The sequence below is a fragment of the Rothia sp. 27098_8_161 genome (genome assembly GCF_041432905.1).
Classification (GTDB): Bacteria; Actinomycetota; Actinomycetes; order Actinomycetales; family Micrococcaceae; genus Rothia.
Genome location: NZ_JAPWAL010000006.1, coordinates 1 through 57,671 on the forward strand (window position 1 = coordinate 1; position 57,671 = coordinate 57,671).

Consider the following 57,671-nt stretch of genomic DNA (forward strand, 5'->3'; position numbering starts at 1 on the left):
CCTGGGCTTCCTTCGGGAGGTTGAGGCTTTTTATTCGGAAATTTTGAATAACAAAGTTATTCGCTAGATTTTCCGTGGTTATAGCAAGAGGGAAACGCCTGGTTCCATTCCGAACCCAGAAGCTAAGGCTCTTTGCGCCGATGGTACTGCACTTTTGAGGGTGTGGGAGAGTAGGTCACCGCGGGTTTTTTATTCAAGAGGGGAAGACCTTATAGGTCTTCCCCTCTTTTTGTGTACCCAAAAACTCCTAGAACGAAAGACACCTAATTCATCAGAGGTGCAAAGATTCAGAGACTCAGCTGAGAAGCAGAGAAACAGGGGATGCAGCCTAGACAGCCTGCCAACCTGATGCAGGGGCGACGAGATGGGAAGTTAACAGCTCCGTCTGAATGACGAAAATAGAGGGCGCAGTGGAGAAACTCTTGATACCTTAACAACAAAAGCAGGCCGCATCTCTACCTCAATAAGTAGAGAGCAAGCAAAGGAGCATCATCATGGCTGATGAGAAGACATCTACGAACGCTGGAGCGAAGAACGCCTTGACCTGCCATTCCCCAAAGAATGGGGACTGGACGAAGAAGACGAAGCCGAGCTGCGTTGGGGCCTCTGGCCCCTAATCTTCATGGGAGAACCTGACACTGACCTGTACGTCGAAAGTATTATGGGCGCCCTCGACCTGGGATACGACGATGAAGATAGCAAGCTCTGGGAAAAGCGGGCTGAAGAGTACACTGAAGAGCTCATCAAGCGTCGTCGTGCCTTTGCCGCTGAGCTGGGCATTACCCCCGAAATGCAGAAGAACTCCAACCTCAACCGTGCCTTCGCAGCCCTGGAAGAAGAAGGAGTCATTGCACGACAGAACTTTACCTGCTGCGGTACCTGCGCATCCGCAGAAATCTGGGGCGAAATGGACGATAGCCGTGAATGGAAGGGATACATCTACTTCCATCAGCAAGACACCGAAAGCCTGGCTGAGAGCGGCGGCACCTACATTGGTTTTGGTTCCTTCCTTGCTTACCCCAGGGACGAAGAAAAATGGAATATCCTGAGCGATGCGCAGAAGGAAGAGATTAGGGCCCTTCACGAGAAGCTCTCTGTACAGTTGCTGCGAGAGACGGTTATTCCCGTACTGGAGAAGCACGGCCTGAGCGTGAAATGGAAATGGAAGGGTAACTACAACACCCGCTCCTTCATTGGTGGAGTGGAAGTCTACAACATTCCCTAACGGCTGGTGAGCTGAACCGGGTGGGTGCCTCGGCTTAGCTTGTGGCAGGTAGGAACCTCTCAGAGTTACGAAAGCTTATAAGGAAAATAAGCTGAGAGCGTGAGAATAGACATCACAGTATCTCAGTCAGAGTATTAACTAGCCGATACGGCACCCATTCGGTAGGCTAGACGGGTAGCGCGGTACGTCCATACTAGAGATAAGACAGAACCTATCCACGTGATAGGAACTGATCGATATAGCTTTCAGCTGCCATATACGGCAGGAAGCTATAACTCTAGAACACCCTATAGCGGATAAGAACAACCCCGTGCCGGAAGAGTCAGGTCATCTTTACTCGGATGACGCTTACTCCAACCGGAGTAGGCTAGATGAAGTGGACGAACCGCCACCCATAATCCCAACCAAAGGAGCAGGCATGTCGACCGACGCCCGCGAAAAAGCCCGCCAGATTGCGGCCCAGCAGGCCAAGAAGAGCCCCAGCCAGGCAAGCCGCCGCTGGCTCCAGTTCGGCGTACTCGCCGTGGCCCTCATTATCGTAGGTATCATCGGCTTCGTCGTAGTCAACGGCAACAAGAATACCAAGGTAGCAGAAAGCGGCCCGGTGCCCTCCAGCGCCAACGAATACGGTGGTATCGTGCTGACCAAGGACGGCATCGTCAAGAACTCCTCCACCCAGGAGAACCGCGACTTCAAGCAGCTCGCAACCTCGACCTCCTCCGTAACCCCCATGGTCAACGGAACAGTAGCAGCAGTTAATACCCTGCCCCCGGGTGTGCAGACCGCTGAAGAGGCATCCAAGAACGGCCAGCCCGTTCGCGTGACCATCTTCCAGGACTACAACTGCGTGCACTGCGCAGAGTTCGAGAAGAAGTACGGTGAAGAAATCCAGAAGCTCGTCGAAGACGGCACCATCACCCTGGAAATCCGTAACCTGACCTTCCTGGACCGCACCTCGCCCACCGCATACTCCGCCCGTAATGCGGCAGCAGCATACTCCGTGGCAAACCAGATCAGTACCAGTGAATTCCTGAACTACCAGCGCGAAATCTTCAACAAGCGGGGTAGTGGTGACATGAACAACCAACAAATCGCCGACATTGCTTCTAAGCACGGTGCGTCTATCGGCTCCGATATGAACGACGGCAAGTGGCGCCCCTTCGTGGACGTGGTCAACGCTGAATCCGCAAAGAACGGCATTCAGGGTACCCCGACCGTCTTCGTTGATGGTGACCAGTACACCAGCAACGACTTCAGTACCTTCCTGAAGGAAAAGATCGAAGCTAAGAAGAAGTAACCTCTTCGATAGAAAAACCCGGTAACCTCCATGCGAGGCTACCGGGTTTTTCCATACACTGTGATGAGTACAAGGGATGAGTGAGCAGCATACAGAAGTGGTGCTCTTAAGGGGTAAAACGAAAGAAACGAACGTATCAGCACCCCATAATTTAGAAGTATTCTCAACCAAAACCTAAAAGAACAACTAAGCAGACTCCACCGCGAGAATAGGGTACACTGGACAGGTTGCCTCCTTAGCTCAGTTGGCCAGAGCATCTGTCTTGTAAACAGAGGGTCACCGGTTCGAATCCGGTAGGGGGCTCAGAAAAATCCTGGTTCGCACCAGCCTCATAGCAGAGGTGCGAGTCAGGATTTTATTGTACGGGTCCTGTAGTGTCTACAGAACCCGTACAACACATCAACGATCCATCCTGAGGAACCGAGAATGTCTGAAACCTCCGGAATCCCGCAGCCCCCCCCCTCGCAGGAAGCCTACACCACTGCACCGCACAGCATCAAAGCACGCGAAGCCAGCGACTACCCCCTCGAAAAGTTCATCGAATCGAGAGGGTTCCGCCCTGAAATTCAGGGTCTGCGTGCCTTCGCCGTGCTCCTTGTGGTGCTCTACCACGTCTGGTTCGGTAAAGTTTCTGGCGGTGTGGATGTATTCATCTTCATCTCCGCCTTCCTACTCTCGCTCTCCTTCATGCGTAAGATCAACGAAGGCAAGCTCCTCAACCTCCTGAGCTACTGGCTGCACGTTTTCCAGCGTCTGTTGCCGGTAGCCACAGTAGTTATTGCGGGTACCACCATTGCGTCCTTCTTCATCCTTGCACCCAGCCGCTGGTCGCAAACCGTAACCGACGCAACGAGTTCCCTGTTCTACTTCCAGAACTGGAACCTCGCGTTTAGCTCCGTAGACTACTACGCCCAAAACGCCTCCGTGAAGTCACCATTCCAGCACTTCTGGTCGCTCTCCATCCAGGGACAGATTTTCATCATCTGGCCCCTGCTCTTCGCAGCAGTAGCCTACTTCGTACGCAGATTCCGCGGGAACCTCTTCACCACCGCGGTATTTGTCTTCAACACGGTGTTCGTCGCATCCCTGACCTTCTCCATCGTTGAAACCGACACCAACCAGGGATTCGCCTACTTTGACACCCGCACCCGCCTCTGGGAATTTGCCATCGGTACTCTGCTGGCAATGCTCACTCTCAAGTGGAAAGCACCCGAAAAGACGCGAATTGTCATGGGCTGGATCGGCATTATCGGTCTGGTCACCTGCGGCGCAATTCTCCCCGTCGAACGAGCATTCCCCGGCTACCTGGCACTCTGGCCCGTGCTCTCCGGCGCGCTCGTCATCATGGCAGGCCGCACCAACAGCCGCTGGGGTATCGATCGACTGCTGGTCTCCGCGCCCCTGCAGAACCTCGGCAACATCTCCTACGCGCTGTACCTGGTACACTGGCCCATCCTCATTCTCTACAGCAGCGCCGTCGGCACCTCCCGAGTGAACTTCATCGAAGGTGCCGTCATCATCCTTGCCTCCATCGGCCTGGCCTGGCTGCTTATCCGCTTTGTCGAGAAGCCGCTGCGCTACCGCAAGGACCCCTTCGTACCCTGGCTCATGATGAAGATGCGCTTCAAGACCGTCTTCTCCGTCAAGACCTGGGCAGACCAGCTCGCCTTCATCCTCGCAATCTTCCTGGTCGCAGGCATACCCCTGGTCGCCGCACAGACCTGGATTGGCTACCGCAACGCCCAGTCCGAGCACAATGCCGAACTGAAGGTACAGACCGCCAATGAAAACTACCCCGGTGCCCGGGCTATCGGCGGCCCCCAGCAGGGACTCATTGACACCCCCATCCCCTCCGGTGGCGACGTCAAAACCCAGTTCGACGGACTGAGCGACCCCTGCGCTGGTGGTTTCGCGCCATCCGACCCGGCACTCGCCAAATACTGCAGCGTGCAGAAGTACGGCCCCGAGGACGCGCCGCTGACCATGGTCATCGGTAACTCCCACGCTGAGCAGGCGCTGAGCATCTTCAAGCCCATTGCAGAACAGACCAAGACCAATCTGCAGACCTACCTATTCGGTGGCTGCCAGTACCCGGTCCACGCCGTCAATGCCAGCAACGAATGCTCGGAATTCAACACCAAGATGACCGAGGAAATTATTAAGCGTAAGCCGCAGACCGTGGTGCTCATCGCCACCGTTGCCCAGGCCCGCTCGAACGACGAACGAGTCGACTCGAGCCTCGACGAGACGGTCCGCCGCCTCACTGAGGCAGGAGTCCAGGTCATCGGCCTGCGCGATAACCCGCGCTTCGAGTACAACATTTACGAATGCGCTCAGAAGGCCGGTGCCGACAAGAGTTCCTGTGCACGACCCGCAAGCGAAAAGTACGCCGAAGAAAACCCCGCACAGGAAATCTTCGACAAGTACCGCGACCAGGGTGCCGTCATGGTGGATCTGAAGGACGTGTACTGCCCGGACGGCATGTGCAGCCCCGTGATTGGAAACATCTACGTCTACTTTGATGATAACCATATCTCCAAGACCTACGGCCGCACCATGGCTCAGGAAGTCTTCCAGCGTGCATCGAAAGGCGGCTGGCTCGTCAACGGAAAAGTGAACTTCTAAAGTTCGCCAATATAGCAAATCCTCCACGCTGTTCTATAGAAGTGTGAACAGAGCGGAGGATTTGCTATTCTCAATTCCCTGTAAGGATGATGACGCCCAACCCAATACCGTCTCTCCGCATAGCACGCAGAGTGCTGTCAAATCCTAAGAAACCCCCGCTCGTATCTGTTGAAGCGCCCATAACAATGGGATACTGGGCAACAGGACGCCCTGAAAGCTCAGCGAAGAACCCGGTACATCGCGCGGGTGTGCCGGCTTCTTCCACAAAAGGGGGCAATCTCTACAGAGGCCCGGAAAGAAGAACACAATGACGACCCCGCTCCTGGACTCCAACGGCATGCTCAACGGTGAATCAGTACGCTACGTGGCAATCGGCGACTCCTTCACCGAAGGCGTGGGCGATGTTGACCGCCGCCGCCCTAACAGCCTGCGCGGCTGGGCAGACCGCGTTGCCGAAGGCCTCGGTGCAGTAGACCCGCAGGCGCAGTACGTAAACCTCGCCATCCGCGGCCGTCTGCTCATCCCCATCCTTGAGGAGCAGCTGCCCCACGCCTTGGAGTTGAAGCCCAACCTCGTCACCTTCTACGGCGGTGGCAACGACATCATGCGACCCAACGTGGATATTGACCGGCTCATGACTCACGTAGACGAAGCCTTCGCCACCCTGCGCGGCGAAGGAATCGAAGTGCTTACCGTAACCGGCCTGGATGTGCAGGGCCAGGGCCCCTTCTCCCGTACCCGCGGCCGTACTGCCACCTACAACGAGCTACTGCGCGGTATCGCTGAAGATTACGGCGTGCACATCATCGACTACTGGCGTTGGAATGACTTTCTCGACTGGCGTCTATGGGCTGACGATCGCCTGCACATGAACCACCTCGGCCACGAACGCTTCGCATCCCGCGTGCTGGCACAGCTCGGCCTGCCCGGTGTGGTCACCGAACCGGTAATACCCCCGGAGGTGCAGCTGACCGCTCGTGAGAAGGTCGAGCAGGAGGCACGCTGGGTCCGCGAGTTTGCCCTGCCGTGGATTGGTCGCCGGCTGAAGGGCACGAGCTCCGGCGACGGTGTGAGCCCCAAGTACCCGGAGTGGGTCCTCGCGGCAGGCCTTAAGAGCTAACGCCGAGGGTCGCATGTTACGGTGTAGAACTGTATGCCGGGGGAGTGCCATGCGCTGCATTTGTGCCGTATTTGTGTCTGCATCTACGCCGTAACGGGAAGGGGTCAATCCGCCGTTATTCGTACCGTTGCGAACCCATAGACTGCCCTTTAAAACCGGGGTGGAAGCGTTAAAACGAGAGTTAAATGCTCTTTAAACGCGTGTTTAAACCTGTTTAACAGCCCTACGCACACCGTAAGAGTTGGCTACGTGGGGCTGTTTACGGCTTAAAACCGGCTTAAGCTGTTAATCTCACAACACGAATTTCACCGGTGTAATTTATCCCCGGTCACATAGAGAATGTCCGTTCTTAAAATGGCGCATTAATGCCTGACTAGGGGTGTTATAGAATTCCTTAAAAACATCTGGACTTGCAAAAACACCCATTTTTGGTAGAATGGATAGGTATGTTTGCCGTTCGAGGGCAGGCGTGCATCTGCGAATCAAGCACTTCGCTTAAATGAGGTGCAATCGGCTCAGAACACCGAGATTCCGCGGATTTTTAAGGCAAAATCCGGCGTGCAGGCTTGCACGAACCCCCGTATTTACCTAGAATTTAACGCTGTTCGTAGTGGTGGAAACGCCTCTCGACACTAATAAGCTTCACCGTTTTTCCCGCGGCGGGGATCGATACGTGGCCTCTCACCCACGTGACGATCTCAAACACTCTAGCCCGGCGAATAACCCGGTGCTTCTACATTGGTGGCGGGACGCTCACGAGTAACATCGACTGCGTACCGTCATAAAAGTCAATCAATAAAGGAGTGAAACATGGCAGCAGTCTGCCAGGTGACCGGAGCTGTTCCCGGCTTTGGACACAGCATTTCGCACTCGCATCGCCGCAACAAGCGTCGATTCGATCCGAACGTTCAGAAGAAGACCTACTGGGTTCCTTCGCTGCGTCGTAAGGTAACCCTGAACGTGTCCGCTAAGGGCATCAAGGTTATCGATGCTCGTGGCATCGATGCCGTTGTTGCAGAAATCATCGCACGCGGGGAGAAGATCTAGTAAATGGCATCCAAGGCTAAGGACCTCCGTCCTATCATCAAGCTCAAGTCCACTGCTGGCACCGGTTACACCTACGTGACCCGTAAGAACCGCCGCAACAACCCCGACCGCATGGTGCTGAAGAAGTACGACCCCGTCGTCCGCAAGCACGTTGACTTCCGAGAGGAGCGCTAAGAATGGCTAAGAAGTCCAAGATCGCTCGCAACGAGCAGCGCAAGGTCATCGTCGCTCGCTACAACGAGAAGCGTATCGCACTGAAGAAGACCCTGATCGACGAGAACGCTACCCCCGAGGAGCGCGAAGCAGCACGCGTGGCACTGCAGAAGCTGCCCCGCAACGCTTCCCCCGTTCGCGTGCGTAACCGCGACCAGATCGACGGCCGCCCCCGCGGTACCTTCCAGAAGTTCGGTATCTCCCGCGTGCGCTTCCGCGAGATGGCACACCGTGGCGAGCTGCCCGGTATCACCAAGTCCAGCTGGTAAATCTGGTATTTTAGTTCCTAAACGGTTTTCCGTCGCAAGACGGTCACTCGCTTTAGACTCAAATCTAAGTCTCTGGAAGGGGCACCCTAATGGCTAAGAACCGTACCGAACTCGTTGCAGAGGTTGCAGAGAAGTCTGGCAAGAGCCAGGCAACCGTCAACGCAGTACTCGACGCAGTGTTCCAGGTTTTCGAGTCTTCCGTCTCCAAGGGCGAGAAGATTACCATCCCCGGTTGGATCGCAATCGAGCGCACCGACCGTGCAGCTCGTACCGGCCGTAACCCGCAGACCGGCGAAACTATCCAGATTCCCGCCGGTCACGGCGTGAAGCTGACCGCAGGCTCCAAGCTGAAGGCAGCAGTCGCTCAGAAGAAGTAACTCTTGAGACTTTGAATCTGACAAAAGACCCCCACCCTCACGGTGGGGGTCTTTTGTTATGCCTGCCCAAGGGAAAATAGTGGAGAAAACCCTGCCGAAGGGGGCTCAAGTAGCGGAAGCGCCCCTAGGCAGGTGAGGCGGCCCCCTAGAATCGCTGATTAGTTGTGTCTTTATGACCTTAATTGGTGGTTGAGCTGAAAACACAGAAACTATCCCTATTTCGCAGAAGAAGCTAGGGGGGACTACAGAAAAAATAAAGAAAACTTATACATATAGATAGAAAGCTATGCATAAGCTAAGCCAAAAAACCGCAAATATGAAACCCCTTTGGGAAAAATACTTATACATTGCTGTCTGGACACAGCATAAACACAGCAAACTAAAGCTCAATCTTAGACTCACCCCCTATGCTGGAGTCACCGGTGAAGGAAAAGCCACACACAATACACAACGGCCCCATCCCACCCGGAAAATCAACCATACAAACCCGGGACGATTAATCTTCCGGGAGGCACAAGGAGAGCTACCTCATGGAACGCCCAGCCCAGCATACTTCCGCACAGACCACCAACCGTCGCTTCCGCACCGGCGTGGCAGCACTGTCCCTCGCAGCAATCGCAGCACTCGGCCTGAGTGCCTGCGGTGAGCAGAATACATCCGCCGCCACTCCGGTACCCGTTGCCACTGCAACCGCCAAGGCTTCATCCACCGCCGATGCAGCAGGCAACGGCCAGGTTACCGTCAAAGCAAGCGACGCAGCCTCCCCGAGCGCCACTGCAACTAGTTCTCAGGGCACCGTCACCGTTACCGAAGACGGCGTGACCGTCAACGGTGCCAATGGTACCAGCGTCAACGCAGGCAACGGCAACGCAGCCGTCAACGGCTACACCATGATCCAGATCGACCCTGACGGCGGCTGGTCCTACCACGCCCCCAACGGCGACATTGTAGAAGTTGATGCTGACGGCTCTTGGGAACGCGTCGGCCCGAGTGGCAATATAGAGGTGAAAGCAGACGGCTCCTGGGAACAGACCGGTGAGAATGGCGTAGTCGAGGTAGAAGCTAACGGTGCCTGGAAACAGACCGGTGGCAAGAACACAATCGAAGTACCCTCCGTGCCCCTCAAGCCTGTCGGCGCCACCGTGAACCCCGTCAAGCCCGTACAGCCCAAGTAAGCTGTAAAGAGTAATAGTAGCTAGTGATGCTTGCAGAGCGTAACAAGCTTGTGACTTATAAGACGCCCCGTGCGCATCCGAACGTGATGCGTGCGGGGCGCTTTTATGTATCCACACACTACCCGCAATGTGACTTAATATGACGAGTCATTAAGCCCCCAAGTCACAAACCTCAACTCCCAGCGAACCACCCACCCCACGCTGGCATAATGGGGACAGCAAACCAACGCGCCCACACATGGCGCACCCAACAGGAGAGAGAACCATGAGCGAGAACACCATCCGCAGCGTACGCGTACGTGCCAGCGAACTCGAAGGTCGAGCCTGGCTCAACACCGGCGACAAAAACCTCACCCTGCAGGATCTTCGAGGCAAAATCGTTATTCTCGACTTCTGGACCCTCTGCTGCATCAACTGCTTGCATGTCCTCGACGAACTACGCCCCCTCGAAGAAGAATTCTCCGATGTACTCGTCACCGTGGGCGTACACAGCCCCAAATTCGAACACGAAGCAGACCCCGTAGCGCTCGCCGCAGCCGTCGACCGTTACCACATCACCCACCCCGTACTCGACGACCCAGAATTGACCACCTGGCAGGCATACACCGCCCGCGCATGGCCCACCCTCGTCGTCGTCGACCCCGAAGGTTACATCGTCGCCCACCTCTCCGGCGAAGGCCACGTACAGGGCCTCACTTCCCTCGTCCACGAACTCGTCGCAGAACACGAAGCGAAGGGTACCCTGCACCGCGGCGACGGCCCCTACGTGCCTCGCCCCAAGGCAGTCGGCACCTACGCCTTCCCCGGCAAAGCAATCGAACTGCCTGCCGAATTCGGCCCCGCAAACCTCTTCGGCAACCGCGAACGTACCTACCTCGTCGCAGACAGCGCACGCCACCGCATCCTGCAGGTAGCAGCCGACCTCAACACCGTCATCAACACCTACGGTGGCGGCGATGACCCCGTCAACCACCCCGTCAAGGGGCACGTCGACGGTACCGCCACCGAAGCACGCTTCAACGAACCCGCAGGCCTCGCCCTCGTACCCGAAAACCTGCGCGAACAGCTCGGCTACGACGTGCTGGTAGCCGACACCGTCAACCACCGCCTGCGCTCCCTCAACCTGAGCACCGGTGAAGTGCGCACCCTCGCAGGCAACGGCGTGCAGCGCGTCATCGACGGCGAAAACACCATCACCGGTGACCCCAACCACATCCCCGCCGGCGTACCCGCCACCGAAATCGCGCTCTCCTCACCCTGGGACGCCGTCTACTCCCGCGAAGCCGGCCAGTTCATCATCGCCATGGCAGGCACCCACCAGCTCTTCGGCTACGACCCCACCAACGGTGCCGTCAGCATCTTCGCAGGCTCCGGCGTCGAAGGCCTCGCCGACGGCCCCGCCGCCGACGCATGGTTCGCCCAGCCCTCCGGCATCATCGAAGCACGCGACGGCAGCCTCTGGATCGCATGCTCCGAAACCAGCGGCCTGCGCCACGTCACTTTCGCCGAAGACGGCGTACAGGTCACCTCCGCCGTTGGCAAAGGCCTGTTCGACTTCGGCTTCGTCGACGGTGACTCCGACACCGCCCGCATGCAGCACCCCCTCGGTCTGACCGAACTACCCGACGGATCCATCGCAGTCGCTGACACTTACAACGGCGCCATCCGCCGCTGGGACCCCGCAACCGGCACCCTCGGTACCCTCGAACGCGGCCTCGATGAACCCTCCGACCTGCTCGTCGAAGAAGTACCCGGCGAAGAACCGCGCCTCATCATCGTCGAAACCAACGCCCACCAGCTTGTACGCGCCTCCATCCCCGCCAAGGCACAGCACGTCGACGAAGGCGCCATCACCACCGCACGCCCCTCCACCAAGCTCACCGGCGGCACCCTCAAATTCACCTCACGATTCACCGTGCCCACCGGCCAGAAGCTTGACACCCGCTGGGGCGACCCCACTCAGCTGAAGATCTCATCCACCCCCGAGAACTTCATCCTGGAAGGGGCCGGCACCTCCACCGGACTGACCCGCACCCTCGTGCTCAACCCCGAAATCACCGAGGCAGTCCTGCACATCACCGCCCGCGCCGCCGCCTGCGACGGCACCCCCGGCGGTGATATCCCCGAGCACGCAGCATGCCACCTCTACCAGCAGGACTGGGGTATTCCCGTCGTCGTGACCGGTGACGAGGCAGACGAAAGCGAACTCGTCCTGGACCTGCGCGGTATCAACTAGGGATCTATAACAGAAAAGAATTAAAGGTCAGTATTATCCTCGCTCCTACAGGTGCACCCGTCCTCGTTATACTCGGACACCCCTGATATCGATACGGATAATACTGACCCTATTCTGTTGTGCTGCCCTAATACCGCTGCGTATAGTGCCGGTTCCCTTTGTACTTTTAGGATTGTGGGATGCGAAAAGGTCGGGTCATCCTCGCTCCTACAGGGGCACCCGTCCTCGCTTCGCTCGGGCACCCTGATGTCGTATTCAGAGTATATTGGCTCTCGCCGTTCGTTTTTAGAAGGAGACGCGGACCGCCTTCGCATCCGCCTCCACCGACACCTTCAACGTAAACGGAATCTCCTTCTGCACCTGCGAACGTGTACCCGTGTATAAATCCAACTGAGTAAACGACACCTTCGCCGTACCCGACATCGGCTTCAACGACCACACACCCGCCGAACTCACACTCACCTGCGGATCCGCAACCTTCTCAACAGACCACTTCACCTCAGAATCCACACGCCCCGTAAACGCATACTCAAAAGGGCACCCACCAGGATAAAGAGTGCTCTGCTGGGTGCACTTCTGCAAATGATCCTGCACCTGCTCCTTCACCGACGACAAAGCATTATCACTCGGCTTCAACTCCATACGCACCGAATGATTCGTATCCTGCGCAGTCACCACCTCATTCACCTTCTGCGCTGTATACACCGTCGAATCATAGGACACCGCATACACACCCGGATAAAACACCGGGAACGACGCCGCACCCTTATCTACCGCAACCTTACGGTTATTAATCGTCGCAGCCTCCACACCCTGAATATTCACCTTCACCGACGGCAAAGACGCCTCATCAATAGCCCATTTATCAAAAAAGCCCCAATGCGTGCCCGAACGGTGCAAACGAAAATCCGTATGCTGCTGCGAACCCCCCAAAGAATATGAAGCACGCACCGTCGCATGCTCACCATCCTCGCTGGTCTCCACCACCTCATACGACACCTCACCCAAAGAAGACACCGAACGCCTCAAAGCATCCCCATCCAGCAGCGACGCATCACCCTCCGGAATCTGCGCGCCCAATAAACCACGCGCATACGAACCATTACCCGTACGCAACGCATGAAAATACTCCCGCACCTGACCCGTCGGACCATACACCAGCTTATTCGTCATAACCAGCGCCGCAGTAGCCACAGAAACCGCCACCACAACACCGACCATCCACATTGCCAGGACCCGCTCCACGGGAGAAAAATTACGCATAGAACCAGAGTAACGCAGGTAGTCCGCTAGGTTTCACGCACCGCACACACTAAAGTTGTGTATATGGCAGAACGCGCTCACGAAGTCCCCGCCAAATACGGCGAAGTCAACGAACTATTCCACCCCCGCATGCGCTCCTACGGTAGGCGCATCGAAGCGGCACTCCCCGGCACCATCGTGCTCCTCGCCGCGCTCGCCTTCATCTTCTACAAGCGACCAGCCCTGCCGTACACCATCTTTGTGCTTCTTATCGGCACCATCGCAGGTATCAACCTCTACTCAGTCCTCAAACCCACCATTATCGTCATCACCAAAACCCACGTGCTCCGTGCACGCACCTTCGGATGGTTAGCCGTACCCCTCGAAAACATCGACCACACCATCTACGCCGAAAAGCTCTACCCAAAAAAAGCCTACGGCCAGAAACTCAAAACCGTTGCCGGCCGCTTACGCTACCGTAGCTTCCCTGCCATGTGGGCCGTTGACAAAGACGGCAAACAACTCATGCGCATCGACGGACGCATCTGGGACGGCAAAACTATGCGAGAAGTCTCCTCCAAACTCTCCGCCCAAACCACCATCTACAAGCAGATCAACGTGGTCAATATGGACAAAGAACACAAGGGACTTATCACCTTCAATGAACTACACCCCGGCTGGCGTTCCAGCCTCATGACCGCACTCGCCGTCATCATCGTGGCAATCCTCTTCGCAGCATCCTTCATGCCCGAAGAAATCGCCCGCACCATCTACCTCATCCGCTAGAACACCCACGCTTCACCGGTGCTTCTTCTTGGATGTGCATCTTCCGAATACGGAATGGCCCGGTACCCACCCCACACGGGGGTAAGCGCCGGGCCATTTGTATGCCTAACTCAAGACGCATTGCGCGCCAGTTTTAGAAGCGAGCCTAGTTCGCCGGGCGCGACAACACCGCCACCAAAAAATCCGAAGAGCCCTCAACAAACGGGTGCATCTGCCACGACGAATACGTGTTATCAACATTCAGACCAGTCGCGCGCGCATCAGAGAGGAACTGCTCAAACGCATAATCACGGCCCGGACCCGAACCATACCCAACCACCGCACGGCCACCAGGAGCCAACACGCGACGGAAATTCTCCACCACCGGCTTACGAGTCGAACGGGCCAGGAAACCCATCACATTACCCGCACACACCAGCAGCTCAAAACCGTTCTCCGCCGTCGCGTCACCCTCAACGCCCAGCACCTCCGGCAAATCCACCAAATCAGCAGTAATCCAAGTAGCATCCGGGCAGACGCGGCGCGCCTCCTCAATCAGCTCAGGATCAATATCCACACCTGTCACACGGTGACCCAACGCGTGCAGCTGCTTACCCACACGACCAGGACCCGAACCCGCATCAAGAATCTTCGCACCACGAGAAGCCATAGCGTTCACCAGACGAGACTCACCCGCCATATCATTACCCTCAGCCTCCATCGCCTTAAAACGGTCAATGTACCACTGAGAATGATTCGGGTTGCTCTCCTTACGGACCAGCCACAAGGACTTCTCACGCTCACCCGGAGCGTTGAAACTCATCATTGCCATAAAAACTCCTTAGACAGGGTTGGGATGCGCCAACCGCCACCAGGCAAGGTGACCGCGGCATATATGCGGTGTGTGCGCTATGTTCTAGCATAGCCCCACCCGGCACCTGCCAGTAAGGGCAGTAAGAGCCGGACGGGGCTATCGAGGCCGCACAAAAAGCAGAGAAACTACAGAGGAACGGTTAGAGGTGATCGCCAGCAGTACTCGATGTATCCTCAGCAAGCGCCTTACGCATCTGCTCTTGACGCTCCTCCTCAGCCAGACGAGCAACCTCAGCGAACTGCGACTCAATATCGGCAAGCAGCTCCTCAACCTGCTCCTTACCAGCCACCGGGCCGCCAGCAATCAGACCATCAGCCCCCAAAACCACAGCCAACGGCACACCATTACCGAAATTCGCGTGCGCACCAGCCTCACGGTCAATCAACGGAGTCAAACCCTCCGGTAACGTACCCGCATTACGCGAGGTCTGCAACGAATCCAGACTCGAATACACCGGATGCAACGCCACCAGCGGCAGACGCTCCTGCCACGAAGACATCGTCTTCAAAAACTTCACACAACCAGCGCAGGTCGCCGACACAAACACCAGCACACGCGCCTGATTCTTAGCCAACGCACGCATATTCGTGTGGCGACCATTCTCCAGGTACAGCGCCGCATGCGGAATCGGCACGCGAACATACTGCTCTTCACCGTTCTCGTCATACACCGGCTCCGGCAAAATCACCTCAGCCTGCGGCTCCGGCTGTGCAAGAGCATCACCGCGGCGGACAGCCTCCAACGTCACAGCAATCAGCGCTGCCCCAAAAACCCAAGTCCAGCCGCTATTACCCAGACCCAGCAGAGTTGACACAACACCCGTGCCGCCCCTCAATGCGCTTGCATGCGCACCAGCCGTCGCCAGCAACAACGTAACATTACGGACCAGCGTATAACGGCTCACCGGCGCATTCGATTCAGAACCAAAACAATTACAACCCGCAGTACGACCCGTCGCCAGCGCGCGCGCAATCACCACCGTATAGAACAGCATCAGAATCAACGCCAAACCCGAAGCAATCACAACAGACAAACGCTCCGGCGACAGCAACAGGACGGCGGCTAGTGCGATTTCGAACCACGGCAAGATCAGCGACACCGCACGGGTCGGCGCGATCTTCTCCAAACCAAGATTCTGAATACCGGTCACGGTACTCTGCGGGTCCTTCGCCTTAGCAATACCGCTAATCAACAAAGTCAACGCAACAAGTGCCGTACACAAAACGAGCGGCACAGTAGAGATGGTGAGCATAAAACTCCTAGAGTGAGTGTGCGAAAACAGGAGGCGGCAACGGCAGCTTTTAGGCAAAGCTCTTTAAGCAGGACAAACCGCGCGATGTGCCGCCGTGTTATACACGATTTTACGCCCTGCACATGGGGAATTGTCCCTACGAGTTAAGCGGAAAGCGGTATACGCCCTCGTTCCTACAGGGGCACCCGCCCTCGCTTCGCTTCGGGCACCCTGATGTCACTACGGGAGATACCGCTTTCCTCATATCGAGGCTCTTGGGGCCTGGGCGTGCTATGACCTTCCTCTGCTCCTGCAGGGGACCCGCCCTTGCTTTGCTTCGGGGACCCTGATGTCGCTTCCAGAAGGGATAGCTACGCCTTGTACGCGCTTAGATAGCCGTCAGAAGCACCCCGTACTCGCCCGCCAGCTCGGTGTACGCCTGCACAAAGCGTTGAGCTCGAGCACCCGAGGCGCAGAAAACGCCCACGTGCTGATCACGCACCGATTCAAACAGGGTCAGCAGCTCTGCGGGCACGTCCGTTGCCGGCAACAACGACCCCTCAGCGTCACTCAGGTGCGACAGCGCCACATGCAACGAACCCTCATGCTTCACCGACTCCTCACGCTCGGGCGCCTCACGCACATCCAGCAGAACCTGCGGGACCTCATGCGCCGACAAATCCACCGGAACCACACGCGCCGGATCCGGCACCGCTCCAAACGACGTACATGTACCCGACAAGGCATCATACGTCAGCAGAGTACCCGCCGCCGTCGGTAAACCGCTCACATACTTGAGCACCTCCGTCGCCATCAGCGAACCAACCACAGCCGTCGTCGCGCCCAACACCCCGGCAATCGCACAGGACTCCACCGTCTGCGGAGTTGTCGGAAAAATATCACGCAAATGCGCGCCATCCGACTCAAAAAGACTGACCGAACCGCCAAAACGCAGAACCGTGCCCCACACCAGTGGCAGACCTGCAACTTGTGCGGCATCTGCAATCAGATACTTTGACGCAAATGTATCCGTACAATCCACCACACAATCCGGTGCCGACGTGGCGAAAAGATCCAAAATCCAGGACGCATCCACATGCCGAACCGATATCTCTACCGTTAAAGACGGGCACAACTCCAGCGCACGGCGCGCCGCAACCTCCGCCTTCGGCTTACCCACATCAGGCACACCAAAAAGCGGCTGACGCTGGATATTCGACAGCTCCACCGAATCAGAATCGACAATATGCAGATACCCCACACCCGCCGCAGCCAACGCCTGCACCACAGGACACCCCAAACCGCCAGCACCAATGACCAACACGCGGGCCGCCGCCACTGCATCCTGATCAAAGCCGGGCAGACGACGCTGACGGTCGGTGCGCTCGCGATCCAGTAGCGCATGGTCCGGATTTACCGGGGTAGGGGAGAGATTTACATCCATGAGACCAGACCCTCCGACGGCGATGATGCTTTCGCATGCTCACGCACCGGAATACGACCCGCCTCGCGCGCCAGTGCGCCAGCCTTCACAGCATGCTTCATGGCCTGAGCCATTGCTACCGGGTTCTCGGCACGGTTGACAGCCGAGGCCAACAGCACAGCATCACAACCTAGTTCCATGGCCAGGGCGGCGTCTGAGGCGGTACCCACACCAGCGTCTAGTACCACCGGAACCTGGGTGCGGGAAGCAATCAGCTCAATATTGTGCGGGTTCAAAATGCCCAGGCCGGTGCCAATCGGCGCTCCCAACGGCATAACCGCGGCAACGCCCGCGTCCTCCAGACGAGCGGCAGCCACCGGATCATCAGAGGTGTACGCGAGCACCGTGAAATCCTCAGCGACCAGCTGCTCGCAAGCGTTCAACAGCTCCACGGTGTCCGGCAGTAGGGTGTCTTCGTCGTGGATGATCTCGACCTTCACCCAGGAGGTGCCCAGCGCCTCGCGGGCGAGCATCGCAGTCATCACGGCATCAGCTGCGGTGCGGCACCCTGCGGTATTGGGTAGCGGTGCAATATTGAGCTTCTGCAGAAGCGGAAAAATGGGGGTTCCTGCCGCGTGACGGCGCATGGCAACGGTCGTCATCTCAGTGCCGGAGGCGATAAGCGCCTGCTCGAGCAGGTCCATGCTGGTGGCGCCTCCGGAGCCCATGATGAGGCGGGAGCTGAAAGTACGGTCGCCAATGGTGAGCGGTGTAAGGCTCATGAGTTCTCCTCTATGGGAACGGTGCAGTGGGTGTGTATGGCGTACACACCCACCCAATATGTAGAACGTATATTCTTTTTCTGAGGGAGGTATTAGCCGCCCTGGACGGCGGTGAGAGCATCTACCCGGTCGCCATCGTTCAGCACTGAATTCTTCCAAACGGAACGAGGCAAGATGCTGCGGTTGAGCGCGACAGCCACACCAGCATCGGTGCCAAACTGCTCCATGACAAGGTCAAATACTGTTGTAGTGTTGGTGGTGAGCAGCTCACCGTTATATGTGATGGTCATGCGAAATCCTTTCGTGAGGGCGCCGGGTGCACCCGGCGGGGAATGTGTTTAGTGGGTGAATCGTGCCGGGTCGCACGCCTGCATGATGGGCGGAATATCTGCCCCGCAGGCAACCTCAGCACCAATCTTGCCGGCGAGCGCAGCGAGCAGAATACCGTGGCGGAAATAGCCCGTGGACACGAGTTGGCGGGTGCCATCAGCGCGTGTGCGGTACCCGAAGATAGGCAGGTCGTCCGGGGTGCCGGGACGGGCGCCGACGTTCGCCTCCAATAGTTCGCATTCTTCAATAGCTGGGACGAGGCGAATCGCGTCACGCAGTAGCTGGTATACACCGTCAATGGCGGGCAGCGTGCGGTGGTCTTCGCGGCTGGTCGCGCCGATGCACAGCTCCCCGTCAGGGCGGGGGATGAGGTAGACGGGACGGGAATTCACGTAGCCGCGCACCACGTGCTTGAGGATGGGCCGCGGGACGCGCAGACGCAGAATGTCCCCGTAGACGGGGCGTAGCGGGTAGTCCCCGTGTAGTGTTGCCCCTAGTCCGGTGCAGATAATGTCGCCTGCGTCCGGGTCGGTGACCTGTTCGGCGCTGAAGGTGACACCGCGATGCACCAAGGCATCTTTTAGAGCACGGACCATGAGTCGCGGGTGCAGCTGATGGTCGCTGGGGATGCTCACGGCACCAGCAATACGCGGCGCCAGGAGCGGTTCGAGGGCGCGCGCCTGCGTGGGGGTGACTGCGTCTGCGGGGCGGTTCATGTCCCGGTAGTAGGCGCGGGTGCGTTGCAGGTGCGCGGCATCGGCGCGGTCGGCTGCGACGATGAGCGTGCCGGTGGCGTCGTAGCCGGTGGGTAGATCGGTTGCGCGACTAAGCGGCTCCATAAGGGAGGGGTAGGCATCAGCGCTAGCGGTCATGAGCGGGAAGAGCGCATCCTGCTGGAATTGTACTTCTGCGATGGGTGCGAGCATACCGCCGGCGTAGTGGCTGGCGGCGGGGTAGAGGGGCGTGCCGTCGGCGGCGGTGCCGTAGTCGCTGGTTTCGGCGTCGATGAGGTGCACGCTTTCGCCACGTTCAGTGAGCTCAAACGCGGTGGTGAGGCCAATGATTCCGCCGCCAATGATGGTGATGGTCATGGCTATGCCTGCAGTGCGGGGTTGTCGACGAAGGCGCGGACCATGGCGATTCCGGCGACTCCGGTGGTGCGGATGGCAGGGCAGTCTTCGGGGGTGATGTCGCCGATAGCTACGGTGGGTACGGCGGACAGCTCGGCAAGTTCGCGGAGCCCATCAATGCCGAGGGGCGGGCGGTTGGACTGCTTGGTGGGGCTGGGGCGGAATGGCCCGGTGCCAATGTAGTCGATCAGGTGCGCGATCTTGTTCGATTCTTCGACGAGCTGCCGAGTGCCGGTGGTCAGACCGATGATTGCGTCGGTGCCGAGGAGGGCGCGGGCGTCGGCTACGGGCAGGTCGTCTTGACCGATGTGCACGCCGTCAACGCGCACGCCGCGGGCACGCAACGCGAGGGCGACATCAACACGGTCATCGATGAGCAGGGTCTGGTGGGGTTGGATGATGCCGGCGATAGCTTCGGTGAGCTGGTAGAGCTCGCGCGCACTGATGGGTTTGGAGCGAACCTGAATACAGGTGGCATGTTGTGCCTGCTTCACGGTTTCGAGGGGGTTGTCTCCGGTGACAAGGTAAAGGCTCAGATCGAGGGGGGTTGAGGGGGTGGTGTAGGGGTGCGTTTCGCGGTTCATGCGGGTCTACGATTCGTCGTCAAGTAGATGTTTTTGAGAAAATCTCTCATTGAATTTCTGTGGCCAGAGTAGCACAGCTGTGTGCTGAATTGAACAATTTTCAAGCTTTTTGATGTGCGCGTGCTTGGCGCGCTATACACTTCTTTCGCTCCTGCAGGAGCTAGGAACATACCGCCTCAACCCGTCGAGGCTATGAGAAAAGCCTCTTACTATGAAGTAAGAGGCTTGAGGAGAGCGGCTGACGGGCTGGAGGGCGGAAATCCCGAGCGTGCGAGGGAATGTATTTCCACCTGGAAGCGATTCCCGCTTCAGCTGCAAAAAGCTTCTTACTGTGGGGTAGAAGGCTTGAGGAGAGCGGCTGACGGGAATCGAACCCGCGTATCAGGCTTGGGAAGCGTGCGCTCTACCATTGAGCTACAGCCGCATCTTTTTCAGTGTAGCGCGCCTGCTTGTCGGGGGTGAAATATATTGCGATGCTTGTTGGCGGTGCGGCCGGGGTTGGAATGTGATGTAGGACTGTGTACTGGGGCTGGTGGATGCCTGCACGTGGGTGGTGTTTGCCAGGTATCCTTTAAGCGTGCTTATTTCAGATCGCGATATTCGTCAAGAGATTGCTGATGGGCGCATCGTTCTTGAACCGTTCGATGAGTCGATGATTCAGCCTGCAAGTGTGGACGTGAGGATTGATCGTTTCTTCCGTCTGTTCGACAACCACAAGTACCCGCATATTGATCCTGCTCAGCCGCAGGAGGATTTGACGCGCCTGGTGGAGGTGGCTCCTGATGAGCCGTTTATTTTGCATCCGGGTGAGTTTGTATTGGGTTCTACGTATGAGAAGGTGACCCTGCCTGATGATGTGGCTGCCCGTTTGGAGGGTAAGTCGTCCTTGGGTCGTTTAGGTCTTCTGACTCACTCTACGGCTGGTTTTATTGATCCTGGTTTTTCTGGGCATGTGACGCTTGAGTTGTCGAATATGGCGACTTTGCCGATTATGTTGTGGCCGGGTTCTAAGGTTGGTCAGTTGTGTTTCTTCCGTTTGAGTAGCCCGACTGAGCATCCGTATGGTTCTGGTGCGTATGGTAACCGTTACCAGGGTCAGCGTGGCCCGACTGCTTCGCGTAGTTATTTGAATTTTCATCAGACGATGATTCCTACGGACGGTTCTGTGGAGTCTTAGTCTTTCCCGCTTTGGGGTGCGGGTGTACAGGCTGTGTGTTTGTGCGCCTGCGTTGGGCGGTTTTTTACCTGTGTGCTCGTGCGTTCACTCGCGTGCGGGTTTTTATCTCTCACTCTCTAAGGATTTTTGATGAATCTGAAGCCTGCTGTTTTGCGTGTTGCTGGCGCGGAAGTTCCTTTGTGTCTGATCGATATGTCGGACTCTTTTGTGGAGCGTTTTAAGAAGGCGTGGGAGCCTCTTACCCCGGAGTTTTTTGATACTCCTGATGAGGCGTATGCTTCGTTGTCTCGTTTTGATCAGGTGATGCTGGTTCATGCACCGACTGATGAGTCGGTGATGGATTTGGCGAATCCGTTGATGGGTTCGTTTGATAAGGTGTCGACACTGCGTGTTGATAATGATGACGCGGGTATGCAGGAATTGACGAGCCGTATTACGTTGGCGATGATTGAGCAGCTGGTTGGTCGCGGTGTGATGCTGCATGCGGCTGTTATTGGTGACCCTGAGTCGAAGCGCGCTGTGGCGCTGGTGGGTGTTTCTGGTAGCGGTAAGACGACTGCATCGCGTTTCTTGGGTTCGAAGTTTGCGTACCTGACTGATGAGACGGCGATTATTTCAGATGAGGGTGTTGTGTCGCCGTATCCGAAGCCGCTGTCTGTGATTGTTGACCCGAATGCGCCGAAGGATCAGCAGAACCCGGTGGATTTGGGTCTGAACGTGGTTGATCGTGATGACCTCAGCTATAAGCTGTCGCGTATTGTGTTCATTTCTCGTAATGAGTCGGCTTCTGAGCCGTATTTTGAGCGTGTTCCGCTGCATGAGGCTCTGGTGTTCTTGAGTGAGCAGAGCTCGGGTCTGGCGCGTCACCCTGAGGGTGTTGTGTCGCTGGCTAAGCTGGTGGAGCGTTGCGGTGGCGTGTGGCGTCTGGTGTACTCGGAGGTTGAGGATACTCTGCCGCTGGTTCAGGATCTGCTGAATGGTGGTGAGCTGCCAAATGCTGATGAGGTTGAGAAGCTGGAGAAGTACACGGTTGAGGATTACCTGCCGGGTGTGTTCTTGAACGGTACGATTGCGGTGTCTCGTATGCCGGGTACTTCGGGTGTGCGTGTGGGTGAGGACGGCCCGTTCTTGCTGCTGCGTGATACTGAGCTGAATGAGCTGTCTGATTTTGCGGCTGAGTGCTGGCTGCAGGCTGAGGGCGACATTTCGTACGATGACCTGTTTGCCCGTCTGGCTGAGATTTTTGAGGGCCTGCCTGCTGAGGCGTATGACGAGAACTTGCGCGCCCTGGCGGCTGGTTCGATGTTGTGGGTGCGTGCGATTGATGATCCGCTGATTGATGACGCAACCTGGGTTCAGCTGAGTAGCGATGAGGTTCTGGACGATGAGGACGACGTGGTGGAGAACTAGCGCCACTGCGGCTCTCTAGCATAGCTCTCTGAGCTCCGCTTGATAAGCATTGCTTAAGCACAAAGGGAGGGGCGGGTAGAAGATAATTCTTCTACCCGCCCCTCCCTTTGTGTTCGCGGAATTGCGTTTGCAAGGTTGCGTTTGTGGGACCTGCAGGACGCTTAGACCCGCGGCACATACCCGAGCAACCTTACCGGGTGGCCTTATTGGGTAGCCTTGTCGCGGCGCTTCTGCTCACGGCGAGCAGCACGCACACGCAATGCGCCCGGCGCCTTCACCGGCAGTAACAGGAGCAAACCCGCCACCACAACAATCAGAATACCGAGCACACCCCAAATCTGTGCTCCCATGATGCTCACGCACAAACCGAACAGCATCGGTGCCAGGAAGCTGGTAGCGCGACCGGTGGTCGAGTACAGGCCGAACAGCTCACCCTCAGTGCCAGGCTCGGCAAGGCGAGCCAGGAAGGTGCGGGAGGCCGACTGTGCCGGGCCCACGAACAGGCACAGCAGCAGGGCGCATACCCAGAACACGCCAGGCTGAGGGAAGAACAGCAGCGGGGTAGCCGCCAAGATAATTCCGACCAGTGAGATAACAATAATTGCCTTCGGGCCTAGGTAGTCATCCAGGTAGCCGCCCAGAATAGCACCAACTGCGGCGACAGCGCTACCGGCAATACCGAACAGGATCACATTGGAAGTGCTGAAACCGAACGTACCCGCAGCGAGAATACCGCCGAACGTAAAAATACCGGACAGGCCATCACGGAACACTGCCGATGCTACCAGGAACCACAGGGTCTGCGGGGACGTCATCTTCAAGCGACGAATCGTGCGCCACAGTGCCTTATATGAGGCGAGCAGGCCGCCTTGACGAGCCGGGGAGAAATGCTCCAGACCCAGCTCCAGGAAACGCAGCTCGCGGGTGGGCAGCACCTCCGGTAGGAAGCGCTTGCGGGTGCGCATACGCACCAGCAGCGGCAGGCAGAAGACCAAACACCAGGCGGCAGCGAACAGCGCAACCGCACGGATATTCAGGGCGTTATCGGTGGTTAGGCCGAGTACCTGAGGGGTAAGCACAAACCCCCACAGCACCACAGCCAGTGCCAGGATGCCGCCAATGTAGCCGGCCGCCCATCCGGCGCCCGAAATCTTGCCGATATTTTCCGGATGGGAGATACGCGGCAGCACGGCATTATAGTTTACGTAGGCGAACTCGCTGAATACGCTCGCAGCAGAAATCAGGGTGACACCCAACCATAGGTACTGTGGAGTGGGGGCCACGAAGAAGCAAGCCGCCATGGAACTGACCAGCAGCATGGTGTTCACGCCGAGCCAGAAGATGCCGCGGCCAGACTTGTCGTTACGCTGACCGGTGACCGGCGCCAGGATAGCAATAAGGAAACCGGCGATAGTCAGGCCCAAAGACAGCGCCGAGGAGGTCTCCTCGGGAGTGCCGAAGTAGCTACTGGTCAGGTACACGGTGAAGATGAAGGTCGTCATAATCGAGTCGAAGCTCGAGGAACCAACATCCCACATGACCCAGGAGGTGACCGAGCGGCGGCTGTTTGCGTGGTCAATGACCCTACGCGGAGCCTTCGCCTTAGGGCGAGAAGAAGAAATAGTCATAGTTGTGCTTTCAGATGCCGAGGCGAAGCTTCAGCGTACCGGTGGCATGAAGCCGGCTGAAGTAGAGCGGGCGTGCTGAAAATGGAACGCCAGGCGGTACGTACCGAGTGAAGATACGTACCGCCTAGCTCATAACTATCGCGCGGAAGGCGACAAATCTCATTAGAAGAAACGACGCTGCAGGCGAGCAATACCGAAGCTCGCCACAGCACCTACGACGGAGGTCAGAACGGTCCAGAGGATGACCTGACGCAGGGTATCTTCAGACTCCTGGGAAATGGCGGGAGGCTGGTTGCCGGTAGCCTTGGTCCAGGCTGCGCTCAGGCCCTTGCCGATCAGGGCTGCTACGCCCATGTTGATACCCGCAATAGCAAGCTTAGCGACGGGGTTCATGTGTATCTCCTTAGCTGTATACGATGTGGCGTCCTACCCGTGAACCTCTTCGGGGTTGGGTGAGAAAAGAGCGCCACTCCCTAGCGTATAGGGTTTAAGGCGTTTGTGCCGCCTGGGAGCCTCTCCGTCCCAAAATTGTATGCCGTTCAATTCTGTAATGTGGGCAGACGAAGGGAACAAAAAGCGGCAAATTGGCATGAACAGCCAGACACGCCTACAATCAAACCTGGGTTCCCGCCCACACCACAACGGTACGGACAAAGAACCCCACACGACAGGGGAGCGCCACCACGGCGCTGAGAGTGCTAAGCAGACCCTCGAACCTGATCCGGTTAGTACCGGCGTAGGGAGTCGAATTTCTTCTCAATGCCCTCGTCCATTAAGAGGACGAGGACATTCCCCTTCCAACGACGGAAGGACCACCTATGTCACAGAACGTAACCCCCGCCTCCCAGGTACCTGCACAAGCAGAAGCGAAGAAGCCGAACCTGCGCTGGCGAGTTAACGAGATCGTTATTGCCGCAGTTATCGCAGTAGCCTGCGCCGTCATCTTCTGGATCTGGGACATCGCAGTTAGCCCCGCAACCAAAACCGCACTCGTAGCAGCACCCGAATTCCGACCCATCATCGGCGGCGCGTGGCTGCTTGGCGGCACCCTCGGCGGCCTGCTTATCCGCAAACCCGGTGCAGCACTCTTCTGCGAAATCGTCGCAGCATTCATCTCCGTGCTCTTCACCGGCGGCGCATGGAGCGGTGAAATCCTGCTCGCAGGCCTCTTCCAGGGCATCGGCGCTGAAATCGCCTTCGCAATCTTCCGCTACCGCCGCTGGAACGCAACCATCGCCATCTTCGCCGGTGCACTCTGCGGCCTGTTCATGGGCGGTAACGAAATCTTCATCTACTACCCCGACATGGAACCGGTCAAGGCAATCATCTACGTAGCATGCTCCGTCATCTCCGGTGCAGTCATCGCAGGCTTCCTGGCGTGGATTCTCGTGCAGAACCTCGCCAAGACCGGTGTGCTCTCCTCGCTGGCATCCGGCAAGACCCGCCGCTAACCACCAGCAACTAGCCACCAACAAGTCACCACTCGGCACACTACAGCAGCCACATAAAAGGCTAAGGAAGCATCATGGAAGCAACACCGCGCGGGGCGCGCATCGAGCTCAACAACTTCAGCTGGCATCACCCCGGACGCCCAGAACCCGTCATCAGCGGACTCAACCTCACCATCAACCCCGGTGAAAAAGTCCTGCTACTGGGCACCTCCGGCGCCGGCAAATCGACGCTCCTGCACGCCATCGCCGGTGTGCTCCACGATGACGACGGCGAATCCGCCGGCGGCACCATCACCATCAACGGCAAAGAACCCGGTGAAGCACGCGGCACCGCGGGCATGATGCAGCAGGACCCCGAATCCTCCATCGTCATGGCAACCGTCGGCAACGACGTCGCATTCGGCCCCGAGAACCTGCGCGTACCCCGCGAAGAAATCTGGGGCCGCGTCACCGAAGCCCTCACCGCCGTAGGGCTCAACAACCTACCCCTCGACCACCCCAGTAGCGCACTGTCCGGCGGACAGAAGCAGCGCCTCGGCCTGGCGGGCATCCTCTCGATGCACCCCGGCGCCATGATCCTCGACGAACCCACCGCCAACCTCGACCCCGCCGGTGTGCGGGAAGTACGCGACAGCATCCTCTCTGCCGCGGAGGCGACCGGCGCGACCCTACTCGTCGTAGAACACCGCGTGAGCATCTGGGCACCGCACATGGACCGCATTATCGTGCTCGGCGCAGGCGGCACCATCACCCACGACGGCGCACCCGACACCGTGCTCACCGAAGCACGTCAAGACCTCATCGACGCGGGCGTATGGGTACCCAACTACGTGCCGCGCGCACCGCAGACCGGCAGCGATAACCAGAGCGGCGAGGCTGTAACCGGCGAGGCGCTACTGCGCGCCGAAAACCTCAGCATCACCCGCGCACAACCCACCCCCAAACAACGACGCGCACGCCGACGCACCATTAAACACCTCGGCGACACCCCCGCACCCGCACCCATCGACCTGCCCGTACTCCGCAGCGGCATCAACCTCACCCTGCACGCCGGCGAACACCTCAGCGTGCTCGGACCCAACGGCGCCGGCAAATCAACCCTAGCCCTCACCCTTGCAGGGCTCCTCACCGCACCCGACGGCACCCTCACCGCCACCGATGCGCTATGTAACCACCACGGTGACGGCGAGCGAGAAAACAGTGCCCACTGGGACATCCCCACCTGGACCCCCGCCCAAATGCTCAGCCGCATCGGCTACGTCTTCCAAGAACCCGAATACCAATTCATCCGCGGAACCGTACGTGAAGAACTCGAACTCGGCCCCCGCCGACTCGCCGCACTCACCCGCGAACCCCTCAACGAAGACGACCTCGCAGCCCGCACCAACGAGCTTGCAACCCGCCTACGCCTCACCCACCTACTCGACGCCAACCCCTTCACCCTCTCCGGCGGCGAAAAACGACGACTCTCCGTAGCCTCTGCACTCGCCACCGCACCACGAATCCTCATCCTCGACGAACCCACCTTCGGCCAAGACGCACGAACCTGGGCAGAACTCGTCGACCTCATCCGCGAACTACTCACCAACGGCACCGCCGTCATCTCCATCACCCACGACGAAGACTACACCGCCGCACTCGGCGGCAATCACATCACCCTACCCGCCCTCACCACCCCCGGAAAGGAGAACGCATGAACACCGACTTCTTCGGCACCATCGACCGAACCAGCTACTTCAGCAACCTCAACGCCGGCGTAAAACTCATCGTCTCCTTCACCCTCATCATCGCCGCACTCATCGTGCGCGACCCCCTCACCTCCGGCATCCTCTTCGCCCTCGAACTGCTCGGATTCATCCTCGTCGGATTCCGCCCCGTCAACGTTCTCGCCCGCTTCTGGCCCATCCTCATCGCCGTCATCACCACAGGCTGGTCCGTCGCCATGCTCAGCGCCAAAAGCGGCACCACCATTCTCGACCTCGGCTTCAACAGCATCACCACCGACTCCGCCGCCGTCGGTGCAGCCATGATGATCCGCTCCCTCGCCATGGTCCTACCCACCCTCGCGTTCGTGCTCACCACCGACCCGACCGACCTCGGCGATTCCCTCGCACAAACCTTCAAACTGCCCTCCCGGTTCGTGCTCGCCACCGTCGCCGCCCTGCGCCTCGTCGGCATCCTCTTCGCCGAATGGAATGCCCTCGGCCAGGCACGACGCGCCCGCGGACTCGGTGCAGGCCAGTCCCTTATTGGACGTGCACAAACCTTCGGCGGGCAGAGCTTCGCCCTGCTCGTGCAGGCCATCCGCCGGGGCTCCCGCCTGGCTATCACCATGGAAGCGCGCGGCTTCGGCGCAGGCGAACGTACCTGGGCGCGAGTACCCTCCTATTCGCCGCGTGATGTGCACGTGAGCATTGCAGCCGCCATCATTATCGCTGTTGCGTACGGTGCATCTATTGCGGCGGGTACGATCCAGTTCCTCTGGGGCTAGTTCGTTCCGTTTCTGGTTCCGCTTGGGAGACGGTATTCGTCCCCGTTCCTACAGGGGCACCCGCCCTCGCTTCGCTTCGGGCACCCTGATGTCACTACGGACGATACCGTCCTCCCGCGCTAGGACATAGATAAGGAAGCGCCTGCCCCCTTCCTTCGCTCCTACAGGGGACCCGCCCTCACTTCGCTTCGGGCACCCTGATGTCGCTTCAGGAAGGTACAGACACCTCCGGAAAACGCGGCACCCTCCGAGCCCTTTCAGGAACCAGTAGCGAACGTACAATAAAACTATGTCTAGTATCGTAATTCTTCTGAACGAGCAGAACCCTCAGGGCATCTTCGTTGACCCGTCCGTGCCCCTCATCAGCGTTGATGATCAGGGCTTCACCCGCGGCGACGGCGTCTTCGAGACTATGCTGTCCGTCAACCGCCGCGTGCGTAAGCTCGGCATGCACCTGTCCCGCCTCGAGTCGTCGGCGCGCATGCTGGATTTGCCTGACCCGGAACCTGAGATTCTGCGTTCGGCGGTAGAACGCCTCATGCGTGAGGCGACCGCCGGTGCCGAGACTGTGCTGGGCGAAGAACACATCGTGAAGATTATTATTTCGCGCGGCCCCACCCAGGCGGTGACTTCTATGCAGCCGGGCCCGTACACGCTGATTATGGCGTCGCCGGTGCCCGCCTCCATTGTGAAGCGCCGCACCGAGGGCGTGAAGGCGATGCTGCTGCCGCGCGGCCACGAGCCGATGGATAATAGCGCCTACCCGTGGCTGCTGGCGGGTGCGAAGACCCTCTCCTACGCGGTGAACATGGCGGTCCTGCGGTACGTGCAGGAGCGCGGCGCGGACGACGCTATCTTCATCACCGACGAGCGTCGCGTGCTGGAGGGCGCGACCTCCTCAGTGCTGGTTGCGAAGATTGAGGACGGCAAGAAGGTGCTGTACACGCCTGAGCCGAGCCACGGTATCCTCCCCGGCACCACGCAGGGCGCGGTGTTTGAGGCGGCACGCCAGGCTGGTTGGGAGCTGGGCTTCGGTCCGCTCTACCCGCAGGATTTGTTTGAGTCGGACGGCGTGTGGTTGGCGTCGTCGGTGCGTCTGATTGCGCCGGTGACTCATCTGAACGGTACGGCGCTGGCGCATGACCCGGAGCTGACCGCTACGCTACTGAGTTACCTGGCGCAGCAGAGCTAAACGCATCAGAAAAGGGACGCCGCATATTTCCTCCGCGCCTACGCAGGGGCACCCGTCACCCGGACGCTCTGCCCCTCCTTGGTTCGCTGCGGAGAGCGCCCGGGCTGACACCCTGAGGGTGCTTCCGGAAAACGCGGCAGCCCCTGCGCCCATGCACGGGCACAGCAAAGCCCCGGATGCGCAACCCTTAGCGGGTCGCCCAGCCGGGGCTTTAGCTATACAAAAATCAGCAACAGGTTAGTGGCCCGCCGGAGCGCCGTGACCTTCACTAGCGCCGTGGCTCAGACCGTCCGCCGAGTAGTCCGAATCCTTACGCGGCGTAGTCCACAGCACCAGCGCCGTCAGGACCGCGAAACCCAGAATGGAGAAGCCCATCGGCAGGTACTCATGCTCACCGGCAAACGACACCAGCGGTGCTGCCACCGCACCCAGCATCGCCTGAACCGTACCCATCACCGCCGAAGCACTACCCGCCATGTGGCGCGCCTCGTTTAACGCCAACGCCGAAGCATTACCAAAAATCAGACCGCACGAACTGGTCAGCAGGAACAGCAGAATCAGCGTCGGCACCAGCGAAATACCGACAAGGAAGCTAACCAACAGCAGCGAAGACACCACGAGCAGGCTAACCACACCGATGTTTACAATGCGGCGCTGCGCCACACGGCCAACCAGCTTCGTCGCAATCGCACTGAACAGCACAATGCCAATCGAGTTCACACCGAACACGATCGTGAACTCAGTCTCGGACAAGCCCAGAATCTTCTGCAACACAAACGTCGAACCGGAAATGTACGAGAATAGCGCACCAAACGCGAAGCACATCGTCAACATGAAACCCATGTAGCGGCGCACCTTCAGCACCTTCGGCAGCTCCGAGTACACGCTTAGGGCGGTGCCCTGGTAGCGTTCCTCCACCGGCAGGGTCTCCTTAATCACGAAGATCACGCCGAGCATCATGACCGCGGTAATCACGCCCAGCACATGGAAAATATCGCGCCAGTTACCCCACGACAGCACCCAACCACCAAACAGCGGCGCAAGCACCGGCGCGAAGCCGTTAATCATCATCATGACGCCCATGAGCTTAGCCGTCGCCAGACCCTCAGTCGTATCAGCCACGATAGAACGCGCCAGCACCGCACCAATCGAACCGGTGAAGCCCATCATGAAACGCGCAAAAATCAGCAGCTCAATATTCGGCGCGAAACCACACGCCACCGTCGCAATAAAGCAGATGACCGCACCGATCAGTAGCGGCTTGCGGCGGCCCGTCTTATCCGAGAGGGGACCCACAACCAGCTGGCCAAGCGCCATACCCACCATGAACGCGCTCAACGTCAGGGATGCGTTCGTGCTGGTGGTGTTCAGATTCTCAGCAACAGCGGGCAGCGCCGCCAGGTACATGTCCGTAGCGAGCGGCGCGATAGCGGTCAGCATCGCCAGAACAACAATGAAAAGGGGTGATAGCCCGAAAGAGGTCTTAGTCGACTTCGAAGACATTAGTCCTTAGTTTTTCTTTCTACGTGATGCGCGTGCAACGGCGCCTGCGGCTCTACAAGACATGGATGCGGCGGTACCGCTCCGGGGGTGAGTTTGCGCAGGCTGGAAGCACAACTTGTTCACGGTAGCAGAATTGGGCGTGGCTTCGTAAGTTAAACGTTTGACATTTTTTAATTTGGGGGCGGGACGGGTACGCAGAAGGGGGGTGTTATCCACGCTCCTACAAGGGTTAGGGGAGGGTACGCCACATATTTCCTCCGCGCCTACGCAGGGGCACCCGTCGCACAGACGCTCCGCCTCTCCTTGCTTCGCTACGGAGAGCGTCTGTACGATACCCTGAGGGCGCTTCCGGAAAACGTGGCTACACCCTACGCGTACTGGAGCAAAAGGGCGGTGTTATCCACGCTCCGTTGGAGAGATAACACCGCCCCTTGAGCAGTTTGCTTTAGTTTGCCAATCAGCAACCCCCAGCCCATGTAGAAATATTTGAAAAATATTCTTGAGAAGCATTGCTCGGTGCGACCGCATAACTTACATTGGTCATATCACGCGATACGACCGGAGGGACACCTCAGATGCGCACCCACTATTACAAATATTTGCTATGCATCCTGCTACTCATAGCTTGCGTCTTGCTCGTAATCTTTGCCGTGCTTTCCAACAACAACCCGGGTATCGAAAAAGACGGCACTGCCTCCACACACGCGCCGAGCAATACCTCAACCTACTGGGATAAAGACCGCATGGAATCCGCTAGCCCGGCTCCCATGCCCGAATAAAACAGCGCCTGAATAAAACTGCCTCTGAATAGCCGTAGGGCCCAATGCTTCGAGATACACGAAGCATTGGGCCCTACTGTCTTGTAGACGGCTGTTACTGCGCCGCACTGTCGTAGATGAAGTCCACGGTCGCGTAGTCCTCCGGGATTTCGGCGAGTAGCGCCTCCTCCTGCTCCGCCCAGCGTTCCCAGTGCGGGCGGAACGTGTCACCATCACGAGACATGGCGCGTTCGTAACGCACCTCGTCCGGGGCGGTGGCGAGGATACGCACCTCGCAGGCGCCAGCAATCGCGCCGACACCCTCACAGATGATGACCTGCGTAGCCGCCGGGTCGACGGTGCGCACCTCACCGGGGGCGCCCGCCTCCCAATCCCACGGGGTGTAGGTCCCGGCAATACCTTCGGTCAGCTGCACGGATAGCGCGTCCCACGCCTCCACGCCGTCGAAGAGGCCGTCCCAGCCGGGGTAGAAGTCGTCCAGGTGCAGCACGTGCACGCTGTGCCCGGCGGCGGTGAGTTCCTGCTCAAGCTGCGCGGCGAGGCTGGTTTTGCCGGTGCCGCTGCGGCCGTCAATGCCGATAATCAGCGGAATCTGCGCGAAGTCGGCGAGAAACTGCTCACGGAATTCGGTAAATTCGGCGGTGTCCATGTCAAAGTCGTTGCCGATGCCGTGCTCCAGGCGCAGCATATCTTTGCAGAGCTCCAGGATTTCGGTGGTGCCGGTGACGCGGTGGTTCTGGTTCAGGGGAATACGCTGACTCACTGGGCGTCGCCTTCCTGCTTGAGGTGGTTGATGAGGCCGCGTGCGGCGGCGTCAATGAGGCCGGTGGTGTACACGAAGTCGCGTTCGCTACCGTACCAGGGGTCGTAGATGCCGAGCTGGTCCAGGTGGGTGGTGGTGACCTTCGGGTCGAAGCTGCGCATCATGCGGATCTTGGTCTTGTCAGCCTCGTTGCGGGCGAGGGCTTTGAGGCGCAGGTAGTGGGGTGCGTCCATGGCGAGGATGAGGTCGTTGCGGTCGAAGTCCTCGACGGTGAAAACGCTGGCGCGGTGCGTGGATGAGTCGATACCGCGGGTGGTGAGCTGCGCGGCGGCGCGCGGGTCGATGTGGTTGCCTTCTTCTTCGTTGCTGATGCCGCTGGAGGTGACGGTGACGGGCACGCCGGCTTCTTGGGCGTGCTGGCGGATGAGGTATTCGCCGACGGGGGAGCGGCAGATGTTGCCGGTGCAGACAGTCATGATTCGGTACATGGTTCTAGTGTATCGGTGAGGTAACGGAAGGTTGGGCGCGGTGGGTGATTGGGAAGGCTTTGCAAGCGGCGCTTTGGGCAGCACGGTGACGGGCGGATGCGCTCGCCGGTAGGCTGTCACCGCCGGACCCGGGCGTGCCAGGGCACGCAAAGGCCCCGCCGGTGTGGGGGCCGGCGGGGCCTAAAGAAAATTATCTAGAAGTAAACATTTTTAGCCTTTACCTCCAGGGGAAATTACCATACCTTTTGAGAAGTCATCAGGGTTGTCTGGGTTGAAGAGATCTGCCCCTTCAGGTAGAAGAAAGATAGCTTTGTTAGGAGCAATAACTTTAGTAGTTTTAACTTGGACTGCTCCGTTCTGAGTCGAAACAGAAAAATTAATTTGACAATCCTTGTATGAAAATTGAGCAATGTATGTTATGCCAAGATTCATGGATTTAAATATTGGTTGCTGATGAAACTCAGCTTTAAAGAAGTTGGCTTCATGGAAGAAATAAGAAGAGCTAAAATCTGCTGACTTTTTGAAAATTGCTCTAAAGAATTTTATTCCCCCAGTGAAGTATGTATTTTTAAAACTTGCACTTTGTTCAAAGAGGGCATCTGAAAATACAGCTTTTTTGTTGAATCTCACGTTCTCAAAGCTGGCCTTGTGGGTGAAAACCGTGTTGTTAAAGTGAGCGTCGCGGATAAAAGTTAAACCGCTAAATTTAACATCTGACTCAAATTTTGAATTCAAGAACTTTGCACTTCCAACAGAACCTGCGGGGCCGGAGAATTCTGAATTCTCAAAGTTGGCAGACTGCTTAAAGTATGAATTATTAAAATCTGCACCGTGGATAAATTTTGTATTATTAAAAATTACATCTTTATTGAAGAAGGAATTTTTAAAATCGACCACGTAAAAAAATGTTGCTTTAGAGAAATCATAAATAAAATCGGACCAGGGTCCTCTCTGCGGTCTCTTTGGCATATTGTCTTCAAATGCGGAGCCATCATTCAACCTTTTTGTGATTTCTTTAATAATTAGTTGTCGAACTTCTTGTTCCTCGCGGAATTTAGCTTGATCTAATAAAAAGTTTCCTGGGTATTCAACAGGTTCATGGTTGCGTTCGAGGATCTTTTTATGTATGGATAACGGGTAGGATGAGCGGATGTATGCGCAAAGACTATCGATGATGACCTGCCCCTCGCTTAGGCGCTCCTCCTTAGTCTGCACGGTCTTATCATCTGCTAGCCATTCATCAACAAGTTTAGCTAGGGTATATATGCCTCCACGGCGGATAGGGGCTTTATCATCCGCGAGTTGTTCAATTGCTTTGGCGTAGCGGCTACGACGTTCGGCCTTGACTTGCCGGGCATGGTCAAGGTCGTTTTTATCTTTTTCTTGCAGATTTTTGCGTCGGTTTTCCCAAAGGGTGAGCATTGCGAGGACACCACCAGTAGCGGCCAAAATAGCCTGGCGGAGAGCAGCTACACTGTCTCCTGCGCTGAACGGTTCCGCGATGGATAAAGGTATGGAGAAAGCGCAGAGGGCGCCAATTATGGCTGTTCCAAAGAGAACTATGTAGAATTGATTCTGCTTACGAGAAGACTTTAATTTCTTGATGCAATTTAGTTTTGAAAATATTTTTATCATTAAAATAAAATCCTTTCAGTGGTGAGTGGAAAAACGAGGGGTCACACAATTTGTAAATTCATAAAATCCTTTATTTTGCAGAAGGTAAAATTTTATATCTTTGGCAACTGATTGCTTGAGAAATAAAGTTCTATAATGCGGGGCTGCCTAGATGGGTATAATCTCCTAGTTCTTCATCCCATGATGCCGGCGATATCAATATTGATCCTGCTGGGATAATAGCACGAGAGAGAAATTTTTTATCTTTGGTGAGCATGGTGGAAAATCCTAGCGGAACATTGCCGCACGATATTGTTTGCTTTTCACTAAAGGTGTGTTTTTTAGTATAGCTAAACTGAGCGTCGTTAAATGTTGTAGGTGTGGCGAATTCTGTTTTAAAAAATGTTGTATCTCCCAAGAATGTCGTTTTGTAGAAGCTAGAATATTTATCGAAGCGGGCCCCTGCAAAGAATAGCAGTTCATGAAAAATTGTTCCGCTAAAGTCAGTATCTTTTGAAAATTTGGCGTTAGAGAAAATTGTTGTATCGAAAAAATCTACTCCGCTAAAGTTTGTTTCGCCATGGAACAACACCTCGAGAAATTCAGTAATTTGGAGGAAATTAGAGCCTCCAAAGATAGCGGAATTTTTGAATTTAGCTCCATTGAACCATGTATTCTCTTGGAAGGTGGAGTGGATGAATTTTGCGGGACCTTGAAATTGACTTCCGCAGAAATCTGCATACCCACAGAATGACGATTTATTGAATTTTGATTCTCCCCAGAATTTTGAAAATCGAAAATTTGCTTCACGAATAAATTTGGAATCTGAGAAATTGGCATTCATGAAGTTAATTTCGTCAAGAGGATAGAATATTGTTGACCTTGAGAAATTAAATGTGAAGCTTTCCCAAAGTGTTTTTTCTTGTAATGAAGTGGATGACGTATTTCTTTCGACTCTTAAGCTTATTTCATTAAAGATTGTTTGGCGAACTTCTTGCTCCTCATGAAAGTTGGCTTGGTCCAGCAATAATTTTTCAGAAAATTCTTCCGGGATATCGTCTGCTTCAAAGATAGCTCGGTTCGTAGCTAAAAGGAAAGGTGAGCGGATATAAGCGCAGAGGTTATTGATAATAACCTGCCCTTCTTTTTGTTGTTCCTCTAGCTCGAGAGTACTATCAGCAAGCCATTCATCAACCAAGCCAACAAGGGTATAGATACCACCTATACGGACTGATGCTTTAGCGTCTGCAAGTTGCTCTACAGCCTTGGTGTAGCGGCTACGGCGTTCAGCATATACCTGGCGGATGTGGTCGCGCTCGTTTTTCTCTGCGTCTTGTTCGTTTTTCTTGATATCAGCCTCGACCTTGCGACGGTCGACCTGATTCTTCCAATTAGTCTGTAGAAGAGTCAAAATAGCGATGATGCCGCCAGTAATGTAGAGAATGTGTAGACGAAGGTCTGCAATTGCTTTTGGCTCTGAGTAGTCTGTCGACGCTGCTGGGATAAGCAATCCAAGGAATGGAACGCTATTCCAGGATTTCCACAGAGGGACTGTAAGCGCAAGGAATCCCCCGAGGAATCCAAGGCTTACAAGGAGCCCAAAGAAATGATGAATATAAAATGGCGTTTCGGAGAAGAAGAACCCATACACACGTGGATATTTTTCTCTGAGCCATTTTTTGAAACGAGATGAGGCTTTGCCCCGTTGCCCTGATGAAGCTTCGTTGTTTGGCAATGTTTTCTCCTGTCTTCGCTGAGAGGAACGACTACCTTTCAGCATAGTGCAAAACTGTCTGACCTGCGCTTCTATCGGTCATAAACGAAGGCCCCGTCACATATTCAACGTGGCGGGGCCTCGCGTTAATACTGCGCAGGCTCACTCATGCGCGTGTATTCCTTCCGGCATTTATCCCAGGAAGCCGGGTCGTACAGCACCGCCCCGAGAGGGAGAACGAACGTTCTATTAAGAAGCTCAGCTGTACCCAGTGGAATAGGCTGGCTACCCTCATACACCGTGAAGTTATGCGCCTCCTGACCGGCAGAATCCGAACCGGCAGGTAAAGCAGTGAACCGAGCCCGGTACGCCTCACCCGAGTCAGCATTTTCAGCTGCGAAGACCGGCGGGGTCTTCACGAAAGACACATTGCAGAAATCTGCAACGCCCATAAAGGTTGCCCCAGCGAACTCCGCGCCTGCCTCGAAGGTCGCATCAGCGAACCAAGAGAGCTGCTCAAACGCAACTCCGCTGAAGTTGGCATCAGCGCTGAAAGCCGCCGTGCTGAACCCGGCATACCCCTCAAAGATCGCCTCACGGAACTCTGCAGTCCCCGCAAAATCCGTCCTAAAGAAGCTCGCATTACCGCCGAAAGACGCCATGCAGAACCCCGCATTACTGCCAAAGGATGCGCCGCTAAACCTCACATCCGCCGCAAACGCAACATCGCGGAAGTCAGCGTGCCCTCCAAAAGATGCCTCATGGAATTCCGCATTAGCGTTGAAAGTTGCATGGTCGAAGCTCGCACTATGGTTGAACGTCGAAGAGGCAAAGTCCGCGCCCTGACCGAACGTCGTATCCGCGAAGTAGGCGCCCTCAAAGCTCGCCCCGTTGAAGTTCACCTCCCGCGCGAACGTCGCCTTGTAGAAGCCGACATGCGCCGTGAACGTCGCCTTACTAAAGTCGGCATCCTGCGCGAAGGTCGCGTTACTGAAGTTTGCTTGCTGCGGGAAGTCCATCTCATAGCTCGTCCTCGGCAGTGCAATAAACGACGCCCGGCTGAACGTGGCGTCGCCGTCGAACCGTGCCCCACCAAAATCCTCGTACTGCGTGAAGGACGCCCCGCTAAAGTCCGCCGCGCTCGCAAAGCGTACGTTGCTGAACATTGCGGACTGCTTGGTGACTACACCGGCAAAGCGCGCGACCCCGCCGAACAGCGACTTGGAGAACACCGCCGGACGGTTGAAGACCGACGCGGCGAAGTGTGCTTCATCGTGGAACGTGGAGGCGGTGAATACTGCCTATCCGCCGAAGGTGCCCGCCGCGAAGCTGGCTATGCCCGCGGTGTTCAAGCGTGAAAAATTGGCGTCGGAGTTGAAAGAAGATACCGCGAAGTCAGCCGCAGCCGAAAAGACCGCGTCTGAGAAGTCAGCCTCGCCGGTGAAGGTTACGGTTGCGAAGCTTGCCGCGTCCGCAAAGCATGCCCGGCTGAACTCTGCCGCACCTGCGAAGTGCGCGGCGCTGAAGCCCACCCAGTCGTTGAAGTTCGCACCCTGGAAGGATGCGTCAGCGGTGAACTGGGCTGCGGAGAAGCTGGTGTAACCGTGGAAGGTTGCGCCGGAAAAATCCGCCGGGCCGTAGAAGGTTGCGGAGGCGAAATCGGCGTTCTGAAAGTGCAGCTGCCGCAACGGGTAGAAGATGGGTGCGCCGCCAAAGTCGAAGCGCAGATCAGCCCACATGGGCGATACCGACGGCACCGCGTGCTGGTTCTCCTCGTTGCCTTTTTCGGTGCTCTTGGTAATTGCGGCGAGGCGGCGGCTGAACTCCATGAAGACCGTGCGGCGCACTAGCTGCTCTTCGCGTAGTGCCTCCTGATCGCGCGTAAAGTCGCCTTCGTACTCTTCGGGGGCTTCGCCTGCTTCTAGGATCTGCCGTTTCTGTGCGAGGGGGTAGGGCGTGCGGATGCACCCGGTCAGCGCGTCGACGATGGTCTGGGCTTCTTCTCGGCGCACCTGCTCGGGGAGGGATGCGTCGGTGAGCCATGCGTCTGCGAGGTTTGCGAGCGTGTACGCCCCGCCGAGGCGTACGGCGGGCTGGCCGTCGAGGAATTGTTCGAGGGCGTGCGTGTAGCGTTCGCGCCGCTCAGCCTGCTGGTTGTGTGCCGGTGCGTTTTTGCGTTGCCGCAGCGCAGTTAAGAGTTTGTTGAGGTTCATGGCGGTGTTCCCTTCCTGCTCCGGTGCTGGCTTATAACCAGCATAGGGGAGAGCCCCACCCCTGCCCGCTCGCGCTGGTTAAAAGAAGAAGTCCCGCCTGCACGAGATGTACAGACGGGGCTTTTCGAGGGATTAGAATAAGATTATCAGCTGGATATTAATTGTTATTCGGGTTCTATTTTTATAATTACTATTTATCTATTTAAATAGAGCGATTCTAGGTCTTTTTAGTCGGGGTAAAAAGTATGGCCCCGTCGGGAATAGTGAATATTTGTCCATCGGGTGACAAAGGGTGGCTTTTTCTAATAGCATAATTGCTATTTCGTGATACTGAAAAATCGTAGAAGTTTGGATCAACAAGACATGAAAACCTAGCTTGTAGAATCGGATTATCTGAATCACCAATTGCAAACTGTGGACTACTATTTTTGAATTTCGATTTAGTGAAAAGAGATGCACTTTCAAAGATTGCAGCACAGAAATCTGCAGCACCATGAAAAGTTGCTTTGCTGAACACAGCAGCAGAATAAAAATGTGCATACGTAAAATCTGCAAGATCACTGAAAATGGCGGATTCAAAATCGGCTGTATCTGCATATTCAATCATTCCCAAGTGAGCTTTTTTCTTGAATTTTGAATTCGAAAAGTCTACCTCTCCAATGAAGTACATCTTTGATGTAGAATCTCCAGGAATTATCGATCCAAAAGTTGCGTCTTCATTAAATATTGTATTGGAAAAATTTGTATTTCCGATGAATGTTGAACGTGTGAATGATGTTTTTATGTAAAATTTTGAACCTTTGAAATTTGCATTGGCAAATCTGAGGTTCTCCAACGGATAGAATATGGGGGAATTTTTAAAGTTGAATGTAAAATTTTTAAAACTAGTCAGCTGGTTCTGCGGGTTGGCGATTCTTGAAGAAAATTCATGAAAAATTTTTTGTCGAGTCTCAGCCTCTTCTTCGAGGAATTTTTTATCTGATTCCAGGAGGGAATTAAAATTCATTAATTGGTTATCAGTGTATCCGTCTGGCATTGATTGAATATAGTTACATAAAATATTTATAATATTTTGCCCACTTTTGCGAGCCTGCTCTTTGGGGATATCTGAGTCACTGAGCCACTCGTCTGCAATAGATGCAAGGCCTTGAATGGCGTTAATTTTTGAATAATGATTTTCGCTTCTTAAATTATCCACAAGAAGCATGGTCCGTTCATGGCGCTGAGATTGGGGGTCAGAAGAGATATGCTGAATAATGAAGGTGTGGTTATTTGAGGGATTCTTTATGAGTCCAAAGATTCCGAGAATTCCAGAAACAAATCCGGAAAAATCGCTAAACCATTTTAGGTCTAGTGCTGAAAATAGTGCAAAAATAAATCCAGTGGGGAGAATAAGGTATTTTAGGTCTTCAAGTAGGTAGTCTATGAGTTTTTTGAATTCTAATTTTGAATTATTTTTAAGAATTAGCATATATATTATAAAAAATACTATTAGAATGGAGAGCATCAATATGTTTAAAAAATCATATTTAAGTGGAAGTGGCGTATTTTTTAGTAAATCTTGAAATTTTGAGATTAGGCCATAAATGATTAGGCTGATGCTTAAAACCCATCCCGGTATTCTTGTTGATCTATATTTGGCGATTTTGCTTTTGGGTACACCGTTAGATTCATGGTTGCCAGTAGGTGTTGGTCTACTTTGATCTTGCATTGGAATCTCCTGTCTACTTTGCGAGAGTATGGTCGTACCCAGCATACGGCAGGCGGGTGGTCTCAAGCCATAGTTGAGGGTTGAGGAATTGCGGGGCGGATAAGCGGAGATACCCTCCTATAAAGCGAGCGATGGAGCTTGCATGCAGGTCCTCTATATATAAGAGGAGTGAATCTCTGAGATCTCAGGCGGGTGCCTGTAGTTGAGGTGCCTGCACAAAGCACACCCCTAGCAATGCTGCTAGAAGTCGAGTTTCCAGACTTAAAAATCGCCCCGCGCCCCCTATAAAAGGTGCCCCTGTGCCACCTTCCGGCACCTCTCACACCCCAGTTTTTAGGTTTTTCACCCTTTTTTAAAGATTTTTAAAAATTTTTTTCGCCCAATTAGTCCGCCCATGTCCGCCGTGCGCTGAATCGCCGCGCCGCACCCTCGCCCAGGGTGAAAACCCCGGAATTCCGCGGTAAACCGCCCCATCCGCACCTCGCCAGCGCCCTAAAATCTCCCGCAAAACACCCCTCCATAGCCCCGAAAGCCCCACCCCTCACACCCCTCCACGAAAAAAAGTTGAGTAAAGTTCGCTCAACTCTATTGACAGCCCCTCCAAGAGAGTGCATACTTGAGTACATGAGGCTCAAGGAAGCCGCGCAGACCACTCCATATGGAGTGTCACGCGCAGCGCCGACCGCCTCCACAATTTTCAAACTAACCCGCCTCGCATTGGAAGAAGCGGGGCGCTGATCACAAGGAGTGAATACATATGGCACGTGCAGTAGGCATTGACCTCGGTACCACCAACTCTGTCGTTTCGGTTCTCGAAGGCGGCGACCCCGTCGTCATCGCCAACGCAGAGGGCACCCGCACCACCCCCTCCGTCGTCGCATTCTCCAAGGACGGCGAGGTCCTGGTTGGTAACGTCGCAAAGCGTCAGGCAGTGACCAACGTCGACCGCACCATCTCCTCAGTCAAGCGCCACATGGGCACCGACTGGACCACCGAGATTGACGGCAAGAAGTACACCCCCCAGGAAATCTCCGCACGAACCCTCATGAAGCTGAAGGGTGACGCAGAGGCATTCCTGAACGACACTGTCACCGACGCTGTCATCACCGTCCCGGCATACTTCAACGACGCTGAGCGCCAGGCAACCAAGGAAGCCGGCGAGATTGCAGGCCTGAACGTCCTGCGTATCGTCAACGAGCCCACCGCCGCAGCACTGGCATACGGCCTGGACAAGGGTAAGGAAGACGAACTCATCCTGGTCTTCGACCTCGGGGGCGGTACCTTCGACGTCTCCCTGCTGGAAGTCGGCAAGGACGAAGACGGCTTCTCCACCATCCAGGTTCGCGCAACCAGCGGTGACAACCGCCTCGGTGGTGACGACTGGGACCACCGCGTAGTCGAGTGGCTGCTTGCACAGGTGAAGGCAAACACCGGCGCAGACCTGTCCAAGGACAAGATTGCTCTGCAGCGTCTGCAGGAAGCAGCTGAGCAGGCTAAGAAGGAACTGTCCAGCGCAACCAGCACCAACATCTCGCTGCAGTACCTGTCTGTCACCCCCGAGGGCCCCATCCACCTGGATGAGAAGCTGACCCGCGCAAAGTTCGAGGAACTGACCCGCGACCTGCTCGAGCGCACCAAGAAGCCCGTGCTTGACGTCATCAAGGAAGCCGGCGTGTCTGTCTCCGAGATCTCCGAGGTCGTTCTGGTCGGTGGCTCCACCCGTATGCCCGCCGTCGCTGAGCTCGTCAAGGAATTAACCGGCCGCGAGCCCAACAAGAGCGTCAACCCCGACGAGGTCGTGGCAATGGGTGCAGCACTGCAGGCAGGCGTTCTGAAGGGCGACCGTAAGGACGTTCTGCTGATTGACGTCACCCCCCTCTCCCTCGGTATCGAGACCAAGGGTGGTGTGATGACCAAGCTGATCGAGCGCAACACCGCAATCCCGACCAAGCGTTCCGAGACCTTCACCACCGCAGAGGACAACCAGCCCTCCGTGACCATTCAGGTTTTCCAGGGTGAGCGTGAGTTCACTCGCGACAACAAGAACCTGGGTACCTTCGAGCTGACCGGCATCGCCCCCGCACCCCGCGGCGTGCCCCAGATTGAGGTCACCTTCGACATCGACGCAAACGGTATCGTGCACGTCTCCGCAAAGGACAAGGGCACCGGCGCTGAGCAGTCCATGACCATCACCGGCGGTTCCTCCCTCTCCAAGGACGACATCGACCGCATGGTCAAGGACGCAGAAGCACACGCAGAGCAGGACAAGGCACGCCGCGAGGCTGCTGACACCCGCAACGCGGCTGAGTCCGTCGCATACTCCGTCGAGAAGCTCCTGAAGGAGAACGGCGACAAGCTGCCCGAGGATGTTAAGACCGAGGTCCAGGGTGATGTCGACGAGCTGAAGAAGGCACTCGAAGGCGACGACGACGCAGCAGTGAAGTCCGCATTCGAGAAGCTGCAGGCATCCCAGTCCAAGCTGGGCGAGGCACTCTACGCAGCAGCACAGGCTGAGGCATCCGAGTCCAAGCCCGCCGCTGATGAGGACGTTGTCGACGCCGAGGTCATCGACGAAGACGAGAAGAAGTAATCATGGCTGAGCAGGAAAACGTCACCCCCGACCCGCTGGAGGAGGCATTCAACGCCCCCGCAGCGGAAGGCCACCCCGAAGCTGAATCGGCAGAAAACACCGACGACGCAGCGGAAGCCGTCGAGGCTGAGCTCCAGGATGCCGTAGAAGCAGAATCTGCGGATGCGGCACTCGCCGCAGAGCGCCTAGACTCCCTGCTTCGCCTGCAGGCTGAGTTCACCAACTACAAGAACCGCACTGCCCGCGAAAAGGAGCAGCTGCGACTCTTCGTCATCAGTGACCTGGTCGGTTCCCTACTGCCGGTGTTCGACGACATCGACGCCGCACGCAAGCACGGCGACCTGCAGGACGGCCCCTTTGCCTCCATCGCTGCGAAGCTCGAAGAGCTGCTCAGCAAGCAGGGTGTGGAGCGTTTCGGTGAAGTAGGCGATGCCTTCGACCCGAATATCCACGAAGCTGTACTGCAGCAGCCCACCGACGAGGTGGCTGAGGATCATGTCTCCATGGTTCTGCGTTACGGCTACCGTGTGAACGACCGCGTGGTTCGTACCGCTCAGGTGGCTGTGGCTGTTGCACCGTAAGGTGGTCGGCTAAGCATTGGCGAATAACTAACGACGGGCGGGTGCTCTCCCTGATGGGGGAGTACCCGCCCTGATGTTTGCCTGGCTCGCTATGCCCGGTGTTGGCGTGGGTTTCGGCGAGCTGTGGCGGCGGTTAACAGGCTTGTAGGGGTGCTATTTTTTTGGCTCAGCCCTTTCAAAATTGAGTCAAGTAGACTAAACTTTTATATAGAGTATTAAGACAAGCACGCGGTGCCCCTGCAAGCCGTCCCGTAACCGAGGAGGGCGGCGCATCACCGCACGAAGGAGAAACACAACATGGCAAGCGAAAACTGGATAACTGACGACTTCTACAAGACCCTAGGTGTTAGCGAAGATGCCAGCGAAAGCGACATTAAGAAGGCGTATCGCAAGCTCTCACGCAAGTACCACCCGGACCTTAACCCCGGCGACGCCGCAGCAGAGAAGAAGTTCAAGGAAATCTCGGAAGCATACGATGTGCTCTCCGATAAGAAGCAGCGCGAAGAGTACGACCAGATCCGCCGCTACGGTGCCGCAGGCATGGGGGGTTTCGGCGGTGGCGGTTACACCGGTTACCCCGGCGCGGACGCATTCGGTGGCTTCAGCAACGGCGGCGCAGGGATCAACATTGACGACCTGCTCGGCGGCCTCTTCGGTGGCAGTGCCGGCGGCTCCCGACGCTCCGCAGGCTTCACCAGCGCAGACTTCGGCGGCATGGGTGGTGGCGGCTTCGGCGGCGCACAGCACGCAGCACCCGAAGAAAGTACTACCAGCACCCGCATCAGCCTCGCCCAGGCATACACCGGCGCGACCGTGACTGTGTTCCTGCCGGACGGCTCCCACACCGAGGCACGCATCCCCGCAGGTATCAAGGACGGTCAGAAGGTTCGACTGCGCGGCAAGGGCCTGCGCGGCGGTGACCTGAAGGTCACCGTGCGCGTTTCTGAAGATTCCGTGTACTCCCGCGAGGGCAACAACCTGATTCTGCGCGCACCCGTCACCCTCGCCGAGGCCGTCGACGGCGCCGTGATTGAGGTGCCCCTGCCCGACGCATCCACTGTGAAACTGCGCTTGGCACCCGGCCAGGTCGGCCGCCGACTGCGCGCTAAGGGCCGCGGCTTCAAGGCTAAGGGCGGCGACGGCGACCTGCTGGTCATCCCCGAAATCGTACTCCCCACCGAGCTGAGCGCAGAGGCGCAGGAAGCATTCGATAAATTCGTAAAACTGGCACCGCAGGAGAACCCGCGTAAGGATCTGTTGAAGAAGGCTAAGTAAACCATGGCATCTCGAGAATCATCATCTAAGTCCCGTAGCGGCAAGCCGTTGCACAGTGTGGACCGCCCGGTTTTCGTGATTTCTGTGGCGGCTGAACTGGCCGGCATGCACCCACAGACTCTGCGCCAGTACGACCGTATTGGCCTGGTCCAGCCTTCGCGTGCGCCGGGTAAGGCGCGCCGCTATTCGCAGCGTGATGTGAACCGTCTGCAGCAGATTCAGCAGCTCTCGCAGGAGGGTGTCTCCCTGGAAGGTATTCGCCGCATTATTGAGCTGGAATCCCTCGTGGAGCAGCAACAGGAGCAGATCGCGGCGTTGCAGCGTCAGGTTGAGGACGCGAAGGTGAAGCTGGGCATGGCGGAGCGCGTGTTCGCCGCCGGTACCAGTGGCGATGTGGTGCATATTGCCCGCGGTACCCGCCCGGCGCCTCGTCGGCGTTCTTCGGCGGTGGTTCTCTACCGTAAGCCGCGTTAACCTGTTAGGCTAGGATAAACGGCTCGGCTGTTCTGGCCCATCTGCGCTAGTCAGCCACCCATATAGGCTTGTGCGTCTTAGCGTTGTGCGAGCGAGGTAGGGTAGACCCCCGCCCGCATGCACTTAGACCCACACACAAGAAGGTGAGGCTCCCCGAATGATCGGGGAGCCTCACCTTCTTTAACGTATGCACTTTGCGCGGCGGCGGGAAATCACATGGCGGTAACTCTTGCTAGCGCTGCTCCGCTTACTTGCGGCGGTAAGTCAGATCGTGCGCGCGGCGGCCCGCCTCCTGAGCCTTACGCTCAAAGCTGGTGAGAGTACGACCCTCCCAACGCGGAGCCCAGCCACCCAGCGGATCCTCCTCGGTCGCACCGGCGCCTGGGTTCACGTTCTCAAAGTCGGGGTGCGCCTCCAGAACCTCACGCATGACCAGGGCATACTCCTCCCAGTCAGTCGCCAGACGCCAAATGCCGCCGGGCTTGAGCACACGCGCAACCTTATCAGCAAACGCCGGGGACACCAGGCGGCGCTTGTGGTGGCGGGACTTGTGCCAGGGATCCGGGAAGAACACCCACAGCTCATCCACGGAGTTCTCCTCAAGCATGTTGTCGAGCAGCTCGGGTGCGTTCGCCTGAGCCACACGCACGTTCTCCACGCCGGCGTTACCCATCTTCAGCAGCAGGTCTGCGATGCCGGGGGTGTACACCTCAACGGCAAGGAAGTTTGCCTCGGGCACCTCAACTGCGCGGTGCACGATTGCCTCTCCCAGACCGGAACCAATCTCGACGACCTGGTACGCCTTACGGCCGTAAATCTTGACCGGGTCGAAAGTCGCCTCGGGGGCTACGGAAGTATCGGTGCGCAGGCGCGGGATGTCCAGCACATGGGTGGGGGAGTAGGTGTCCCACGCCTTCTGACGGCGCGCGGTGAGGCGATCGCCGCGGCGGACGAAGGAGTAGGGCTGGCGGAAGAATTCCTCGGGAACCGGCTTCTTGGCCTTTTCTTCGGTAGATTCGGGTGCCTGGGTAGGCTGTGTGTTCTCAGTAGACATACCTAAAAGAATAGCGTAGCGCCGCTACACCGTGCGGTTTCGTGGTGTGTGGGGCTGGCGTGACGCTGAACCAGCCGGGCGTGACGCTGAACTAGTCGGGCGTATGCCGGTCTGAGAAATACAGAAATTCAACGCGCAGACAAAAGTGCGGCGGGAACGATTATTGTTCCCGCCGCACTTTCGTGAGGTCGTCTGAGTGAGTTAGCGTGTGGGGCTTACTTCTTGGAGCCCAGCAGTGCCAGGCCTGCGCCGAGCAGCACGATGTTGTTTGCGAGCTGCTGGCCGTCCTGGGTGGGGCGGAAGGTTGCGTCGTGCATATCCGGGTTGCGGAAGTACATGGTCATCAGGTTTGCCGCGAATGCGGTCAGGCCTGCGCCCGCCAGGCGTGCGGGGACGAAGGGGGTCAGCAGGGTTGCGCCGAGTGCGGTTTCTGCGCCGGAGATGAGCTTACCGAAGGTTGCTGCATCCAGCTTGGAGACTGCGGGAACACCGGTTGCCGCCATCTGCTGCAGGAAGGCGTAGGTGCCTTCGTCTGCCTTGAGCTTCTTGACGCCTGCGTCGAGGATGAGTGCGCCGGCGGTGAGTCGAAGTGCTGCGTTGGAGAACTTGCCCATTATTGTGTCCTTCTGCTTGGTAGTTGGTTGGTTAGGTTTTTGTTGAACAGTTTCTACTCTAGACCCAGTTCCGTGCTTTGTAAAGTTTTACATGTAAATCTTCTAAATATTTTTGGCACCACAAATTCCAACCGGGAATAGCACAAAATTCGCTCATAGAAATTTTTGGGCACTTGCACCCCCTATCTTCTGTTGGATTCCTTGTGCTCATGTGGGTCTTAAGAGGTAAAATTTGAAATTATTCATTCTCTGCATAATTCTTTATCCGTGATGTAAGAAAACGGCAACCCCGTGAAATCGGAGTCCACAAGCTCAAGCGCACTGCACAACCTGAGGAAACGCGAGGCTCCCCTCCTTCTTGCCACCAAGAAATATGCATGAATACCAACCACCCGGAACCGCCCAAACCAAACTAAGGCGAACCGACGCAGGAAAGAGAAATACGTGACACAGCAGCCAACGCCGCATAACTCCGTCACCGGCCTAGACTCCGAAGCAGAGCACTCCAAGCTCCAACGCGGACTTAGCTTCCGGCATATCCAGCTCATTGCTATTGGTGGTGCTATCGGCACCGGCCTCTTCCTCGGCTCGGCAAAGACTATTGCGCTAACCGGCCCCTCCATCGTCTTCGTCTACGCAATTATCGGTAGCGTCATCTACTTTGTGCTGCGCGCCATGGGCGAGATTCTACTCTCCAACCCCAACTACAAATCCTTCACCGACTTCATTACCGACATCCTTGGCCTTCGTGCCGGGTTCTTTGTCGGCTGGTCTTACTGGTTCTTCTGGGTGGTCACCGGCATTGCGGACGTCATTGCCATTACCGGCTACGTCAAATACTGGTGGCCGGACATCCCCGCCTTTGCCCCGGCGCTGACCGTGATCGTGGCTCTGCTTCTGCTGAATCTGCCCTCAGTGAAGAACTTCGGCGAAATCGAATTCTGGTTCGCCGTCATTAAAATCGTCGCCATTGTGCTGCTCATTGTTGTGGGTGCGCTCATGGTCGCCTTCAGCTTCACCAGCCCCGACGGTACCGTCGCCTCCGTAGCGAATCTCTGGGATCACCCCGGCCCCTCCGGTAGCGGTATCTTCACCCAGGGCCTGATGGGCTTCCTGGGTGCCTTCCAGATTGCACTCTTCGCCTTTGTGGGCGCTGAGCTGGTCGGCGCCGCCGTGGCGGAAACCGAACACCCCGAACGCACCCTGCCCAAGGCAATTAACGCGGTGCCCTTCCGCATTGGTCTCTTCTACGCCCTGCCGCTGCTGACCATCCTCGCCGTAACCCCTTGGGACAAGCTGGATAAGTCCATGAGCCCCTTCGTGGGTATGTTTTCCCTGGCTGGCATTGGTGTTGCCGCCTCCCTGGTGAATTTTGTGGTGCTGACCTCCGCGGCGTCCTCGGCGAACTCTGGTATTTTCTCAACCTCCCGCATGGTCTACGGTCTGGCGCACGACGGTGCCGCACCCTCCGCGTTGGGCAAGCTCACCAAGAATGGTGTGCCCGCCAATGCCCTGTACCTGACCACTGTGATGCTGCTGTTCAGCCTGGTTATGCTCTATGCCGGTAGTGGCATTATGGAGGCGTTCACTGTGGTGACCTCTGTGGCATCGATGATGGGTATCTTCACCTGGAGCATGATTCTGATTGCGTATCTGGTGTACCGCAAGAAGTTCCCTGAACGCCACGAGGCGTCAGAGTATAAGATGCCCTGGGGTATCGGTATGAGTTGGTTTGGTCTGGTCTTCTTTGCCGTGATGGTATACGCCCTGAGCCTGTACCCGGATACCGCTGTCGCTTTGGCTCTGACCCCCGTCTGGTTCATTGCTCTGGCTATCGGCTACGAGATTCTGACTCGCCGCCATGCGGCGAAGCGTGCCCGCGCGTTGGCTTCTGAAAACAGCGATGACGAGGCTTCTCAGAAGTAATTCTGTTCTTGCGTTGGTACGTATTGGTATAGCGTTTAAGCCCCGTTTTCACATTCTTTTTGGATGTGGAGGCGGGGCTTGCGTATGTTTCTGTGTGTGATGAGGGGATAGTTCACACCGGGTAGTATGACCTAAATAATAGACATAAGTCACAATTTTTGCTGAAAATCCACTCCTGAACCCCCAATATCCTGTAGAATAACTATTCAAATAGCTGTGAGAGCACCCAGATAAACTCCGCGTTGGTCGATAGTGTGACACTTCCGAACACAGTGCGGTAACTGGTAGAGCCCCAGCCACGCCCCGAAATCCGGGGCCGCCCCGCAAAGCAACTAGCCGCATATTCATACAGAGATCCTATCTGCTGTGATATGACAGTTGTCATCTAGCAACGGCACATGCGGTACGGGGTACCAACCGCAGAAAAGAGGATGCTGTGACCGAGCAGAACAACGCAACCCTCAAACTAAAAGCTTCAGAACAGGGAGAACGACTGCACCGTGGCCTCAGTAACCGCCACATCCAGCTGATTGCCATCGGTGGCGCCATCGGCACAGGCCTATTCATGGGCTCTGGTCGCGCCATCTCCCTCGCAGGCCCCTCCGTGATTTTCGTTTACATGCTCATCGGCGCCTTCATCTTCCTGGTGCTGCGAGCTATGGGTGAAATCCTGCTCTCCAACCTGAAGTACAAGTCCTTCTCCGACTTCACCACCGACCTGGTCGGCCCCATGGCCGGGTTCTTCCTCGGCTGGTCCTACTGGTTCATGTGGGTGGTCACCGCCGTCGCGGATATTATCGCAATTGTTGGCTACCTGCGTATGTGGTGGCCCGACCTACAAGCCTGGATCCCGGCGCTCGCCGTCATCGGTGTTCTGCTGACCTTGAATCTGGTATCCGTGAAGAACTTTGGCGAAATCGAATTCTGGTTCTCCATGATCAAGATTGTCGCTATCGTTGCCCTGATTATCGTTGGCGGCGGCATGGTCGCTGTCGGCTTCACCTCACCCAGTGGTGCTCAGGCCTCTTTTGCAAACCTCTGGAATGACGGCGGCATGTTCCCGAACCACTTCATCGGCTTCCTTGGCGCATTCCAGATTGCCGTCTTTGCGTTCATGGGCTCCGAGCTGGTTGGTACCACTGCCGCAGAAACCCAGGACCCCGAAAAGACCCTGCCCAAGGCAATCAACGCCGTACCGGTACGTATTATGGTCTTCTACGTGGGTGCACTCGTCACTATCCTGATGGTTACCCCCTGGCGCCTCATCAGCCCCGATAAGAGCCCCTTCGTGGCCATGTTCACTCTGGCGGGCTTGGGTATCGCCGCACACATTATTAACTTTGTGGTGATTACCAGCGCAACCTCCTCAGCGAACTCCGGTATCTTCTCGACCTCGCGTATGGCATTCGGTCTGGCACGCGAGCGCAGCGCCCCCAAGTTTCTGGGCAAGATCTCTAAGAACGGTGTGCCGCGTAACGCGCTGTTCCTCTCCGCCGTGATGCTGTTGTCCTCCATCGTGCTGCTCTACGCGGGTGACTCGATTTCTCGTGCGTTTAACCTGGTTACTACCGTGGCTGCGGTGCTGGTGATTTTTGCCTGGACCATGATTATGGTCAGCTACCTGATGTACCGCAAGAAGTTCCCCTCGCGCCACGAGAAGTCGCACTTCCGCCTGCCCGGTGGCCGTTTCTCCGCGTGGCTGGCGCTGGCGTTCTTTGCCTTCACTATCGGTGTTCTCACCATGGATGAGGAAACCCTCATGGGTCTGCTTGCGATGCCCGTCTGGTTCGCGATTCTGGGCATCGGCTGGTTCTTCAAGCGCCGCGCTGATGCACGCCGCGAAGAGGCAATCTCAACCCGCACCGCACAGATTGCGATTGTGGAGGCGTCCGAAATTTTCTCGGCACGCTAAGCAACCATGCTAAGCCGCGCCGACTATCGGCCCGGCTACCAGCGAATGCGTAAAGCCCGCGCCGCTACTCTTTCAGGGTAGGTGTGCGGGCTTTTGCTATCTCTATCGATGAACCTGAGAGGCGCACGGGAGTGTGTGCTTAGACGGAATCCGTCTCCACCTCTTCAGCCAGCGGGTCCTCATCATCGGTGCGGTAGAAATCCCAGCGTTCACAACCGCAACCGGAACGCATCGCCTCGATGACGGCGGCAGCAGCCTCCAGTGGGTCGAGCGCATGCAGGTTCCACAGCGCATGCACCGGTACCGGGTGCCTCCAGCCGTGCTCCTGCAGGAACTCGGGGTCAAAGGCGGGTAGCGCCTCGGCGGTAGGTTCGAGCTCGCAGAGGAAGCCGGTGGGGGAGCGGAAAACCGTCACCACGGGGGGTGGGTCGGCGTCTTCCAGGCAGGCGCCGTCAAAGAAGTAGTAGGTGCTCAGGCGGCGGTTCCAGGCAAGCTGAGCGAGGCGTTCGCCGAAGACTTTCACCGTCTGCTCCCACTGGGTGCGGTGGTACGCCGCCAGGTCGGTGTGGGCGGTTTGCACCACGCCGATGCCCTGCTCGGTGAGTTCGCGGGCGCTCAGACGCGCGGGCTCTGCGGGAGCGTCCGCGGGGGACTTCTCCGGGATATCCAGCTCTGCTAGTTCTGCTTCGGTCAGCTCAGCGTTACCCAGCTCAGCATTGAGGAGCTCACGCTCCTCCGGGGCACTTGACTCAGCGGCGCTCGCCTCAGCGGCAGCTTCGTTTGCTTCGTTCCTCCTCCACAGGCGCAGCTCGCGGGCAATCTGTACGCGTCCGCGATGCAGGGTCGCCTGCCAGGAGCCGAACTTGGCGCGTACCGCTCCCAGGGGCGGCACCTGCTCAATGAGTGTGGGAATGGTAGACCAGTAGCCGTAGTTTAGTGCCGTCGGTTCGCGGTCGTAGCGGGCACAATAGCTCAAAAAGAGGCTCAGGGTCTTCGGCGCAAAATCCTCGGGTACCGAGGTGGCGTCAATGTACCACTCGTTTTCGAGCGCCTCCGCCGGATAGATGCCGGTACGGAGCATACCCAGGGACCAGTCGCCGTCGCCGAGGTAGTCGTTTACCGTCTGCGCGGGGGCAGGCCACGCCGATTCGCCCTCCATGCTGGAGGCAAGCAGGGTGTATAGGCTACCGCCCTCGGTGCCGATTTCTTTCACGCCGCGCTGCCGGATGTCCTCGAGGGTCTGCGCGTACGCCTCTTCCTCCAGCTGGGAGTAGGGGTGCGCGGCAAGGTACTTGAGCGTTGCGCCAATCTTCGCCAGGATGGTGGCGAAGTCTTCGCTATTGAAGTGGCGCGCCTCCAGCGCGGGTGGCAGGTCATGGATAATATCGCAATCAAGAATTAACGCCGCGTACTCGGGCTCCGGGGGCAGATCGTAGGCTTCCGCGAAAACATACCAGAGGCCGCAGGCGAGCACCGTGTAGCTTGGGGCCTCTGCCGTGACCGGGCCAAACTGCCAGATGCCGGAGTTCAGCGCATAATTCAGGTGCTTCTTGTTGATGCGCGGGTACAGAAAATTGAGGCGGCGGAGAACCTGGGTAGGGGTTAACCCCAGTGCGGCGAGTTCAGCGATGAGTTCCGCGTACTCGTCGTGAAAATCTAAGTAGCCCTCCGGAGCGTTTGATAGCGCGGCTCGTTCGCGCATGGGTCCCTCTTTCATCTGCAGGATGTGGCAGCACCTTGTCGTACCGTGCCGCCGAACCCCTGAACGTATGCACGCAGATAAGGGTGTTTGCGTGATGTGAGGCCGCCACTTATCTGCACGAATGCGAGATATTTTTTTAAAAAATATGCTCTTTTATCTAAATTTATCGCTGAAACTTAGCACTATTCAAATATATGCACCCTTAAAACGGTTTCTTGCGGAAAGATGACAAAGTTGAGCGCACCCACAGGGCAAAATGTGGTAAAGACTCGTAATCTGCACTAGAAGATGCGGTGGAAAAATACGTTTACCCGCACCCGCAAAGACATGCAAAATACGCCCCGCGCTGACTCTACCCTCAGCATCACCGGTCAACCCATGACCCGCGGCGAAATATGCGAAACTGGAGGGATGAGCGAACACCCCCTCCCGAGTAGCATCCGCCCACGCGCTGGCCAAGATACCGACCACGCCGTAGGCCGAACCGCGCACCGCAAAAAACACGAAACCGGCGGCACAGCTGAGCAGCCTGCCGAGCACCTTATGAACGTGCTCGCCGTAGAAACCGGTATTGCGCCGCACCGCATCCGCGCAGCCGTGGCGCTACTCGACGCCGACAACTCCGTACCTTTTATCGCCCGCTACCGCAAAGAAGCAACGGGCGCACTCACCGACACCCAGCTGCGCACCATCCAGTCGCGCCTGGGTCAGCTCCGCGCCCTCGAAGAGCGCCGTAACCGCGTGCTCGAAGCGCTCACCGAACGGGCCGACGAAGGCCTCATCGACCCGCTCACCCTGCTACAGCTGCGTTCCTCGCTCATGAACGCCGCCACCATCGCAGACGTAAACGCCATCTACGCCCCCTACCGTAGCGAGCGCGTGACCCGCGCCCAGATGGCGCGTGCCGCCGGGCTTGATTCCCTCGTCGAAGACCTGCTGGAGGTGCCCCTCGCCGAGGCGCATGCCATTGCCGCCGCCTACATTACCGACGGCACCGAGTCTGAGGACGAGGACGAGGGTATTGAGGCTGCAGAGGCAGACGAAGCCCTGCAGATTCACAGCGCCGAAGAGGCCCTCGACGGTGCCCGCGCGATCCTGATTGACCGCGCCCTCACCGACCCGGTGCTGAGCGAAAAGCTCCTCAAGCGTTTGCGTGAAGGCGGTGTGATCGAGTCCCGCGTAATTGCCAGTCAGGAAAACATTGGTGCGAAGTTCTCCGACTATTTCGCCTTCTCGGACCGTATTCGTTCCATTCCGCCCCACCGCGTGCTGGCGCTGCACCGCGCCAAAGACGCCGGCGTGGTACGTCTCAAGGTGGATGTGGCACCAGCCCCCGTGGCGCTCAGCCGCCTGCGTGGTGCCGCCCGCGCCGAAGCTGAGGCCGCCGCCGAAAATTACGAGAACGTCCGTTCTGCATACGAGCGTGAAGTTGCCGCCGCGCTACGCATCCCCGTGCAGGTGCTCAACACCGTCGATGACGAAGACCGCGTACTCGGCTGGCTCGCCGCCACCGTCCGCACCGCATGGCGCAACCACCTGCGCCCGCGCCTTGCCGAACGCATCCGCCACCAGTTACTCGATACCGCCGCGCAGAACGCCACCGAGGTGTTCGCCTCCAACCTGCGCGATATCCTGCTCGCCGCACCCGCCGGCCACAAAACCACCCTTGGCCTGGACCCGGGCCTGCGCCACGGCGTGAAATACGCTGTTGTCGACGGCACCGGTGAGCCGCTGTGCGTGGGCACTGTCTACCCGCACGCCCCGCGCAACCAGTGGGCAGAAGCCCTGCGCGAGCTTGCCGCCGCCTGCCGCGAGCACGGCGTGGAACTCATCGCCATCGGCAACGGCACCGCAAGCCGCGAAACCGACAAGCTCGCCAGTAAACTAATCCGCACCCTGCGTGAGGAAGGCGCAGAAGCACCCCAGAAGGTGACCGTCTCTGAGGCGGGCGCTTCCGTCTACTCCGCCTCCGCCCTCGCAGCCGCCGAGCTGCCCGATTACGACGTGACCGTACGCGGTGCCGTCTCCATTGCTCGCCGCCTGCAGGACCCGCTCGCCGAGCTCGTCAAAATCGACCCGCAGTCCATCGGCGTGGGCCAGTACCAGCACGACGTGCCGCCCGCCGCCCTGCGCCGCGCCCTCAACGACACCGTCGAAGACTGCGTGAACGCCGTGGGTGTGAACCTCAACAGTGCCTCCGTGCAGCTGCTTGCGCACGTGGCGGGCGTGGGTACCGCAACCGCCGAACGCATTGTCGCCTACCGCACCGAACACGGTCCCTTCGCGAACCGTCAGCAGCTGCTGAATGTGCCGCGACTGGGCGCGAAAACCTTCCGTCAGGCGGCAGGATTCATCCGCATTCGCGGTGGTGAGGAGCCGCTGGACGCCTCCGCGGTGCACCCGGAAGCTTACCCGCTCGCTCGCCGCATTATTGCCGATGCGCAGGCATGCAATGGCGCCCACTGGGTTGCTGACGCCCTGGGTACTTCGGATGGTAGCGGCCCGCTTGCCGGGCTGAATCCCGCCGACTACGTGCAGGACAGTCGCGAACAGGACAGCCACGTGCCGGAGAGCACGGAAGCCACCGCCGGCGTGTACACGGTCGAGGACATCTTCACCGAGCTACGCCGCCCCGGCCTGGACCCGCGCGGTAGCTTCCGCACCGCTCGATTCTCCGAGTCTGTCTCGCGTTTCGAGGACGTGCGCCCCGGCATGGTGCTCGAAGGTACCGTCTCGAATGTGGCGGCATTCGGCGCGTTCGTGGATATTGGTGTGCACCAGGATGGCCTCGTGCATATCTCGCAGATGAGCCGCGGTTACGTGGCGAACCCGCACGATATTGTCCGTAGCGGCGACATCGTGCAGGTGCGCGTGGTGGAGGTTGACCCGGCGCGCCGCCGTATCTCCCTCTCCCTGCTGGTGGAGGACGAGGACTAGCGGCGAAAGATAAGCTGCCGGGCGCTCGCTAAGGATAGCTGTAGAAAAGCTATCCAAGCCGAGAACTCCAATCCGAGAACGAGCGTTCGCTAAAACTTAATCCTGAGAACGCATTAAAGCCCCGACAAGCACTATCTGTGCCTGTCGGGGCTTTAATGACGTGAATTTTAAACTCTAGGCCGGGGCTATATCTTAGAAATCAATGTTCGCCGGGTCAGCGCCAATACGACCCTCGGGGCTGGAAAGCGCATCCACAGCCGCGATGTCCTCGGCAGTCAGCTTCACGTTCACCGACGCCAGGTTCTCCTCAATACGGGAGGGGGTCACGGACTTCGGGATAGCCACGGTGCCCTTAGCCAGGTGCCACGCCAGCACGACCTGCGCGGGGGTTGCGCCGTGACGCTCCGCAATCTCAGCCAGCACGGGGTTCTGCAGCAGGTCGCTACCATTGCCCAGCGGGCTCCACGCCTGAGTTGCGATGCCGTATTCAGCGTGAACGGCGCGCAGCGCCTCCTGCGAGAAGTAGGGGTGCAGCTCAACCTGGTGGATGACCGGAACCACGCCGGTCTCCTCGATAATCTCGCGCAGCTGCTCCTCGGGGAAGTTCGAAACACCAATGGAACGGACCTTACCCTGCTTCTGTAGCTCAATCAGCGCACGCCAGGAATCCAGGTACAGGCCCTGCTGCGGCTTAGCCCAGTGAATCAGGTATAGGTCAACGTAGTCGGTGCCCAGCTTCTCCAAGGAAGCCTCGAACGCCTCGAAAGCGCTCTCGTAACCCTGGTCAGAGTTCCACAGCTTGGTGGTGAGGAAGATATCTTCGCGAGCCACGTCGGAGTTAGCGATAGCGCGGCCCACCCCCGCCTCGTTGCCGTAGATAGCGGCGGTGTCGATATGGCGGTAGCCGGTTTCCAGGGCGGTGCCTACAACCTTCTCGGCGACCTCGTCCTCAACCTGCCACACGCCGTAGCCCAGCTGCGGAATGGTTCGGCCGTCGTTGAACTTTACGTTGGGTACGTTGTAGCTCATGGTGCTCCTTTGGAATCTATGGGGGAGGCGGTGCCTCCGTAAGTAGTCCTACAAGGCTACGCTTCAGAGCCTCCGGTTGAGAAGGGCCGCAGCAGAATCGGGTGTGAATCTAGCCCGAGGCGTAACCAAGTGACGAAAAATGACGGGTGCCAGAGATATCAGCAGGATCGAGGGCTACCGCTCAGGCTGGGGGCGGCTACCGTTCGACACCCGGCGCAAAGAGCTCACGCACATCCTCAGCCGTCACCGCCGCGGAGGCGAACTCGCCCTCACCGACCACCGCATCGAAGAGCGCAGCCTTCGAGTCCTTGAGCTGCATGACCTTCTCCTCAATCGTGCCCTCGGCGACCAGACGGTAGACATGCACCTCCTTGTCCTGGCCGATGCGGTGAATACGGTCCACCGCCTGCTGCTCGGCGGCGGGGTTCCACCACGGATCCATGATGAACACGTGGTCCGCCTCGGTCAGGTTCAGGCCGAAACCGCCAGCCTTAAGCGAAATGAGGAACACTGGCTCCTGACCGCTCGTGAACGCCTCGATGACCTCGGCGCGGTTGCGGGTCGAACCGTCCAGGTACAGGTGACCGATGCCCTCCTCCGCCAGGCGTGCCGAAATGCTCTTCAGATAGCCGGTGAACTGGCTGAACACCAGCACGCGGTGGCCCTTCTCGAGCAGGTTGGGTAGCTGCTGCACCAGGTAGTCGCGCTTGACCGACGACACCCCGGCGTAGGCTTCTGGGTCAATCAGCGCGGCATCAAGCGCCAGACGGCGAAGCAGGGTCAGCGACTGGAAGATCGTGAACCGGTTCTTGTCCATATCCTCCAGCAGACCCAGCACCTTCTGACGTTCACGCTGCAGATGCGTGTCATAGATGCGGCGGTGACCGGGAGCCAGCGGCAGGTTCACGCGCGTATCGTTCTTCGCCGGCAGCTCTGCTGCCACCAGCTCCTTGGTGCGGCGTAGCATGAGCGGGCGGATGCGCCGGCGCAGACGAGCAGCCGTCGCCGCGGCGTGCGCCGGGTCCTCACCGGACTCCGCCGGGCGAGCGTACAGGTCACGGAACGCACGGGCGGAGGGGAACAGGCCGTCCGCCACAATTGCCAGCAGCGCCCACAGCTCCATGAGGTTGTTCTCAATGGGTGTGCCGGTCATCGCAATCTTGGTGCGGGCGGGCATTGCGCGGGCGATGGACCAGGCGCGGGTGCCGGTGTTTTTGACGAATTGCGCCTCGTCCAGCAGGAGCGCACCCCAGCCTTCGGGGGCGGACTGCTCGCCCGTGAATTCATCAACGGTGCGGCCCAGCGTGCGGGCGTAACCGGTGTATGAGTCCTCGTCCATGCGTAGCAGCGTGTAACTGGTCAGTACCAGGTGTGCCCCAGCGATGCGCTCAGCCAGCGGGGTTTTACCGGCGGTGGTTTCGGTAATAGTCACGACCTTTGCCTCGGGCAGGAAGCGTGTCGTCTCCGCCGCCCAATTGGTGATGACGGAGGTCGGCGC

The 57,671-nt window shown here is 57.5% G+C and carries 48 protein-coding genes, 2 tRNA genes, 1 rRNA gene and 1 riboswitch (1 of these 52 running past the window's edge); of the genes, 27 read left to right on the plus strand and 24 right to left on the minus strand.

Annotated elements, in window-relative coordinates; all coding sequences use genetic code 11:
- The first annotated feature begins 70 nt into the window (after positions 1-70).
- The 12 genes from rrf to O3648_RS03665 all read left to right on the plus strand — a co-directional run bounded on the left by rrf (position 71) and on the right by O3648_RS03665 (position 11,584).
- Positions 71-187, plus strand: a 5S ribosomal RNA gene (gene rrf, locus O3648_RS03610).
- A gap of 435 nt (positions 188-622) precedes the next feature.
- Complete coding sequence (locus O3648_RS03615) at positions 623-1,225, plus strand: cAMP-binding protein (protein ID WP_279789759.1); 603 nt, start codon at positions 623-625, stop codon at positions 1,223-1,225.
- Between the two features lie 418 nt (positions 1,226-1,643).
- The gene (locus tag O3648_RS03620; RefSeq protein WP_279741642.1) at positions 1,644-2,522 is read left to right on the plus strand and encodes a thioredoxin domain-containing protein; all 879 of its coding nucleotides are present in this window, start codon (positions 1,644-1,646) and stop codon (positions 2,520-2,522) included.
- Between the two features lie 229 nt (positions 2,523-2,751).
- Positions 2,752-2,825 (plus strand) — tRNA-Thr (locus O3648_RS03625).
- A gap of 123 nt (positions 2,826-2,948) precedes the next feature.
- Positions 2,949-5,147 carry an acyltransferase family protein gene (locus O3648_RS03630; RefSeq protein WP_279789761.1) on the plus strand — a complete coding sequence of 733 codons (2,199 nt, stop codon included), beginning with the start codon at positions 2,949-2,951 and terminating at the stop codon, positions 5,145-5,147.
- A 307-nt stretch (positions 5,148-5,454) separates the two neighbouring features.
- Positions 5,455-6,267 carry an SGNH/GDSL hydrolase family protein gene (locus O3648_RS03635; protein WP_279741645.1) on the plus strand — a complete coding sequence of 271 codons (813 nt, stop codon included), beginning with the start codon at positions 5,455-5,457 and terminating at the stop codon, positions 6,265-6,267.
- A gap of 810 nt (positions 6,268-7,077) precedes the next feature.
- The gene (gene rpmB / locus O3648_RS03640) at positions 7,078-7,314 is read left to right on the plus strand and encodes a 50S ribosomal protein L28 (RefSeq protein ID WP_004005966.1); all 237 of its coding nucleotides are present in this window, start codon (positions 7,078-7,080) and stop codon (positions 7,312-7,314) included.
- Positions 7,315-7,317: 3 nt separating this feature from the next.
- The gene (gene rpmG / locus O3648_RS03645; RefSeq protein WP_004005967.1) at positions 7,318-7,488 is read left to right on the plus strand and encodes a 50S ribosomal protein L33; all 171 of its coding nucleotides are present in this window, start codon (positions 7,318-7,320) and stop codon (positions 7,486-7,488) included.
- A 2-nt stretch (positions 7,489-7,490) separates the two neighbouring features.
- The gene (gene rpsN, locus O3648_RS03650; protein WP_005506731.1) at positions 7,491-7,796 is read left to right on the plus strand and encodes a 30S ribosomal protein S14; all 306 of its coding nucleotides are present in this window, start codon (positions 7,491-7,493) and stop codon (positions 7,794-7,796) included.
- 89 nt (positions 7,797-7,885) lie between these two features.
- A complete protein-coding gene (locus O3648_RS03655; RefSeq protein WP_371568483.1) occupies positions 7,886-8,173 on the plus strand; it encodes an HU family DNA-binding protein in 288 nt (95 codons plus the stop codon).
- A gap of 530 nt (positions 8,174-8,703) precedes the next feature.
- A complete protein-coding gene (locus O3648_RS03660) occupies positions 8,704-9,348 on the plus strand; it encodes a hypothetical protein (RefSeq protein ID WP_279741654.1) in 645 nt (214 codons plus the stop codon).
- Positions 9,349-9,613: 265 nt separating this feature from the next.
- Positions 9,614-11,584: an NHL domain-containing thioredoxin family protein gene (locus O3648_RS03665; protein WP_371568486.1), complete on the plus strand. Its 1,971-nt coding sequence runs from the start codon at positions 9,614-9,616 to the stop codon at positions 11,582-11,584.
- Positions 11,585-11,869: 285 nt separating this feature from the next.
- Here O3648_RS03665 and O3648_RS03670 read toward each other — a convergent pair whose 3' ends face one another.
- The gene (locus O3648_RS03670) at positions 11,870-12,847 is read right to left on the minus strand and encodes a hypothetical protein (protein ID WP_371568488.1); all 978 of its coding nucleotides are present in this window, start codon (positions 12,845-12,847) and stop codon (positions 11,870-11,872) included.
- A 63-nt stretch (positions 12,848-12,910) separates the two neighbouring features.
- On the opposite strand from O3648_RS03670, the gene O3648_RS03675 reads away from it, so the two are divergent.
- A complete protein-coding gene (locus O3648_RS03675) occupies positions 12,911-13,612 on the plus strand; it encodes a hypothetical protein (RefSeq protein ID WP_279754242.1) in 702 nt (233 codons plus the stop codon).
- Between the two features lie 145 nt (positions 13,613-13,757).
- Here O3648_RS03675 and O3648_RS03680 read toward each other — a convergent pair whose 3' ends face one another.
- The 8 genes from O3648_RS03680 to O3648_RS03715 form a co-directional block, all read right to left on the minus strand.
- Entirely contained in the window at positions 13,758-14,423 is a 666-nt protein-coding gene (locus tag O3648_RS03680) for a class I SAM-dependent methyltransferase (protein ID WP_371568490.1), read from the minus strand.
- A 181-nt stretch (positions 14,424-14,604) separates the two neighbouring features.
- Positions 14,605-15,717 (minus strand): MauE/DoxX family redox-associated membrane protein, encoded by a 1,113-nt coding sequence (locus O3648_RS03685; RefSeq protein WP_279790723.1) that lies wholly within the window; start codon positions 15,715-15,717, stop codon positions 14,605-14,607.
- Positions 15,718-16,084: 367 nt separating this feature from the next.
- The gene (locus O3648_RS03690) at positions 16,085-17,140 is read right to left on the minus strand and encodes a ThiF family adenylyltransferase (RefSeq protein WP_371568493.1); all 1,056 of its coding nucleotides are present in this window, start codon (positions 17,138-17,140) and stop codon (positions 16,085-16,087) included.
- The gene (locus O3648_RS03695; protein WP_279754246.1) at positions 17,131-17,901 is read right to left on the minus strand and encodes a thiazole synthase; all 771 of its coding nucleotides are present in this window, start codon (positions 17,899-17,901) and stop codon (positions 17,131-17,133) included. Before O3648_RS03695 ends, O3648_RS03690 begins: the two co-directional genes overlap by 10 nt.
- A 92-nt stretch (positions 17,902-17,993) precedes the next feature.
- Positions 17,994-18,191, minus strand: a complete 198-nt coding sequence (thiS, locus tag O3648_RS03700; RefSeq protein WP_279741666.1) for a sulfur carrier protein ThiS — start codon at positions 18,189-18,191, stop codon at positions 17,994-17,996.
- A gap of 48 nt (positions 18,192-18,239) precedes the next feature.
- Complete coding sequence (thiO, locus tag O3648_RS03705; protein ID WP_371568498.1) at positions 18,240-19,322, minus strand: glycine oxidase ThiO; 1,083 nt, start codon at positions 19,320-19,322, stop codon at positions 18,240-18,242.
- Between the two features lie 2 nt (positions 19,323-19,324).
- The gene (locus O3648_RS03710) at positions 19,325-19,945 is read right to left on the minus strand and encodes a thiamine phosphate synthase (RefSeq protein WP_371568501.1); all 621 of its coding nucleotides are present in this window, start codon (positions 19,943-19,945) and stop codon (positions 19,325-19,327) included.
- Positions 19,946-20,298: 353 nt separating this feature from the next.
- A tRNA-Gly gene (locus O3648_RS03715) sits at positions 20,299-20,369 on the minus strand.
- 153 nt (positions 20,370-20,522) lie between these two features.
- On the opposite strand from O3648_RS03715, the gene dcd reads away from it, so the two are divergent.
- Both dcd and O3648_RS03725 read left to right on the plus strand, forming a co-directional pair.
- Entirely contained in the window at positions 20,523-21,122 is a 600-nt protein-coding gene (dcd, locus tag O3648_RS03720; protein ID WP_279741670.1) for a dCTP deaminase, read from the plus strand.
- Positions 21,123-21,251: 129 nt separating this feature from the next.
- A complete protein-coding gene (locus tag O3648_RS03725; protein WP_371568504.1) occupies positions 21,252-22,532 on the plus strand; it encodes a septin family protein in 1,281 nt (426 codons plus the stop codon).
- A 203-nt stretch (positions 22,533-22,735) separates the two neighbouring features.
- Here O3648_RS03725 and O3648_RS03730 read toward each other — a convergent pair whose 3' ends face one another.
- A complete protein-coding gene (locus tag O3648_RS03730; protein ID WP_371568507.1) occupies positions 22,736-24,160 on the minus strand; it encodes an MFS transporter in 1,425 nt (474 codons plus the stop codon).
- Positions 24,161-24,322: 162 nt separating this feature from the next.
- Positions 24,323-24,553 carry a DUF4235 domain-containing protein gene (locus O3648_RS03735; protein WP_279741673.1) on the minus strand — a complete coding sequence of 77 codons (231 nt, stop codon included), beginning with the start codon at positions 24,551-24,553 and terminating at the stop codon, positions 24,323-24,325.
- 266 nt (positions 24,554-24,819) lie between these two features.
- Positions 24,820-24,920: riboswitch (TPP riboswitch) on the plus strand.
- Between the two features lie 58 nt (positions 24,921-24,978).
- Here O3648_RS03735 and O3648_RS03740 point away from each other — a divergent pair.
- From O3648_RS03740 to O3648_RS03755, 4 genes are all read left to right on the plus strand, one after another.
- Positions 24,979-25,611, plus strand: coding sequence for an ECF transporter S component (locus O3648_RS03740; protein ID WP_371568510.1), 633 nt, complete (start codon positions 24,979-24,981; stop codon positions 25,609-25,611).
- 74 nt (positions 25,612-25,685) lie between these two features.
- Entirely contained in the window at positions 25,686-27,308 is a 1,623-nt protein-coding gene (locus O3648_RS03745; RefSeq protein WP_279789782.1) for an ABC transporter ATP-binding protein, read from the plus strand.
- Positions 27,305-28,102 carry an energy-coupling factor transporter transmembrane component T gene (locus O3648_RS03750; protein WP_279741677.1) on the plus strand — a complete coding sequence of 266 codons (798 nt, stop codon included), beginning with the start codon at positions 27,305-27,307 and terminating at the stop codon, positions 28,100-28,102. Before O3648_RS03745 ends, O3648_RS03750 begins: the two co-directional genes overlap by 4 nt.
- 289 nt (positions 28,103-28,391) lie before the next feature.
- On the plus strand, positions 28,392-29,294 hold the full coding sequence (locus O3648_RS03755) for an aminotransferase class IV (protein WP_371568514.1): 903 nt from the start codon (positions 28,392-28,394) through the stop codon (positions 29,292-29,294).
- Between the two features lie 237 nt (positions 29,295-29,531).
- Here the strand turns inward: O3648_RS03755 and O3648_RS03760 are convergent, their stop codons facing one another.
- Positions 29,532-30,797, minus strand: a complete 1,266-nt coding sequence (locus tag O3648_RS03760) for a multidrug effflux MFS transporter (protein WP_371568517.1) — start codon at positions 30,795-30,797, stop codon at positions 29,532-29,534.
- Positions 30,798-31,429: 632 nt separating this feature from the next.
- On the opposite strand from O3648_RS03760, the gene O3648_RS03765 reads away from it, so the two are divergent.
- Positions 31,430-31,576, plus strand: coding sequence for a hypothetical protein (locus O3648_RS03765; protein ID WP_314079221.1), 147 nt, complete (start codon positions 31,430-31,432; stop codon positions 31,574-31,576).
- A gap of 94 nt (positions 31,577-31,670) precedes the next feature.
- On the opposite strand, the gene O3648_RS03770 is transcribed toward O3648_RS03765, so the two are convergent.
- The 7 genes from O3648_RS03770 to O3648_RS03800 form a co-directional block, all read right to left on the minus strand.
- A complete protein-coding gene (locus O3648_RS03770; RefSeq protein WP_314079224.1) occupies positions 31,671-32,339 on the minus strand; it encodes a hypothetical protein in 669 nt (222 codons plus the stop codon).
- Positions 32,336-32,827, minus strand: a complete 492-nt coding sequence (locus tag O3648_RS03775) for a low molecular weight protein-tyrosine-phosphatase (RefSeq protein ID WP_371568520.1) — start codon at positions 32,825-32,827, stop codon at positions 32,336-32,338. Before O3648_RS03775 ends, O3648_RS03770 begins: the two co-directional genes overlap by 4 nt.
- A gap of 210 nt (positions 32,828-33,037) precedes the next feature.
- Complete coding sequence (locus tag O3648_RS03780; RefSeq protein ID WP_371568523.1) at positions 33,038-34,462, minus strand: pentapeptide repeat-containing protein; 1,425 nt, start codon at positions 34,460-34,462, stop codon at positions 33,038-33,040.
- Between the two features lie 130 nt (positions 34,463-34,592).
- Complete coding sequence (locus O3648_RS03785; protein ID WP_371568526.1) at positions 34,593-36,176, minus strand: pentapeptide repeat-containing protein; 1,584 nt, start codon at positions 36,174-36,176, stop codon at positions 34,593-34,595.
- Between the two features lie 125 nt (positions 36,177-36,301).
- Positions 36,302-37,387, minus strand: coding sequence for a pentapeptide repeat-containing protein (locus O3648_RS03790; protein WP_371568529.1), 1,086 nt, complete (start codon positions 37,385-37,387; stop codon positions 36,302-36,304).
- A gap of 69 nt (positions 37,388-37,456) precedes the next feature.
- Positions 37,457-38,368, minus strand: coding sequence for a pentapeptide repeat-containing protein (locus O3648_RS03795; protein WP_371568532.1), 912 nt, complete (start codon positions 38,366-38,368; stop codon positions 37,457-37,459).
- Positions 38,369-38,585: 217 nt separating this feature from the next.
- Positions 38,586-40,079, minus strand: coding sequence for a pentapeptide repeat-containing protein (locus tag O3648_RS03800; protein WP_371568533.1), 1,494 nt, complete (start codon positions 40,077-40,079; stop codon positions 38,586-38,588).
- Positions 40,080-40,836: 757 nt separating this feature from the next.
- Here O3648_RS03800 and dnaK point away from each other — a divergent pair.
- From dnaK to O3648_RS03820, 4 genes are all read left to right on the plus strand, one after another.
- Entirely contained in the window at positions 40,837-42,669 is a 1,833-nt protein-coding gene (dnaK, locus tag O3648_RS03805) for a molecular chaperone DnaK (RefSeq protein ID WP_371568536.1), read from the plus strand.
- A gap of 2 nt (positions 42,670-42,671) precedes the next feature.
- Positions 42,672-43,250 carry a nucleotide exchange factor GrpE gene (locus tag O3648_RS03810; RefSeq protein ID WP_371568540.1) on the plus strand — a complete coding sequence of 193 codons (579 nt, stop codon included), beginning with the start codon at positions 42,672-42,674 and terminating at the stop codon, positions 43,248-43,250.
- A 297-nt stretch (positions 43,251-43,547) separates the two neighbouring features.
- Entirely contained in the window at positions 43,548-44,525 is a 978-nt protein-coding gene (locus O3648_RS03815) for a DnaJ domain-containing protein (RefSeq protein ID WP_371568542.1), read from the plus strand.
- Between the two features lie 3 nt (positions 44,526-44,528).
- Entirely contained in the window at positions 44,529-44,999 is a 471-nt protein-coding gene (locus O3648_RS03820; RefSeq protein ID WP_279741696.1) for a heat shock protein transcriptional repressor HspR, read from the plus strand.
- Between the two features lie 247 nt (positions 45,000-45,246).
- Here the strand turns inward: O3648_RS03820 and trmB are convergent, their stop codons facing one another.
- Positions 45,247-46,053, minus strand: a complete 807-nt coding sequence (gene trmB, locus O3648_RS03825; RefSeq protein WP_371568544.1) for a tRNA (guanosine(46)-N7)-methyltransferase TrmB — start codon at positions 46,051-46,053, stop codon at positions 45,247-45,249.
- Positions 46,054-46,268: 215 nt separating this feature from the next.
- The gene (locus tag O3648_RS03830) at positions 46,269-46,667 is read right to left on the minus strand and encodes a hypothetical protein (protein WP_371568547.1); all 399 of its coding nucleotides are present in this window, start codon (positions 46,665-46,667) and stop codon (positions 46,269-46,271) included.
- A 444-nt stretch (positions 46,668-47,111) separates the two neighbouring features.
- Here O3648_RS03830 and O3648_RS03835 point away from each other — a divergent pair, with 444 nt between their 5' ends.
- Complete coding sequence (locus O3648_RS03835; RefSeq protein WP_371568550.1) at positions 47,112-48,593, plus strand: amino acid permease; 1,482 nt, start codon at positions 47,112-47,114, stop codon at positions 48,591-48,593.
- A gap of 436 nt (positions 48,594-49,029) precedes the next feature.
- Positions 49,030-50,505 (plus strand): amino acid permease, encoded by a 1,476-nt coding sequence (locus O3648_RS03840; RefSeq protein ID WP_279741705.1) that lies wholly within the window; start codon positions 49,030-49,032, stop codon positions 50,503-50,505.
- 139 nt (positions 50,506-50,644) lie between these two features.
- On the opposite strand, the gene O3648_RS03845 is transcribed toward O3648_RS03840, so the two are convergent.
- The gene (locus tag O3648_RS03845; protein WP_371568553.1) at positions 50,645-52,207 is read right to left on the minus strand and encodes a dehydrogenase; all 1,563 of its coding nucleotides are present in this window, start codon (positions 52,205-52,207) and stop codon (positions 50,645-50,647) included.
- Positions 52,208-52,618: 411 nt separating this feature from the next.
- On the opposite strand from O3648_RS03845, the gene O3648_RS03850 reads away from it, so the two are divergent.
- Entirely contained in the window at positions 52,619-55,144 is a 2,526-nt protein-coding gene (locus O3648_RS03850; protein ID WP_371568556.1) for a helix-hairpin-helix domain-containing protein, read from the plus strand.
- Positions 55,145-55,336: 192 nt separating this feature from the next.
- Here the strand turns inward: O3648_RS03850 and O3648_RS03855 are convergent, their stop codons facing one another.
- Complete coding sequence (locus O3648_RS03855; protein WP_279741709.1) at positions 55,337-56,173, minus strand: aldo/keto reductase; 837 nt, start codon at positions 56,171-56,173, stop codon at positions 55,337-55,339.
- Positions 56,174-56,369: 196 nt separating this feature from the next.
- On the minus strand, positions 56,370-57,671 hold the 3' end of the coding sequence (locus O3648_RS03860; RefSeq protein WP_371568559.1) for an SNF2-related protein. Its footprint extends 2,781 nt past the window's final position; the window shows 1,302 of its 4,083 coding nt (coding positions 2,782-4,083); the start codon falls outside the window, past its right edge — the gene reads right to left on this strand; it ends in the stop codon at positions 56,370-56,372.

What these genes read in the sequence shown, in the direction of transcription:
- O3648_RS03615 (WP_279789759.1), top strand. Translation starts at nt 623, where the DNA reads ATGGGAGAACCTGACACTGACCTGTACGTCGAAAGTATTATGGGCGCC.
- O3648_RS03620 (WP_279741642.1), top strand. Translation starts at nt 1,644, where the DNA reads ATGTCGACCGACGCCCGCGAAAAAGCCCGCCAGATTGCGGCCCAGCAG.
- O3648_RS03630 (WP_279789761.1), top strand. Translation starts at nt 2,949, where the DNA reads ATGTCTGAAACCTCCGGAATCCCGCAGCCCCCCCCCTCGCAGGAAGCC.
- O3648_RS03635 (WP_279741645.1), top strand. Translation starts at nt 5,455, where the DNA reads ATGACGACCCCGCTCCTGGACTCCAACGGCATGCTCAACGGTGAATCA.
- rpmB (WP_004005966.1), top strand. Translation starts at nt 7,078, where the DNA reads ATGGCAGCAGTCTGCCAGGTGACCGGAGCTGTTCCCGGCTTTGGACAC.
- rpmG (WP_004005967.1), top strand. Translation starts at nt 7,318, where the DNA reads ATGGCATCCAAGGCTAAGGACCTCCGTCCTATCATCAAGCTCAAGTCC.
- rpsN (WP_005506731.1), top strand. Translation starts at nt 7,491, where the DNA reads ATGGCTAAGAAGTCCAAGATCGCTCGCAACGAGCAGCGCAAGGTCATC.
- O3648_RS03655 (WP_371568483.1), top strand. Translation starts at nt 7,886, where the DNA reads ATGGCTAAGAACCGTACCGAACTCGTTGCAGAGGTTGCAGAGAAGTCT.
- O3648_RS03660 (WP_279741654.1), top strand. Translation starts at nt 8,704, where the DNA reads ATGGAACGCCCAGCCCAGCATACTTCCGCACAGACCACCAACCGTCGC.
- O3648_RS03665 (WP_371568486.1), top strand. Translation starts at nt 9,614, where the DNA reads ATGAGCGAGAACACCATCCGCAGCGTACGCGTACGTGCCAGCGAACTC.
- O3648_RS03670 (WP_371568488.1), bottom strand. Translation starts at nt 12,847, where the DNA reads ATGCGTAATTTTTCTCCCGTGGAGCGGGTCCTGGCAATGTGGATGGTC.
- O3648_RS03675 (WP_279754242.1), top strand. Translation starts at nt 12,911, where the DNA reads ATGGCAGAACGCGCTCACGAAGTCCCCGCCAAATACGGCGAAGTCAAC.
- O3648_RS03680 (WP_371568490.1), bottom strand. Translation starts at nt 14,423, where the DNA reads ATGGCAATGATGAGTTTCAACGCTCCGGGTGAGCGTGAGAAGTCCTTG.
- O3648_RS03685 (WP_279790723.1), bottom strand. Translation starts at nt 15,717, where the DNA reads ATGCTCACCATCTCTACTGTGCCGCTCGTTTTGTGTACGGCACTTGTT.
- O3648_RS03690 (WP_371568493.1), bottom strand. Translation starts at nt 17,140, where the DNA reads ATGGATGTAAATCTCTCCCCTACCCCGGTAAATCCGGACCATGCGCTA.
- O3648_RS03695 (WP_279754246.1), bottom strand. Translation starts at nt 17,901, where the DNA reads ATGAGCCTTACACCGCTCACCATTGGCGACCGTACTTTCAGCTCCCGC.
- thiS (WP_279741666.1), bottom strand. Translation starts at nt 18,191, where the DNA reads ATGACCATCACATATAACGGTGAGCTGCTCACCACCAACACTACAACA.
- thiO (WP_371568498.1), bottom strand. Translation starts at nt 19,322, where the DNA reads ATGACCATCACCATCATTGGCGGCGGAATCATTGGCCTCACCACCGCG.
- O3648_RS03710 (WP_371568501.1), bottom strand. Translation starts at nt 19,945, where the DNA reads ATGAACCGCGAAACGCACCCCTACACCACCCCCTCAACCCCCCTCGAT.
- O3648_RS03725 (WP_371568504.1), top strand. Translation starts at nt 21,252, where the DNA reads ATGAATCTGAAGCCTGCTGTTTTGCGTGTTGCTGGCGCGGAAGTTCCT.
- O3648_RS03730 (WP_371568507.1), bottom strand. Translation starts at nt 24,160, where the DNA reads ATGACTATTTCTTCTTCTCGCCCTAAGGCGAAGGCTCCGCGTAGGGTC.
- O3648_RS03735 (WP_279741673.1), bottom strand. Translation starts at nt 24,553, where the DNA reads ATGAACCCCGTCGCTAAGCTTGCTATTGCGGGTATCAACATGGGCGTA.
- O3648_RS03740 (WP_371568510.1), top strand. Translation starts at nt 24,979, where the DNA reads ATGTCACAGAACGTAACCCCCGCCTCCCAGGTACCTGCACAAGCAGAA.
- O3648_RS03745 (WP_279789782.1), top strand. Translation starts at nt 25,686, where the DNA reads ATGGAAGCAACACCGCGCGGGGCGCGCATCGAGCTCAACAACTTCAGC.
- O3648_RS03750 (WP_279741677.1), top strand. Translation starts at nt 27,305, where the DNA reads ATGAACACCGACTTCTTCGGCACCATCGACCGAACCAGCTACTTCAGC.
- O3648_RS03755 (WP_371568514.1), top strand. Translation starts at nt 28,392, where the DNA reads ATGTCTAGTATCGTAATTCTTCTGAACGAGCAGAACCCTCAGGGCATC.
- O3648_RS03760 (WP_371568517.1), bottom strand. Translation starts at nt 30,797, where the DNA reads ATGTCTTCGAAGTCGACTAAGACCTCTTTCGGGCTATCACCCCTTTTC.
- O3648_RS03775 (WP_371568520.1), bottom strand. Translation starts at nt 32,827, where the DNA reads ATGTACCGAATCATGACTGTCTGCACCGGCAACATCTGCCGCTCCCCC.
- O3648_RS03780 (WP_371568523.1), bottom strand. Translation starts at nt 34,462, where the DNA reads ATGATAAAAATATTTTCAAAACTAAATTGCATCAAGAAATTAAAGTCT.
- O3648_RS03795 (WP_371568532.1), bottom strand. Translation starts at nt 38,368, where the DNA reads ATGAACCTCAACAAACTCTTAACTGCGCTGCGGCAACGCAAAAACGCA.
- O3648_RS03800 (WP_371568533.1), bottom strand. Translation starts at nt 40,079, where the DNA reads ATGCAAGATCAAAGTAGACCAACACCTACTGGCAACCATGAATCTAAC.
- dnaK (WP_371568536.1), top strand. Translation starts at nt 40,837, where the DNA reads ATGGCACGTGCAGTAGGCATTGACCTCGGTACCACCAACTCTGTCGTT.
- O3648_RS03810 (WP_371568540.1), top strand. Translation starts at nt 42,672, where the DNA reads ATGGCTGAGCAGGAAAACGTCACCCCCGACCCGCTGGAGGAGGCATTC.
- O3648_RS03815 (WP_371568542.1), top strand. Translation starts at nt 43,548, where the DNA reads ATGGCAAGCGAAAACTGGATAACTGACGACTTCTACAAGACCCTAGGT.
- O3648_RS03820 (WP_279741696.1), top strand. Translation starts at nt 44,529, where the DNA reads ATGGCATCTCGAGAATCATCATCTAAGTCCCGTAGCGGCAAGCCGTTG.
- trmB (WP_371568544.1), bottom strand. Translation starts at nt 46,053, where the DNA reads ATGTCTACTGAGAACACACAGCCTACCCAGGCACCCGAATCTACCGAA.
- O3648_RS03830 (WP_371568547.1), bottom strand. Translation starts at nt 46,667, where the DNA reads ATGGGCAAGTTCTCCAACGCAGCACTTCGACTCACCGCCGGCGCACTC.
- O3648_RS03845 (WP_371568553.1), bottom strand. Translation starts at nt 52,207, where the DNA reads ATGCGCGAACGAGCCGCGCTATCAAACGCTCCGGAGGGCTACTTAGAT.
- O3648_RS03850 (WP_371568556.1), top strand. Translation starts at nt 52,619, where the DNA reads ATGAGCGAACACCCCCTCCCGAGTAGCATCCGCCCACGCGCTGGCCAA.
- O3648_RS03855 (WP_279741709.1), bottom strand. Translation starts at nt 56,173, where the DNA reads ATGAGCTACAACGTACCCAACGTAAAGTTCAACGACGGCCGAACCATT.